Annotated in this window: 44 protein-coding genes and 1 pseudogene (1 of these 45 cut by a window edge); 24 read left to right on the forward strand and 21 right to left on the reverse strand. The window is 73.3% G+C overall.

The genetic code is table 11. The features are described 5' to 3' along the window. The 6 genes from ACIQ8B_RS01275 to ACIQ8B_RS01300 form a co-directional block, all read right to left on the reverse strand. Positions 1 to 1,345 carry the 5' portion of an FtsX-like permease family protein gene (locus ACIQ8B_RS01275; RefSeq protein ID WP_403544366.1) on the reverse strand. 1,208 nt of this gene lie to the left of the window's left edge, so the window shows 1,345 of its 2,553 coding nt (coding positions 1-1,345); the start codon lies at positions 1,343 to 1,345; its stop codon lies off the left edge, out of view. Then, on the reverse strand, positions 1,342 to 2,085 hold the full coding sequence (locus ACIQ8B_RS01280; RefSeq protein ID WP_290007347.1) for an ABC transporter ATP-binding protein: 744 nt from the start codon (positions 2,083 to 2,085) through the stop codon (positions 1,342 to 1,344). Before ACIQ8B_RS01280 ends, ACIQ8B_RS01275 begins: the two co-directional genes overlap by 4 nt. A 22-nt stretch (positions 2,086 to 2,107) precedes the next feature. Further along, positions 2,108 to 2,551 carry a hypothetical protein gene (locus ACIQ8B_RS01285; RefSeq protein ID WP_290007345.1) on the reverse strand — a complete coding sequence of 148 codons (444 nt, stop codon included), beginning with the start codon at positions 2,549 to 2,551 and terminating at the stop codon, positions 2,108 to 2,110. 185 nt (positions 2,552 to 2,736) lie between these two features. Beyond that, positions 2,737 to 3,411, reverse strand: coding sequence for a response regulator transcription factor (locus ACIQ8B_RS01290; protein ID WP_106414537.1), 675 nt, complete (start codon positions 3,409 to 3,411; stop codon positions 2,737 to 2,739). Next, positions 3,408 to 4,640, reverse strand: coding sequence for a sensor histidine kinase (locus ACIQ8B_RS01295; protein ID WP_403544369.1), 1,233 nt, complete (start codon positions 4,638 to 4,640; stop codon positions 3,408 to 3,410). Before ACIQ8B_RS01295 ends, ACIQ8B_RS01290 begins: the two co-directional genes overlap by 4 nt. Before the next feature lie 183 nt (positions 4,641 to 4,823). Then, positions 4,824 to 5,138 (reverse strand): hypothetical protein, encoded by a 315-nt coding sequence (locus ACIQ8B_RS01300; RefSeq protein ID WP_403544371.1) that lies wholly within the window; start codon positions 5,136 to 5,138, stop codon positions 4,824 to 4,826. A 233-nt stretch (positions 5,139 to 5,371) separates the two neighbouring features. Between ACIQ8B_RS01300 and ACIQ8B_RS01305 the strand changes: the two genes are divergently transcribed. The 6 genes and pseudogenes from ACIQ8B_RS01305 (at position 5,372) to ACIQ8B_RS01330 (ending at position 11,502) form a co-directional block, all read left to right on the forward strand. Then, entirely contained in the window at positions 5,372 to 5,758 is a 387-nt protein-coding gene (locus ACIQ8B_RS01305) for an ArsC/Spx/MgsR family protein (protein ID WP_403544373.1), read from the forward strand. Between the two features lie 96 nt (positions 5,759 to 5,854). Next, complete coding sequence (locus tag ACIQ8B_RS01310) at positions 5,855 to 6,541, forward strand: hypothetical protein (RefSeq protein WP_403544375.1); 687 nt, start codon at positions 5,855 to 5,857, stop codon at positions 6,539 to 6,541. A 282-nt stretch (positions 6,542 to 6,823) separates the two neighbouring features. Then, positions 6,824 to 7,852, forward strand: coding sequence for a glutamine synthetase (gene glnII / locus ACIQ8B_RS01315; RefSeq protein ID WP_106414533.1), 1,029 nt, complete (start codon positions 6,824 to 6,826; stop codon positions 7,850 to 7,852). Positions 7,853 to 8,013: 161 nt separating this feature from the next. Further along, complete coding sequence (locus tag ACIQ8B_RS01320; RefSeq protein WP_403544377.1) at positions 8,014 to 9,021, forward strand: SDR family oxidoreductase; 1,008 nt, start codon at positions 8,014 to 8,016, stop codon at positions 9,019 to 9,021. A gap of 68 nt (positions 9,022 to 9,089) precedes the next feature. After that, positions 9,090 to 9,785 (forward strand): annotated as a pseudogene (locus ACIQ8B_RS01325) (sensor domain-containing protein); the annotation flags it as partial. A 244-nt stretch (positions 9,786 to 10,029) separates the two neighbouring features. After that, positions 10,030 to 11,502, forward strand: a complete 1,473-nt coding sequence (locus ACIQ8B_RS01330; RefSeq protein WP_403544379.1) for a DUF1996 domain-containing protein — start codon at positions 10,030 to 10,032, stop codon at positions 11,500 to 11,502. Positions 11,503 to 11,603: 101 nt separating this feature from the next. Here the strand turns inward: ACIQ8B_RS01330 and ACIQ8B_RS01335 are convergent, their stop codons facing one another. Next, positions 11,604 to 12,035, reverse strand: a complete 432-nt coding sequence (locus tag ACIQ8B_RS01335) for a hypothetical protein (protein WP_106414530.1) — start codon at positions 12,033 to 12,035, stop codon at positions 11,604 to 11,606. Between the two features lie 187 nt (positions 12,036 to 12,222). On the opposite strand from ACIQ8B_RS01335, the gene ACIQ8B_RS01340 reads away from it, so the two are divergent. The 3 genes from ACIQ8B_RS01340 (at position 12,223) to ACIQ8B_RS01350 (ending at position 15,354) form a co-directional block, all read left to right on the forward strand. Next, the gene (locus tag ACIQ8B_RS01340; RefSeq protein ID WP_403544382.1) at positions 12,223 to 14,145 is read left to right on the forward strand and encodes a hypothetical protein; all 1,923 of its coding nucleotides are present in this window, start codon (positions 12,223 to 12,225) and stop codon (positions 14,143 to 14,145) included. 65 nt (positions 14,146 to 14,210) lie between these two features. After that, positions 14,211 to 14,906 carry a TetR/AcrR family transcriptional regulator gene (locus tag ACIQ8B_RS01345; RefSeq protein WP_290007328.1) on the forward strand — a complete coding sequence of 232 codons (696 nt, stop codon included), beginning with the start codon at positions 14,211 to 14,213 and terminating at the stop codon, positions 14,904 to 14,906. Positions 14,907 to 15,117: 211 nt separating this feature from the next. Next, complete coding sequence (locus ACIQ8B_RS01350; protein ID WP_403544384.1) at positions 15,118 to 15,354, forward strand: hypothetical protein; 237 nt, start codon at positions 15,118 to 15,120, stop codon at positions 15,352 to 15,354. Between the two features lie 7 nt (positions 15,355 to 15,361). Here the strand turns inward: ACIQ8B_RS01350 and ACIQ8B_RS01355 are convergent, their stop codons facing one another. The 7 genes from ACIQ8B_RS01355 to ACIQ8B_RS01385 form a co-directional block, all read right to left on the reverse strand. Further along, the gene (locus ACIQ8B_RS01355) at positions 15,362 to 15,721 is read right to left on the reverse strand and encodes a 5-carboxymethyl-2-hydroxymuconate Delta-isomerase (RefSeq protein ID WP_290007324.1); all 360 of its coding nucleotides are present in this window, start codon (positions 15,719 to 15,721) and stop codon (positions 15,362 to 15,364) included. 47 nt (positions 15,722 to 15,768) lie between these two features. Beyond that, positions 15,769 to 21,207: a pullulanase-type alpha-1,6-glucosidase gene (gene pulA / locus ACIQ8B_RS01360; protein WP_403544386.1), complete on the reverse strand. Its 5,439-nt coding sequence runs from the start codon at positions 21,205 to 21,207 to the stop codon at positions 15,769 to 15,771. A 202-nt stretch (positions 21,208 to 21,409) separates the two neighbouring features. Then, the gene (locus ACIQ8B_RS01365; protein ID WP_290007320.1) at positions 21,410 to 22,783 is read right to left on the reverse strand and encodes an alpha-amylase family protein; all 1,374 of its coding nucleotides are present in this window, start codon (positions 22,781 to 22,783) and stop codon (positions 21,410 to 21,412) included. 169 nt (positions 22,784 to 22,952) lie between these two features. Then, positions 22,953 to 24,644: a glycoside hydrolase family 13 protein gene (locus tag ACIQ8B_RS01370; protein ID WP_403544389.1), complete on the reverse strand. Its 1,692-nt coding sequence runs from the start codon at positions 24,642 to 24,644 to the stop codon at positions 22,953 to 22,955. 223 nt (positions 24,645 to 24,867) lie between these two features. Beyond that, positions 24,868 to 25,779, reverse strand: a complete 912-nt coding sequence (locus tag ACIQ8B_RS01375) for a sugar ABC transporter permease (protein ID WP_403544391.1) — start codon at positions 25,777 to 25,779, stop codon at positions 24,868 to 24,870. 13 nt (positions 25,780 to 25,792) lie between these two features. Further along, positions 25,793 to 26,797: a carbohydrate ABC transporter permease gene (locus ACIQ8B_RS01380; protein WP_403544393.1), complete on the reverse strand. Its 1,005-nt coding sequence runs from the start codon at positions 26,795 to 26,797 to the stop codon at positions 25,793 to 25,795. A 97-nt stretch (positions 26,798 to 26,894) separates the two neighbouring features. After that, positions 26,895 to 28,166 carry an extracellular solute-binding protein gene (locus tag ACIQ8B_RS01385; protein WP_403544395.1) on the reverse strand — a complete coding sequence of 424 codons (1,272 nt, stop codon included), beginning with the start codon at positions 28,164 to 28,166 and terminating at the stop codon, positions 26,895 to 26,897. 419 nt (positions 28,167 to 28,585) lie between these two features. Here ACIQ8B_RS01385 and ACIQ8B_RS01390 point away from each other — a divergent pair, with 419 nt between their 5' ends. Both ACIQ8B_RS01390 and ACIQ8B_RS01395 read left to right on the forward strand, forming a co-directional pair. Beyond that, entirely contained in the window at positions 28,586 to 29,620 is a 1,035-nt protein-coding gene (locus ACIQ8B_RS01390) for a LacI family DNA-binding transcriptional regulator (RefSeq protein ID WP_290007313.1), read from the forward strand. Between the two features lie 132 nt (positions 29,621 to 29,752). Continuing rightward, the gene (locus ACIQ8B_RS01395; RefSeq protein ID WP_403544398.1) at positions 29,753 to 30,637 is read left to right on the forward strand and encodes a phosphatase PAP2 family protein; all 885 of its coding nucleotides are present in this window, start codon (positions 29,753 to 29,755) and stop codon (positions 30,635 to 30,637) included. Between the two features lie 38 nt (positions 30,638 to 30,675). Here the strand turns inward: ACIQ8B_RS01395 and ACIQ8B_RS01400 are convergent, their stop codons facing one another. Beyond that, positions 30,676 to 33,678: a bifunctional [glutamine synthetase] adenylyltransferase/[glutamine synthetase]-adenylyl-L-tyrosine phosphorylase gene (locus ACIQ8B_RS01400; protein ID WP_290007309.1), complete on the reverse strand. Its 3,003-nt coding sequence runs from the start codon at positions 33,676 to 33,678 to the stop codon at positions 30,676 to 30,678. A gap of 326 nt (positions 33,679 to 34,004) precedes the next feature. On the opposite strand from ACIQ8B_RS01400, the gene ACIQ8B_RS01405 reads away from it, so the two are divergent. The 4 genes from ACIQ8B_RS01405 (at position 34,005) to ACIQ8B_RS01420 (ending at position 36,487) form a co-directional block, all read left to right on the forward strand. Continuing rightward, positions 34,005 to 34,457: a VOC family protein gene (locus ACIQ8B_RS01405; protein WP_290007307.1), complete on the forward strand. Its 453-nt coding sequence runs from the start codon at positions 34,005 to 34,007 to the stop codon at positions 34,455 to 34,457. Between the two features lie 236 nt (positions 34,458 to 34,693). Further along, positions 34,694 to 35,335 carry a hypothetical protein gene (locus ACIQ8B_RS01410; protein WP_290007306.1) on the forward strand — a complete coding sequence of 214 codons (642 nt, stop codon included), beginning with the start codon at positions 34,694 to 34,696 and terminating at the stop codon, positions 35,333 to 35,335. A gap of 1 nt (position 35,336) precedes the next feature. Next, positions 35,337 to 35,765 carry a phage holin family protein gene (locus ACIQ8B_RS01415; RefSeq protein WP_290007304.1) on the forward strand — a complete coding sequence of 143 codons (429 nt, stop codon included), beginning with the start codon at positions 35,337 to 35,339 and terminating at the stop codon, positions 35,763 to 35,765. Next, positions 35,741 to 36,487 carry a DUF3618 domain-containing protein gene (locus tag ACIQ8B_RS01420; RefSeq protein ID WP_403544401.1) on the forward strand — a complete coding sequence of 249 codons (747 nt, stop codon included), beginning with the start codon at positions 35,741 to 35,743 and terminating at the stop codon, positions 36,485 to 36,487. Before ACIQ8B_RS01415 ends, ACIQ8B_RS01420 begins: the two co-directional genes overlap by 25 nt. Positions 36,488 to 36,731: 244 nt before the next feature. Here ACIQ8B_RS01420 and ACIQ8B_RS01425 read toward each other — a convergent pair whose 3' ends face one another. Next, complete coding sequence (locus tag ACIQ8B_RS01425) at positions 36,732 to 38,282, reverse strand: polysaccharide lyase family 1 protein (RefSeq protein ID WP_403544403.1); 1,551 nt, start codon at positions 38,280 to 38,282, stop codon at positions 36,732 to 36,734. 302 nt (positions 38,283 to 38,584) lie between these two features. Here ACIQ8B_RS01425 and ACIQ8B_RS01430 point away from each other — a divergent pair, with 302 nt between their 5' ends. Beyond that, positions 38,585 to 39,142, forward strand: a complete 558-nt coding sequence (locus ACIQ8B_RS01430; RefSeq protein WP_403544405.1) for a DinB family protein — start codon at positions 38,585 to 38,587, stop codon at positions 39,140 to 39,142. A 140-nt stretch (positions 39,143 to 39,282) separates the two neighbouring features. Here the strand turns inward: ACIQ8B_RS01430 and glnA are convergent, their stop codons facing one another. Beyond that, positions 39,283 to 40,644, reverse strand: a complete 1,362-nt coding sequence (glnA, locus tag ACIQ8B_RS01435) for a type I glutamate--ammonia ligase (protein ID WP_106416452.1) — start codon at positions 40,642 to 40,644, stop codon at positions 39,283 to 39,285. 352 nt (positions 40,645 to 40,996) lie between these two features. On the opposite strand from glnA, the gene ACIQ8B_RS01440 reads away from it, so the two are divergent. Beyond that, the gene (locus ACIQ8B_RS01440) at positions 40,997 to 42,178 is read left to right on the forward strand and encodes a globin domain-containing protein (protein ID WP_403544408.1); all 1,182 of its coding nucleotides are present in this window, start codon (positions 40,997 to 40,999) and stop codon (positions 42,176 to 42,178) included. A gap of 15 nt (positions 42,179 to 42,193) precedes the next feature. On the opposite strand, the gene ACIQ8B_RS01445 is transcribed toward ACIQ8B_RS01440, so the two are convergent. Further along, entirely contained in the window at positions 42,194 to 42,640 is a 447-nt protein-coding gene (locus ACIQ8B_RS01445) for an Rrf2 family transcriptional regulator (protein ID WP_106414513.1), read from the reverse strand. A 213-nt stretch (positions 42,641 to 42,853) separates the two neighbouring features. Between ACIQ8B_RS01445 and ACIQ8B_RS01450 the strand changes: the two genes are divergently transcribed. The 3 genes from ACIQ8B_RS01450 to ACIQ8B_RS01460 all read left to right on the forward strand — a co-directional run bounded on the left by ACIQ8B_RS01450 (position 42,854) and on the right by ACIQ8B_RS01460 (position 45,993). Further along, positions 42,854 to 43,519 carry a DUF3105 domain-containing protein gene (locus ACIQ8B_RS01450; protein ID WP_403544410.1) on the forward strand — a complete coding sequence of 222 codons (666 nt, stop codon included), beginning with the start codon at positions 42,854 to 42,856 and terminating at the stop codon, positions 43,517 to 43,519. Continuing rightward, a complete protein-coding gene (locus ACIQ8B_RS01455) occupies positions 43,516 to 44,142 on the forward strand; it encodes a DUF305 domain-containing protein (RefSeq protein ID WP_403544412.1) in 627 nt (208 codons plus the stop codon). The genes ACIQ8B_RS01450 and ACIQ8B_RS01455 overlap by 4 nt, the downstream gene beginning before the upstream one ends. A gap of 84 nt (positions 44,143 to 44,226) precedes the next feature. Beyond that, the gene (locus tag ACIQ8B_RS01460) at positions 44,227 to 45,993 is read left to right on the forward strand and encodes an NAD+ synthase (RefSeq protein WP_403544414.1); all 1,767 of its coding nucleotides are present in this window, start codon (positions 44,227 to 44,229) and stop codon (positions 45,991 to 45,993) included. Positions 45,994 to 46,050: 57 nt separating this feature from the next. Here the strand turns inward: ACIQ8B_RS01460 and ACIQ8B_RS01465 are convergent, their stop codons facing one another. After that, positions 46,051 to 47,100 (reverse strand): endonuclease/exonuclease/phosphatase family protein, encoded by a 1,050-nt coding sequence (locus ACIQ8B_RS01465; RefSeq protein ID WP_403544416.1) that lies wholly within the window; start codon positions 47,098 to 47,100, stop codon positions 46,051 to 46,053. A gap of 192 nt (positions 47,101 to 47,292) precedes the next feature. Continuing rightward, the gene (locus ACIQ8B_RS01470) at positions 47,293 to 48,894 is read right to left on the reverse strand and encodes an MFS transporter (RefSeq protein WP_290009873.1); all 1,602 of its coding nucleotides are present in this window, start codon (positions 48,892 to 48,894) and stop codon (positions 47,293 to 47,295) included. Between the two features lie 223 nt (positions 48,895 to 49,117). On the opposite strand from ACIQ8B_RS01470, the gene panB reads away from it, so the two are divergent. The 3 genes from panB (at position 49,118) to ACIQ8B_RS01485 (ending at position 52,043) form a co-directional block, all read left to right on the forward strand. Next, complete coding sequence (gene panB / locus ACIQ8B_RS01475; RefSeq protein WP_290009871.1) at positions 49,118 to 49,993, forward strand: 3-methyl-2-oxobutanoate hydroxymethyltransferase; 876 nt, start codon at positions 49,118 to 49,120, stop codon at positions 49,991 to 49,993. 200 nt (positions 49,994 to 50,193) lie between these two features. Next, complete coding sequence (locus ACIQ8B_RS01480) at positions 50,194 to 51,222, forward strand: ATP-binding cassette domain-containing protein (protein ID WP_403544419.1); 1,029 nt, start codon at positions 50,194 to 50,196, stop codon at positions 51,220 to 51,222. Continuing rightward, on the forward strand, positions 51,219 to 52,043 hold the full coding sequence (locus ACIQ8B_RS01485) for an ABC transporter permease (protein WP_290009867.1): 825 nt from the start codon (positions 51,219 to 51,221) through the stop codon (positions 52,041 to 52,043). Before ACIQ8B_RS01480 ends, ACIQ8B_RS01485 begins: the two co-directional genes overlap by 4 nt. 25 nt (positions 52,044 to 52,068) lie before the next feature. Here the strand turns inward: ACIQ8B_RS01485 and ACIQ8B_RS01490 are convergent, their stop codons facing one another. Then, a complete protein-coding gene (locus ACIQ8B_RS01490; RefSeq protein ID WP_403544421.1) occupies positions 52,069 to 55,347 on the reverse strand; it encodes a BTAD domain-containing putative transcriptional regulator in 3,279 nt (1,092 codons plus the stop codon). 199 nt (positions 55,348 to 55,546) lie between these two features. Between ACIQ8B_RS01490 and ACIQ8B_RS01495 the strand changes: the two genes are divergently transcribed. Then, entirely contained in the window at positions 55,547 to 56,341 is a 795-nt protein-coding gene (locus tag ACIQ8B_RS01495) for a site-2 protease family protein (protein WP_403544423.1), read from the forward strand. The last annotated feature ends 578 nt before the right edge of the window (positions 56,342 to 56,919 follow it).

The following is a 56,919-nucleotide window of genomic DNA, read 5'->3' on the forward strand; positions in this document are numbered from 1 at the left end:
CGAGTGCGCCGGAGACCACCACGGCGGTCAGCGCCGCGAACCGGTCGTACGCCGTGTCGCCCGGCTCGGGCAGTGCGGTGTACTGCTGCCGGGCGAGGAGCACGGCGCCCGCCGCGCACAGCACGCCCGGCACGGTCCGTCCGGCGCCGCTCACCGTGCTCTCTCCCGACGTCGCGGTGCGCAGGGCCTGGAGCGGGGAGACGCGGGAGGCGGTGAGGGACGGGGCCAGCACCGCCAGGACCGCGAGGAGTCCGGTGCCGAGGACCGTGAGGGCGGCCTCGGGCAGCGGGAGCGAGGCGGGCACGGACAGGTCGTGCCCGAACCGGCCGGCGACCGGGGGGACGAGCCGGGCGCAGCCCCAGGCGGCGAGCACGCCGGCCGCGCCGGCCAGCAGGCCGGCCGCCGCCCCCTCGGTGACGAGGGCCGCGGCGAGCCGCCTCGACGTGGCGCCGATGGCGCGCAGCAGCGCCAACTGGCGTACGCGGCGGGCGAAGACGATGCGGAAGGTGGAGGCGGTGACGAGCACGGCCGCGCCGACGGCGACGGCGAGGAAGACGCCGGCCAGTTCCAGGGTGTCGCTCGCGTCGGCGACGGCCTCGCGGGCCTCCTGGTCGCGCACCTCGTCCCCGGACCGTACGACCGCCCCGGGCACCGTCTGCCGGATCCGCTCCGCCGTCTCCGCGGACGCGGTGGACGGGTCGGTGCGGAGGTCGACGCGGGTGTAGCCCGGCAGGCCGAGCAGCTTCACCAGGTCGGGGCCGGGCGCGTACCCGGTGGGCTCCGTGGTGCCGGTGGCGGTGGAGCGGACGACGCCGGTGACCTCGACCGGCACGCGCCGGGTGCTGTCGCCTTCGGGGCCGGGGAGCAGCAGGGTGAGCGACGATCCGGGGGCGAGGCCGTACGCCTCGGCGGCCCGGGTGTCGACGGCGAGCCGGCGCGGCCCGGCGGGGTAGGCGCCCTCGACCAGCCGCACCTGCGCGAGGGCGCCGGCGCCGGGGTCGGCGGAGAGGGCGAGGTAGCGTTCGGCGGCGCTGCCGCCGACCGGGGCGCCGCCGTCGACCCGGCCGGCCGCCTCGGTGACCCCGGGCGTCCCGCGGATCGCGTCCAGGCCGGCCTGGCGGATGTCCTGCGCGTCCTCCCGGGTGACGGTCAGCGACACCGCGTCGGGGGTGCCGCGGAACCGTTCGACGACGGTCGCGGTGACGATCTGCTGGGCCATGACGGCCCCGAAGACGACGAAGGCGGCGATCAGCAGCGACAGTCCGGTGGCCGCGAACCGGCCCGGTCTGCGCAGGAGTTCGGCCGCCTGGGAGCCCAGGACGGTCGCGCGCCACGGGGTGTTCACCGCCGCCTCCCGAGGGTGCCGTCGGGGGTGGTGTGCTCGTCCCGTACGACGCGTCCGTCGGCGAGGGTCAGCACCCGGTCCGCGTACCGGGTGGCGGCGGGGTCGTGGGTGACCATGACGACCGTCTGGCCGAGTTCGTCGACGGCCCGGCGCAGCATGGTGAGCACCTCGGCGCCGGCCCGGGAGTCGAGGTTGCCGGTGGGCTCGTCGGCGAAGACCACGGCGGGCCGGGCCACCAGCGCCCGGGCGACGGCGACCCGCTGCTGCTGGCCGCCGGACAGTTCGGCGGGGCGGTGCGACAGCCGGTGGGCGATGCCGAGGACCCCGCACAGGTGGTCCACCAGCTCGCGGTCCGGGCGCCGGCCGGACATGGTGACGGGCAGCACGATGTTCTCGTAGGCGGTGAGCTGCGGCAGCAGGTTGAACGACTGGAAGACGAACCCGATGCGCTTGCGGCGCACCCGGGTCAGCCGCCGGTCGGACAGTCCGGTGAGCTCCGTCCCGTCCAGGACGACGCTGCCGGAGGTGACGGTGTCGAGTCCGGCGACGCAGTGCATGAACGTCGACTTGCCGGACCCGGAGGGACCGACGACGGCGGTGAACCGGGCGCGGCGGACGGCGACGGACACCCCGTCGAGGGCCCGGATCTCGTCGGTGCCCTGGCGGTAGGTCTTGACCAGGGCGGTGGCGGTGACGACGTCGTCGGGTGCGTGGCCGCGCGCGGCGGCGTGGACGGTCATGGGGGCGGTCCCTCGGTCCGGTTCAGGAGCCGAGCGGCGGCAGGGTCAGGGTGACGCCGGAGTCCGCGCAGTGTCCCCGCGCCTCTTCCTGGAGGTCCTTCACGTCCTTCGCGGACGGCGTCTCGGCGGACTTCCTGGCGGTCTCCAGCGCCCAGCCCTCGTAGCGGGAGATCTTCGCCCCGAGGTAGCCGTCCTCCATCGTGGCGCGGCGCTCGTCGCCGGTCTCCTTCCACCACTTCTCGGCCTGCGGCGCCGGGCCGGTGGCGATCTCCGCGGCCTCGGTGACGATCCGCTGCGCCAGCCGGCAGTCCTCGGCGGACGCCTGGCTCAGCTCGTCGCGGTCCTGCCACCAGGACGCGGCCCCGGCGGCCAGGGCGGCGACGACCGCGGCAGCGGCGGCGCCCAGGATCAGGCGGTTGCGCGTGCGGTGGGGCCGGGGCGTGGGGGTGGTGGTCGTGGTGGCCATGGGGTCCTCCCGTGTCTTCTCGGCCGCGTCCTGCGGCACTGAGAAGTCTGGGATCCAGGGGCCTTCCGCGGATCGGCCACGGATCCGAGATCGAAGGCGGCCGGTCCGGTACGCCGGACGGGGCGCCTTCTGCGCCTGAGGGGGCGGAGGGCGGGTGCGCCTCTGCCCCCTGAGGGGGAGGCGGCTCACGCGGAGGGGCGCACCAGCCCGGACTCGTAGGCGAAGACGACGGCCTGGGCGCGGTCCCGCAGGTGCAGCTTGGCCATGAGGTTGCCCAGGTGCGTCTTCACCGTGGCCTCCGCGACGTACAGCTCTGCCGCGATCTCGGCGTTGGACAGGCCCCGGGCGACGAGGCCGAGCACGTCCCGTTCCCGGCCGGTGAGCTGCTCCAGCCGTTCGGCCTGTCCGTTCGCCGGGGCGAGCCGGTCCGAGACCCGGTCGAGGAGCAGCCGGGTGATGCGCGGGGCCACCACGGACTCGCCCGCGGCCAGGACGCGGATGGCGTGGACGACCTCGTCGGCGGGGGCGTTCTTCAGCAGGAAGCCGCCGGCTCCGGCGCGCAGGGCCGCGAAGGCGTCCTCGTCGTCGTCGAAGGTGGTGAGCACCAGCACGCCGGGCGCGTTCTCCCGGCGCGTCAGCCGTTCGGTGGCCTGGATGCCGTCCATGACCGGCATGCGGATGTCCATGATGACGACGTCCGCCGTCACCGTGTCGAGCAGGTCGAGGGCCTGCTGCCCGTTCTCCGCCTCGCCGACGACCTCGATGTCGTCCTGGCCGGCCAGCACCATGGAGAAGCCGGCCCGGATGAGCGGCTGGTCGTCCACCACGGCCACCCGGATCGGCCTGTCGGTCCCTGTCATCGCTTCGTCCTCACCGGTATCGAGGCACGCACGTGCCATCCGCTGCCGAGCCGGGGGCCCGCCTCGAAGGCGCCGCCGGTCAGTTCCACCCGTTCGCGCATCCCCACCAGTCCGTTCCCCCCGGACGTCCCGACGGAGGCCCGGCCCGCGAGGGCGCCGGCCCCGTCGTCGGTCACGTCGATCAGCAGGGCGCCGTCCTCCTCGCGGACGCGGATGTCGACCGCCGCCCCGGCCCCGGCGTGCCGGAGCACGTTGGTGAGGCACTCCTGGACGATGCGGAAGGCCGTCATCTCCTCCGCCGGCGACAGCCGTCCCCCGGCCACGTCGACCGAGAGGTCCACGGTCAGTCCGGCGGTCCGCGCCCGGTCCGCGACGACCTCGATCTCGTCGAGGGTGACCAGCCGCCGGTCCTCCCCCGCGCTGCCGGCCTCCGGCTGTCCCTCGCGCAGCACCCGCACGATGCGGTGCATGTCGTCGATGGCGTCCCGGCCCGTCGCGGCGATGGTCCTGAGCGCGGACTCCGCCATGTCGGGCGACTTCCGCAGCACGGCACCGGCGCCGTCGGCCTGGAGGATCATCACGGCCAGGCTGTGCGCCACCACGTCGTGCAGTTCCCGGGCGATCTCGGCCCGTTCGCGGGCCGCGGCCAGCCGGACGCGCTGCTCCTGCTCCCGCTCGGCGTGCCGGGCGCGGGCGGCCTGGCTCTCGGCGTAGAGGCGCCGCGTGAGGAGGGCGAAGGCGGTGAGCCAGACCGTCAGCGTCAGGCCCCAGCAGACGAGCAGCGTCCCGCCGTCGGTGAACGGCTCGATCCCCAGGAACGGCGCGCCGACCGTGGTCGCCGCCGTCGCCAGCAGCACCACGCCGCCCGCGGCGTACGGCGTCCAGGCGGTCCGGGAGTGGTGGACGACCGACATCATGGCGAACAGCACGGCCACGTCGTACGCGGCGGGCGCGGACGCCGGCGGGGTGCCGGCGTACGGCTCGTACAGGAGGAACTGCACGAGGGCCAGCGTCAGGACGACCGCCATCACGGTGACCGGACGCCTCCTGCGGGCCAGCAGGGCGAGCGCCATCAGGGCGCCCAGGAGCAGGTCGTAGTCACCGGTGTAGCGCTGTGCCGCCAGCAGGACCACCAGGGCGAGCGCGACGTCGATCGCGCGGCCCAGGGCGCGTGCGTACCGGCCGGACGGCGTGATCCACGGGGCCGGGACCGTGCTCTCCTCGGCCAACGGCCCTCCCTCTCTCCTCCGCCGGGCGCGGCCGGACAAGTGCCGCTCGGCCCGGGCGACTTCGGGGCGGGTGGCACCCCGCCGCCGCCCATACTGCCTCAGTCGCGGCGGGTCACGGCACGCCGGTGCCGGGCGCCCCGCGCGGGGGCGCCCGGCACCGGCCCTGTGCTCAGCGGCCGCAGCTCAGCGGTTGTAGCGCATGAACGCCCGGACCATGTGGCACGTGGTGTCCGACGGCGGGTGGACGCCGATAAGTTCGGCGGCGCCGCGGATCGTCTCGTCGCGCGCCTGGCCCGGCAGGTGGACGCCGGAGTCGAGCAGGGCGATGGCGAGGCGCATCGCCTTCAGCCGGCGGTTGTGGGCGATGTACCACGCGCGCGGACGGCCCGGCGGCAGCGGGCGCTTCTCCACCGGGGCGCAGGGCAGTTCGAGCGGCACGGGTCGCTTCGCGGTGGACTGGGTGGGCAGGGGCTTCGGCTTGAGTGCGGCAGCGGGCACGGGCATCCTCCTGTCGCGGTCGGGGCCGTCCTCCGGGGTCCACGGCGACCCCGGCAACTCCCTCGAACACTACCTCCATCCTACGGGCTGCCACCGACAATCGACAGGCTCGCTTCGGCCATCAAATGCCCAGGTGAGAATGGGTTTTGAGGGATCGGTACGGGTGGTGCGCGAGGGGCGCGCGGGCGGGTCGGAAATTCGAACAGACGGGGTCCGGGCGTACCGTGTCCGGCATGGAGATCTGGATCAACCCGGCCTGTTCCAAGTGCCGCAGCGCGATCAGCCTGCTCGACGCGGAGGGGGCGGAGTACACCGTCCGCCGTTACCTGGAGGACGTGCCGGACGAGGACGAGATCCGGGAGGTGCTGGAGCGGCTCGGACTGGAGCCGTGGGACATCACCCGGACACAGGAGGCGGCGGCCGGGGAGCTGGGGCTCGGGGAGTGGCCGCGGGACGCCGGCGCGCGGGACCGCTGGATCGCGGCGCTGGCCGCGCACCCGAAGCTGATCCAGCGTCCCGTCATCACCGCGGACGACGGGACGGCGGTGGTGGCCCGCACGGAGGACGCCGTGCGGGACGCCCTGTCCCGCCGAGGGCGCCCCAGCTCGACACCTCTGTGACGCAGGCCACTTCGGCGACTTGGGCCGGCCGCTGAGCACTTGCGTTCGGTATCTCGTACATAGCGGCGTACGCTCCCCGATCCATTGGAGGCGCGCATGTCGCGCAGGAGAAGTCCCGGCCCGAAGAAGAAGCTCGCGTTGCTGCTGAGCGCGGCCACGGTGGCGGGCGGCGGCGCCTTCGTCATGGCGGCCACGTCCAACGCCGCCCCGCCGTCGGCCACCACCAAGTCCGCGGCGGACTCGACGGTCTGCCAGGGGCTGGCCACCGCGCTCGGCAACAACGAGCGGTTCATCGCGGGCCAGCGGGCCGACCCCGACGCCCAGTCCGAGGCGCGGATCGCCAACCGCGAGGCGGTCATCGCGCAGATCAAGGTGCAGCAGGAGGCCTCCGGGTGCACGGTGGGGGAGTCGGCTCAGGGCTCCCGGCCGGCGCAGCCGGAGCGGCCCGCCCCGTCGCAGCCCGCCGCGGGCGGCCAGGACGGGCAGGCGGGCCAGGACGGGCAGGCGGGGCAGGGCGGCGGCGGGGCCGCCGCCGGTGAGCAGGTGTGCAACGGCTCGACCGTCACCCTGTCCGGCGAACCCGGCGCCCCGGCCGCGTCCAGCAACCAGTTCCCGGCCGGCACCAGGCTGCGGGTGACGAACCTGGACAACGGCAAGTCCACGACGGTGGAGGTCACCTCGGTGTCGGGCAGCTGCGTGCTGCTGAACGACGCGGCCTTCGAGCAGGTCCGCGAGCCGGGCAGGTTCCTGGTCCGCCGGGCCCTGGTCGAGAAGGTGGGGTGAGGTCCCACGCACGCGGGGTGAGGTCCGGCATGCCCGGGCGGGCCCGCCCGCGTGACGCACCAGGGGCTTTGTCACGTCCCCTCGCATACACCCGGCCCCCTCCCCGCCCCCTCACGGAGTGGGGCCGGGCGCCCGGACGTCCGGTAACACGGGGTTCACACAGGGGCAACGGACGGGAAATCGCCCGTTGACACGCTGCGGTGCATCGACGGCGGCGTCCCAGTGCCGCAGCGCCGCAGCATCCGCACCGAGCGCCCAGACCCACCCCGAAGGATGTGGACCGTGAGCTTCAAGGCCGAGTACATCTGGATCGACGGCACCGAACCGACCGCCAAGCTGCGGTCCAAGACGAAGATCCTGGGCGACGACGCGAAGGGCGCCGGCCTGCCGCTCTGGGGCTTCGACGGGTCCTCCACCAACCAGGCCAAGGGCCACGCCTCCGACCGCGTGCTCAAGCCGGTCTTCGTCTGCCCGGACCCGATCCGCGGCGGCGACGACGTCCTGGTGCTGTGCGAGGTGCTGAACACCGACATGACGCCGCACGAGTCGAACACCCGCGCGGCGCTGGCCGAGGTCGCCGAGAGGTTCGCGGCGCAGGAGCCGGTCTTCGGCATCGAGCAGGAGTACACCTTCTTCAAGGACGCCTACCCGCTGGGCTTCCCCAAGGGCGGCTTCCCCGCCCCGCAGGGCGGCTACTACTGCGGTGTCGGCTCCGACGAGATCTTCGGCCGTGACGTCGTCGAGGCGCACCTGGACAACTGCCTGCGGGCGGGTCTGGGCATCTCCGGCATCAACGCCGAGGTCATGCCCGGCCAGTGGGAGTTCCAGGTCGGCCCGCTGGCCCCGCTGGAGGTCGCCGACCAGCTGTGGGTGGCCCGCTGGCTGCTCTACCGCACCGCGGAGGACTTCGGCATCGCCGCCACCCTCGACCCCAAGCCGGTCAAGGGCGACTGGAACGGCGCGGGCGCGCACACCAACTTCTCCACCAAGGCGATGCGCGAGTCCTACGACGCGATCATCACCGCGTGCGAGTCGCTCGGGGAGGGCTCCAAGCCGCTGGACCACGTCAAGAACTACGGCGCAGGCATCGACGACCGCCTCACCGGCCTGCACGAGACCGCCCCGTGGAACGAGTACTCCTACGGCGTCTCGGACCGCGGCGCCTCGGTGCGCATCCCGTGGCAGGTCGAGAAGGACGGCAAGGGCTACATCGAGGACCGCCGCCCCAACGCCAACGTCGACCCGTACGTGGTGACCCGTCTGCTGGTCGACACCTGCTGCACCGCGCTGGAGAAGGCCGGCCAGGTCTGACCCGCGCCGCAAGCCCGGCCCGGAGTCCGGTGACGCCGTCCGCACCGTGCGCCGGGCCGGCCACGCGTACGTGCCGCCGGTACGGCGCTGAGCGCGCGGGCCTCTCTGCCGACGGCAGATTCCCGTTCCCCCGTGCCGCCCGGCGGGGCAGAGTCGCCGGTATGAGACTTCTGGTGCTGGGTGGTACGGAGTTCGCGGGCCGGGCCGTCGTCGAGGCGGCCCTCGGGCGGGGCTGGGAGGTGACCGTCTTCCACCGGGGACGGCACGCGGCGCCGCAGGGCGCCCGCGCGCTGCGGGGCGACCGGACCGCGGTGGACGGGCTGGCGGCGCTCGACGAGGACCCGGGCAGGTGGGACGTCGTCGTCGACACCTGGTCGTCCGCCCCGCGCGCGGTGCGGGACGCGGCGCGGCTGCTGCGGGACCGGGCCGGGCGGTACGTGTACGTGTCGAGCTGCTCGGTGTACACCTGGGCGCCGCCCGCCGGGTACGGGGAGGACGCGCCCGTGGTGGAGGGCGCCTCCCCGGACGCCGGCGTGACGGACTACGCGCGGGACAAGCGGGGCGGGGAGCTGGCCGCGGTGGACGCCTTCGGCGCGGACCGGTCGGTGCTGGTGCGGGCCGGGCTGCTGCTCGGGCCGTACGAGAACGTCGGGCGGCTGCCCTGGTGGCTGAACCGCGCGGCGCGCGGCGGCCCGGTGCTCGCCCCCGGCCCGCGGGACCTGCCGTTGCAGTACGTCGACGCCCGCGACCTCGCGGAGTGGATCCTCGGGGCGGCGGAACAGGAACTGAGCGGGCCGTACAACCTGATCTCGCCGCAGGGGCACACCACCATGGGCGAGTTGCTGGAGGCCTGTGCGCGGGTGACCGGGGGGTCGGCCGAGCTGCGGTGGACGGAGCCCGAGGTGATCCTCGACGCCGGGGTGGAGCCGTGGACCCAGCTCCCGGTGTGGGTGCCGCCGCACAGCGACCTGCACGACGCCCTGCACTCGGCGGACGTCTCCCGGGCGGTGGCGACCGGACTGCGCTGCCGCCCGGTCGGGGAGACCGTCGCGGACACCTGGGCCTGGCTGCGGGACATCGGCGGCACGGCGCCGCAGCGCCCGGACCGTACGGTCAAGGGGCTGGACCCGGAGGTCGAGGCGAAGGTGCTGGCGGCCCGGGGGGTGTAGGCAGCCCCACCCCCAGGGCGGGGGCCGGGCCCGGTGTGCCGCCGGCCGCGGACGGTGAGACTGGGCCCATGACGACGGGGACGAACGGACACGGCGGGGTGAGCGCGGCGCGGGGCGCCCCGCTCGCGGCGGTACGCGGGCTCGCGCTGGCGCTGGTGTCGCTGCCGGGGTCGGTGGTGTGTCTCGTGACGGCCGTGGTGTCGATCGCGCTGATCCCGGTCGGGGTCGGCATCGTCACCACGCCGTACGTGCTGCGGGGCGTGCGGGCGTTCGCGGACCGGCGGCGGGTGCTGGCGGCCGAGTGGGGCGGGGTGCGGATCCCGCGCGCGTACCGGCCGTTGCCGAGGGACGCGCATCCGTGGGGGCGGACGTGCGGCATGCTGGGCGACCCGGCGACCCGGCGGGACCTGCTGTGGCTGCCGGCCGACATGACGGCCGGCTTCGTCACCGCGCTGCTGCCGTTCGCCCTGCTCGCCTGCTCGCTGGAGGGGATCGCGCTGGCGGCGGGGCTGTGGCGGGTGCTGCCGGACCCGTACTGGTACGGCTTCGTGCCGGTGTCCGGGCAGGCGACCGCGCTGGCCGCCGGTGCGCTGGGACTGGCGCTGCTGCTGGTCGGGCACGTCACCGCCGTGCGCCTGCTGCGCGGGCACTTCCTGCTCACCCGGGCCGTGCTGGGGGGCGGCGCGGGTGAGCCGGCCGAGCGGACGCGGGTGCCGGCCGGGACCCGGCGGGACGCCGTGGGCGCCTCCGCCGCCCACCGCCGCGTGCCGGCGTCCTCCGGCCCCGGCCGGTGACACCGGCACACTCGGCTGCACCCCGGGTGGGCGACCGGCAACTCCCAGCTCCGTGAGAGCCGTTGGAACCAACGGAACCGCACCGGCTTCTCATCGATTCCCGTGCCGGGTGAACACCCGTGGGGCGGTCTGCGTACTCATGGGCGCCGCTTCCCCTCACGGGCGCCTCGATGCCCCGCACAGGGATGCCCCGCAAGGAAGTCAGAGGAGTTCCATGGGACGCAACACGAGAAAACGCCGTACACCGCTGGCCACCAAGGTGATAGCCGGGGCGGCGGCCCTGGCGGTCGGTGGGGGCGGCCTGGTCTGGGCCAACTTCCACGCCTCCGCGCACGAGGAGAACGGGGGGCGCCACAACGCGACGAAGTCGGGGCAGGCCCGGGTCGCCACGATCAACTGTCCGGACGTCGGGCAGAAGCTGACCAAGGTGCCCCGCAAGGCGCGCTGGGGCGTCGCACGGGAACTGGCGCGGCTCGACCGCCAGATCACCGACGCGTACACGCGCCTCGCCGAGACGCGACAGGCGCAGGCGGGTGACGCGAACTACGTCGAGAACGCCGTCCTCGGCCCGCTGAAGGCCAAGCGCGCGGCCACCCTGGACCGCATCGACCTCACCATCGAACGGGCCGGCGGCCAGAAGCGCGGCCTCGGCCGGTTCGCCCGCTGCCAGGGTGTGCCCGCGGAGCAGCCCGGCAACGGCGACGGCGGCCAGAACGGCGGGGGCCAGGACGGCGGCCAGGGCAACGGCGGGCAGGCCGGGAACGGCCCCGCGGCGGAGGACTTCATCCGCATCGAGGACGTCCAGCCGGGCTCCCGCAACCTGCCCAACGGCCTGCCCGCGAACGGCGACACCGGCTCCACCGGCAGCTTCACCACCGCGTGCGGCACCAACGAGAACGAGCTGCGCAACTCGGACAACGTGATCGTCGCCCCCGGCGTCAGCAACGGCGCCCAGCACCAGCACGACTACGTCGGCAACCAGGCCAACACGGCCTTCGCGAGCGACGAGGACCTGGCCAACGGCGAGACCACCTGCCAGAACCAGGGCGACCGGTCGTCGTACTTCTGGCCGGTGCTGCGGATCCAGGACGGCACGCAGGACATCGACCAGGACCAGCCGGGCGGCGGTCAGGACGGCAACGTCGGCAAGATCGTCGCGCCCACCGAGGTGAACCTGACGTTCGTCGGCAACCGCACCGGCGACGTCGTCGCCATGCCGCGGGCGCTGCGCATCATCACCGGTGACGCCAAGGCCTTCACCAACGGCCTGGGCAACGCCAACACCGCGTGGAGCTGCACCGGCTTCGAGGACCGTCAGGTGACGGACAAGTACCCGATCTGCCCCGAGGGCAGCGGCGTGGTCCGCACGTCCAGCTTCCAGAGCTGCTGGGACGGCCAGAACACCGACAGCGCCAACCACCGCACGCACGTCGCCTTCGTCGCGGCGGACGGCACCTGCCCGGACGGCTTCCAGGCCATCCCGCAGCTCCAGGTCCGCCTGGTGTACGACAACATCCCGGCCCCGCGGATCGACGACGGGCAGCTGGTGAACCCGTACGCGGTGGACACCTTCCCGGAGCAGCTGCACAAGCCGGTCACCGACCACAACGACTTCATCAACTTCTTCGACGAGGACCTGATGAACGAGATGGTCGAGTGCATCAACAGCGGCCGCGACTGCCAGTAGGCGGCAGGGCCCGCTGACAGGGGACCTGAGGGGAAGGGAGAAGGCCGGCGGCGGGAGTTCCCACCGCCGGCCCTCCGCTGTGCCGGGCTGCCGGAAGGCGCTCAGCCGTGGTGGCCGCCCTTGTTGTGGCTGCCGCCGGGGTTCATGTGCTCGGAGCCCTCCTCCAGGTCGCCGCCGAGGCTGGCCTGCAGCGCCTCGACCGTCCTCTCCTCGCCGACGGCGACCCACTTGCGGCCGACGAGGTAGTAACCGCCGTAGTCCTTGGCCGTGTCGAGCCACTCGCGCTGGCCGCGGTCGGTGGCGAACGTGGCGAGGACGTACTTCCCGTCGCCCTTCCCGCACAGCGCCTGCCGGATGGTGTCGGCGTCGGTCTGCATGTCGGGGTCGCACTTCACCTCGGCGGCCAGCTTCTCCAGGCTGCCGGTGACGGTGGGCGGCACCCGCTCCTCCCCGGCGCCGCCGGACCCGCAGCCCGCCAGCGCCAGGGCCGCAACCGCGCAGGTCAGCGCGAGCTTCGGTCGGGTCACCCTCATGTGTTCCTCCGGTCTTAACGGCGACATCGTGCGCGGCGGCACGCCGCACGGAGAGCCCCGGGCGGAGCCCTCGGCATTCGATACGGCTGCGGCGCGCCCGGCGCTCAATCGCCCCGCCGGCCGGTCCGGTGACCGGAAGGGCGCGGCGGTCAGGTGACCATCCACGGATGCGCTCGTTCTGCTGAACGTGCAGTCACAGGATGTCGCCGCCCAGTCCCCCGCGTCCTCCGCCACGGCCGGGCCGGCCGTGGACGTCGAACAGGCCGAGGCCGCGCTCGTCGAGCACTATCCACGGCTCGTCCGGCTGGCCTACCTGGTGCTGCCGTCCCGCATGGGCCGCACCCGGCGGGTGCTCACCGCGCACGCCCTGGTCCAGCGGGCGCTGCCCCGGGGCCGGGCCGACGCGCCGCTGATCCCCGTCCAGAGCTCCGGCCGGGACGGCGACCCCGGTTACGCGCTGGTCCGGCTCCAGGTGGTGCGCTCGGCGCTGGAGGCGGGCCTGCCGCTGCGCCGCCGGGGCCTGCCGAAGCGGGCCCAGCTGCCGCCGCTGCTGCCCCAGGTGTGGGGCCTGAAGGTGTTCCCGCGGCCGGGCGGCGCCGACGAACTCGCCCTGGACCAGCGGCTGTCGGCGCTGTCCGCCGCGGCCCGCGCCGCGCACACCCTGCGCGGGTGGGAGGGGCTGCCGGACTGTGGCGTGCGCCGGGTGCTGGCCGCCGCGGGCGTCGCGGACCCGGACGCCGCGCTGGCGGAAGCCGACGGCATCCCGGACCCGTACCGGCTGCTCGACTCCTCCGAGTTCGACCCCTGTTCGCTGCAGGCCCGGCCGACGGACCTGCTGCGCCGCCGCCGGCATCTGCAAGCCGCGCTGGTCGGGGCGGCGGCGCTGGCGGTGTGCGGGGCGCTGCTGTCGCTGCCCGGGGACGGCTGGGGCGCCGACGGCCCGGCCGCTCCCCCGTACGCGCGGAACCCGGCCGCGCAGGCCGCCCTCGACCCCACGCGGCTGACCCGGGTGCCCGCCACGGCGTGGAGGACGTCGGCGCGCACCGACTTCTCGGTGTGGCCGGCGCGCGGCGCCCTCGCCGGCGACCGCGCGCTGCTGCGCCGCGCACTCGCCGTCTGGGCCCGGCCGGGCGAGGGCGTCAAGGCGTCGGCGACCCCGGGCACCCCGTCCGGCGGGCCCGCCGGACCGCCCCAACTGCTGTACGCGGGCACGGTGGACGCCGCTCGCGTGGTGGTCCTCTACGACGGCTGGCGTCTCGCCCGGTACGCCGAGCCGGAGGAGGGGGAGCGGGGCGCGGCCCTGGACCTGGCGCGGGTCGACGGAGCCGGGCGGGCCGGGGCGAGCGCGGTGGTGCTGAGCCGCTCGGACGGCAACGTCCGCTTCCTGGTGGCCCCGTGGGTGCGCGAGGCGGGCGAACGGGATCTGCGCGCGCCGGGGTCGGACCCCAGGGACCTCGCCCTGGAGGACGGGGTGACCGGGCCGTTCGTCTCCGGCCAGGGTCGGGAGCCGTGCACGGCGTGGAACGCGCTGGAGCTGACCGACGGCACCGGCACCCGGCTGCTGACGGACCTGGGCGAGCTGGTCCCGGCGCGGCTGACCACCGGGCGTCCGGGTGAGGCGGAGGACGTGTCCGGGGCGAAGGGGCTCCGCACCTGGGCGCCGTACGCCTGCTCGCTGGCCGCGATGCGGTCGGCGGGCGTCCGCGGCGTCAACGCCTGGGCGTACGCGGAGCAGCCGCTGCCCGGCGGCGACGGCCGGGCGGAGTGGCTGTGCACCCGTGGGGAGACCTGGCGGGGCACCGGGGCGCGGGTGCTGGCGCAGTTCCACTCGCCGGGCGCGCGGTACGGGGCGGTGGCGGCGCGCGCCGAGGACGTGCCGGCGTGCGGGGAGCGGCGGCCGGACGTGCTCGCCGGGGTGCTGTGGAAGTCCGCCGGCGGCACCTGGTACCTGCTCGCGGCCGGCAGCGACGGGGTGACGTCCGTGGAGGCCACGGGCGGCATCGGGGGGAGGGCGCGGGACCGGATGCTGTCGGTGCGCGCGGCGAAGGGCGCGCGGGCCGACCTCAAGGGCGCACTGGAGGACGGGGGGTCGGTCGGCGGGTTGCGGTGAACCGGGGGAACACCGGTGCCCGCTCCGGCCCGTGGGAGGCCGGAACCGATCGGTAAGGTGTTCGCATGGGTACCGGGGTGCGTCGGAGGATGGGAGTCGAGGAGCGCCGGCAGCAGTTGATCGGCGTGGCTCTCGAACTGTTCAGCAAACGTTCCCCGGACCAGGTCTCGATCGACGAGATAGCGTCCCGGGCGGGCATCTCGCGCCCGCTCGTCTACCACTACTTCCCCGGCAAACTCAGCCTGTACGAAGCCGCGTTGAGGCGTGCCGCGGAGGACCTGTCGTCCCGGTTCGCCGAGCCGCACGAGGGTCCGCTGGGCTCGCGCCTGCGGCGGGTGATGGCGCGCTTCTTCGACTTCGTGGAGGAGCACGGCCCCGGCTTCTCCGCCCTGATGCGCGGCGGCCCCGCCGTGGGCTCCTCCACCACCAACGCGCTGGTCGACTCGGTGCGGCAGGCCGCGTACGAGCAGATGCTGGCGCACATGGGCGTGGTGGGTCCGGCGCCGGCGCGGCTGGAGCTGGTGGTGCGCTCCTGGATCTCGCTCGTGGAGTCGACGGCGCTGATCTGGCTGGACGGGCGGCGGGTACCGCGCGAGGAGCTGGAGACCAAGCTGGTGCAGGACTTCGCGGCGCTGGCCGCGGTCGCCGCCGCCCGGGACGAGGAACTCGCCACGCTGCTGCGGGGACTGGTCAAACAGGAGCCGGGCGAGGGCCCGTTCACGGACCTGGCCGCCCGGATGATCTCGCTGGCCGAGGAGTGAACCCGGACGCGCGTGGGGGCTGGTCGTCGAGACGGCCGTCGGCACGGGCCGGCGCGAGCACGTCGAGACGCACGTCGTCGCGCACGTCACCGGATCGCGGGAGGAGGCGCCGGCGGAGCCGGAACGGCGCGCCCGCGTCCGCTCCCCCACGCGCCCCCTGAGCCCGGAGCGCCGCCGTCTGCTGCGCACCGGCGACGGGTTCCCGCTGGAGGTGGACAGGGCGTGGCAGTCGTTCGCCGCCCGGTTCACGGCGGCGGAGCTGCCGGAGGACTCCGCCGCACCGCACGAGCCGGGGCCGGCGGCCGAGGAGGACCCCGCACCTCCCGGGCCGCCCGAGCCGGCGCGGGAGGAACCACCGCGGAAGCCTCCGCCGGCGCCGGGCACGGAGGTCGCCGAGGACGGCGTCCCGGTGCGGCCGGCGTGGCTGTACCGCGACGGCCTGTCGTGACCGCCCGCTACTCCCCCTCGTACTTCCGGTAGGACGGGTCGAGGTCGCGGACCTCGGCGGAGGCGTGCAGCGTCTGTCCCCCGGCCGGCCTGACGTACTGCCGCAGCAGCTCCAGGACCGTCTCGGTGAGCCGGGCCTTGGTCTCGTCGGTCCGGCCGGCCAGCAGGGCGATGTGGACGTGGACCAGCGCGTGCCCCTCGGCGTCGGGTCCGACCACCGGGTCCTCGGTGCGCCGGAACCGCGTCTTGCACGCGGGCGGTTTCGCCGCCGCGATCTCCACCACGGCGGAGTGCAGGTCCCGCGCGAAGGCGGGCCGGTCGAAACCGTCCGCCAGGTTGTCCGAGTAGTCGACGGTGATCTGCGGCATGGGCCCTCCTGGTGCAGGTCAGGAGGGCCCACCCTAGCCGCAGCCGGTCATCCGGCGGTGAACACCGCGACCGTGCGGGCCGGCACGGTGAACGTGCCGGTCGCCTCGGCGTACGACGAGGTCTTCACGACCGCGTCCCCGCCCTTGGCCTGCACCGGGTGCAGGCGGTGTCCGGTCCCGGCGAGCGCGGCGACGCGCTGCTGCTGCCACTCGGGCGTGGCGTTGAAGACCACGACCAGGTCGCCCAGCCTCATGGTGATCACGCCGGGCGTCTCGTCCTCGCCGGACAGCGGGAACGACAGCCGGGACTGCACCTGCTCCGCCGTGCCGAGGGAGAACGCCTTCTCCGTCGTACGGATCCGCAGCAGGTCCCGGTAGGCGGCCGAGGCGCCCTCGATCTGCGGGCAGCCCACCGTGACCGAGCCGAGCAGCGGCTCGGCGTACGGCCACTTGTCCTGGTTGTCGGCGGCCGGCGGCAGACCGCGGCCCATGCCGTTGCCGTCCGCGCAGTTCCAGTGGATGGCGTTGAACCAGTCGCCGCTGTCGTAGGAGTTGCGGTCCAGGGACTTGGAGCGCAGCAGGTCGGTGCCCGCCTGGGAGAGCGCCGGCCCCTGGGAGAGGGCGGCGGTGGCCATGGCGAGGACCTGCATGCGGGCCCGGTCCGCGGCCGGGGTGTCCTTCGGCAGCTTGAAGGCGAGCGCGTCGAACAGCGTCTCGTTGTCGTGCGCGTCCGCGTAGGCGAGGGCGTCGCCGGGGGCGGCCGCGTAGCCGGCGGGGGCGCCGTTGTAGTCGACCTGGGAGCCCTTGACCCGCTTGCCGCTGGTGTCGGTGAACGTGTAGTCGGCGAGGTTGCCGCTCAGACCCACCTTGATCAGGTCCTGGTAGTGCAGCAGCCGGGCCTTCTGCTCGGCCGGGGTGCCGTTGGCCGCCGAGGAGTTGGGGTCGGTGTAGAGACCGGAGGCGAAGCCCTGCACGCCGGGGTCCTCGTCGAAGGGGCCGCCGCCGCGCACGGCGTCGCGGGCCCGGTCGGAGAAGGTGGCGATGCCGGTGCCGGCCATGTTCTGCTGCGTGGCCTGCTCGAAGCGGGCGTCGTCGGCGATCTCGCCGAAGTTCCAGCCCTCGCCGTACAGGATGATCTTCTTGCCGTCGACGCCGTCCTTCGTCAGGGTGAGGGCGTCGAGGGCCTTGCGGACGGCGAGGATGTTGGCCTTCGGGTGGTGGCCCATGAGGTCGAAGCGGAAGCCGTCGACCTTGTACTCCTTGGCCCAGGTGACGACCGAGTCGACGACCAGCTTGCCCATCATGGCGTTCTCGGGCGCCGTGTTGGAGCAGCAGGTGCTGTCGGCGACGGAGCCGTCGGCGAGGAGTCGCTGGTAGTAGCCGGGGACGATCCGGTCGAGCACGGAGGTCTTCGCCTGACCGTGGGCGGCGGTGTGGTTGTAGACCACGTCCATCACCACGCGCAGGCCGTCCTCGTTGAGCGCCTTGACCATCTCGCGGAACTCGGCCGTGCGGGCGGTGCCGTCCGGGTCGGTGGCGTAGGAGCCCTCGGGGACCGTGTAGTGGTACGGGTCGTAGCCCCAGTTGTAGGCGTCCTTCGCGGCGGCCTTGGCGACGCACTCCTGCTGCTTCCCGGAGTCGGCCGGGTAGGAGGCGAGGTCGCAGTCGACGGTCGCCTGGTCCGACTTCCGCTCGGGGATGGTGGCGATGTCGAACGCGGGCAGCAGGTGCACGTACGAGGTGCCGGCCTGCGCCAGCTCGCGCAGGTGCCTGCTGCCGTCGCTGTCCTTGTCGGTGAAGGCCAGGTAGGTGCCCGGGTGCCGCGCCGTGCGGTCCTCGACGGAGAAGTCGCGGATGTGCAGCTCCTGGATCTGCGCGTCCTTCAGCGGCACGGCCTTCGGCTTGGTGTAGCTCTCCCAGCCGCGCGGCTTCAGGGACCGGTCGGCGAGGTCGACGACGAGGCTGCGCTCGGAGTCGGTGGTGAGGGCCGTCGCGTAGGGGTCGGTGACCTTGTTGGTGACGACCTCGCCCGCGGCGGGCGCCCACACGGTGACCGCGTACCGGTACGCCTTGCCCTTCCAGGAGGCGGGGCCGGTGACGGACCAGACGCCGGTGGCGTCGTCGCGGCGCATGGCGACCGTTCGGCCGCCGATCTCCAGGACGACCTTCCGCGCGGTCGGCGCCCACACGGACAGGGTGGGCCGGCCGTGGCGGAACACCGGGCCGAGCCGCGCCTTGGTGGCGCCGGCCGCGTACAGGTCGTCGAGGACGCCGGCGATCTGCACGCCGGTGGCGGCGAGGACCGCGCCTCCCCCAGTGCCGAAAGCCTGGGAGGTACCCCCAGCCGCCCGCTGGGTGGCGACGACCTGGCCGCGCAGGGCCTCGCGGACCCGGTCGCGGTCACGCGGGTCGACGGTCCAGGCGGTGCCGTCCTTCAGGTGGGGGAACTCCGCCTTCTGCGCGTCGGTGAGGGCCGACTTCGTCAGGCGGATCCAGCGGGCGTCGCCGGTGTCCAGCTTTCCGTCCCTGACCGCGACCGAGCCGGTGCGGGAGGCGAGGAGCTGGGTGGAGGCGGCCGCGGCGGAGCCGTCCCAGACGAGGGTGGAGCGGTCGATCCAGACCGCCTTGGAGGTGGTCAGGTCGAGGGCGGCTGCCGACCCGGCGGGCTGCGGCAGCAGGTACTTCTCCTGCCCGCTCACCAGCCACACCTCGTGGCCGTTCGCCTTGAGGTCGAGCGACTGGTCGGAGGGGAGGTCCTTCTCGTCGCCCTTGTGGAGGATGTAGCTGAGACTGGTGGCACCCTCGGCGAGCGGCACCTCGAAGACAGCGCCATAGGCATCAGTCTTCACCGGTTCCAGGGGCTTCGACCAGTCGGTGGGGTTCGCGGCGCCGGTCCAGGTGTGCAGCCCCCAGCCCTCGTAGTTCCCGTCGGCGCGGTGGTAGTGCAGGACGGCCTTGGTGGTGTCCTGCGCCGGGTACTCGGGCCGCTCGGTGGTGACGGTGTCGTCGCCCTGCTTGATCCAGACCTCGCCGGTGCGGGTCACGTCGATGGTGCGGTCGGTGGCGACGTCCTTGTCGCCGTCCTTGTCGACCACCAGGAAGCCGACGTCGGAGGCGCCCGGCTTCAGCTTGACCCAGGCGAAGGCGCCGTAGGCGTCGCGGCCGGTGAAGGCGTGCCCCGTGGGCCATTCGGTGGCCTCGCCGTCGGCGAGGTCGCCCCAGGCGTACAGGCTCCAGTCGTCGTAGTCGCCGTCGGGGCGCTGGTAGTGGACGATCGCGTAGTCACGGGAGGCGGCGGTGGGCTCCTCCTCGGCCGGCGGGGCGCCGGTGCTGGAGGCGGCCAGGGCGCTCGCGGTGCGGCCGGCCGAGTCGATCACGACGGCCTTGTAGCGCAGGGCGGTGCCGGCGGGCACGTCCGCGCCGATGGTGTGGGTGACCTTGTAGGGGGCGTGGTCGGCGGAGCCGAGCGTCTGCCACTCACCGTTGCCCGCCTGGGCGGCGAAGACGACCCGGTTGAGCTGACCCCCCTGGACGTCGGCGCTCAGCTCGACGGTGCCGGTGGCGCCCGCCTCGGGGGCCTTCAGGGTGAGTGCGGGCTCCGCCCCGGGCTTGCCGGGCGGGGCGGCGGCCTTGAGGACGATCGCCGAGCGGGCCGGGACGGAGACGGTGATCTTCCGGTCGGCGTCGCTGCGCACGGTCGCGTCGGTGCCGTGGATGCCCTTGAAGGTCATCCGGGCGGAGCCGGTCGCGAAGGTGGCCTGCTTGGACTCGTCGGCGTTGTTGAAGGCGACGACGTACTCGGTGGTGTCCTTGCCGGTGGCGGTGCGGGAGAAGGCGTAGACGCCGGGGCCGTCGTCGGCGTACCGCTCCTGCTGGATGCCGTCGGTCAGCGCGGGGTGGGCCCTGCGGAGCTCGGCGAGGGCGCTGATCCGCCGGTAGAGCGGGGAGCGGGTGTCGTAGGCGTCCTCGGCGTGGGTGCGGCCGGTGCCGATCAGGTCGTCGTCGAGGTAGTCGGCGGTGCGGGACGCGAAGAGGGTCTGGCGGGCGTCCTTGTCGCCGCCGGCGCCGGTGAAGCCCTGCTCGTCGCCGTAGTAGACGACCGGGTTGCCGCGGCTGAGGAACATCAGCTCGTTGGCGAGCATGTCCCGCTTCAGCAGTTCCGCGTCGGACGCGTCCGGGTTGTCCTGCTTCAGGAATGTGCCGATGCGGCCCATGTCGTGGTTGCCGAGGAAGGTGACCTGCTCGTAGGCGTTGGCCCTGCCGGTCGTGTACTTGTAGTCGTCACCGAAGACGGAGGCGAGCTTCTCGGCGCTGCCGCCCTGGGAGGCGTACGCGCGGGCCGCCTCCTGGAAGGGGAAGTCGAGGGTGGCGTCGAGCCGGCCCTGCGTGACGTAGGGGGCGGTGACGTCCGTGTCGGAGGAGTACACCTCGCCGAACATGAAGAAGTCGTCCCGGCCGCGCTTCGCCGCGTAGGCGTCGAGGGCGGTGGCCCACTGGGTCCAGAACTCCATGTTGACGTGCTTCACGGTGTCGATCCGGAAGCCGTCGATGTCGAAGTCCTTCACCCACCGCTGGTAGATCTTCTCCATGCCGTCGACGACCTCGGGACGCTCGGTCCACAGGTCGTCGAGCCCGGAGAAGTCGCCGTACTCGGAGGACTCGCCGGCGAAGGTGGAGTCGCCGCGGTTGTGGTACATCGCCGGGTCGTTGAGCCAGGACGGCACCTTGAGCCGCTTCTTCGCGGCGGGCACCACGGGGGTGCGCGGGAAGGTGCCGGCGTCCACGCGCGGGAACCTCTTCGCGCCGTCCGCGTAGTCGGCGTCGTCGAAGGGCACGCCGTCCTTCGTCAGGTACGGGAAGGCGCCCTTGGAGAGGTAGTCGTAGGACTTCTCCTCGTAGTCGATGACGTCGGCGGTGTGGTTGGTGATGACGTCGAAGAAGACCTTCATGCCCTTGGCGTGGGCCTTGTCGATGAGGGTCTCGAGGTCCTCGTTGGTCCCGAAGTGCGGGTCGACCTGGGTGAAGTCGGTGATCCAGTACCCGTGGTAGCCGGCGGAGGCGTCCTTGCCGGTCCCCTGCACGGGCTGGTTCTTGAAGATCGGCGCCATCCAGATGGCGGTGGTGCCGAGCCCTTTGATGTAGTCGAGCTTCTGGGTGAGGCCCTTGAGGTCACCGCCCTGGTAGAAGCCCTTGTCGGTGGGGTCGTACCCGTGGGTGAGGCGCGAACCGGTCAGTCCGCCGCGGTCGTTCCTGGTGTCCCCGTTGGCGAAACGGTCCGGCAGGACGAAGTAGAACTGTTCCCGCGTCAGGTCGTGCCGCGCCGGGGAGGCGGCGAGCTTCGCGTCCGACGGGGGCGCGGGCGGGGTGGCGGCTCGGGCGGCGACCGGCTGCACCAGCGCGGCGGCGAGCGCGGCCACCGTGACGGCGGCGACGCGGCGGCCTCTCGCGGTGCGGCGCCCCGGGGGCGCGGGCCATCTGGGTATCAAGGCGTGAACTCCTTGCGCTTACGGCTCATTGGGTCCGACCCCACGCCCCGGCGGGGTTGTTTCGGCCACATCACCGGAGCGTCGGCGTGACCGTACCGTCGTTGAAAGCCTTACAGCAAGGGCTGTGAAAGCACCGGAAAGGAATTGCACGGGAATGCCGGTCGCCCCACCGGCCGTGAACGGCGGCGCGACCGGCGGGGATTCAGCAGGACGACTTGCCCGCGTACACGGCGAGGGCCGTGCGGGCGCCCAGCGTCGCGGTGAGCTGTCCCGAACCGTTCACCGTCACCGGCTTGCCGCTCTGCACGTCGCAGTACGTGCCCGCCGGGAGGGAGGTCCGGTAGGTGCGGGTCAGGGAGCCGGACTCGTGGTTGATCGCCACGAAGCCCTTGCTGCCCCGGCCGAAGGCGATGGCGTCGTTGCCGTTGTCCCACCAGTCGGTGACGGCCTGACCGCGGGTGGCGTTGCGGAAGCCGACCATCGACTTGATCTCCGGCCAGTTGTGCTGGCACTTCCAGCCGCTCTGCCAGCAGGCGTCCACCCGGCCGCCGTTGGGCGGTCCGGCGTCGTGGTTCGTGAACTCGTAGCCGGAGTTGATGTCCGGGGCGCCGTAGGGCCAGGCCAGCATGAAGACGTTGGCCAGGGTGTAGGCGGCGTTGTCCTTGTAGCTGAGCGTGGAGCCGTTGCGCTCGGTGTCGTGGTTGTCGACGAAGACGCCGGCGGAGCCGCTCCTCAGGTAGCCCCAGCCCTCGCCGTAGTTCTTCAGGTAGGCGAGGTTCTCGTTGGTGAAGACCCGCTTGAGGTCGTAGGCGTAGCGGAACTCCTGGACGTCGCCGGTGCCGGTGTACTCGGTGGGCTGGACGGCCTCGCCGGCGCCGTGGATGACCTCCTGCTTCCAGTAGGCGGAGGGGTTGGTCAGGCGGGACTTGATGTTCGCCAGGTCGGCGGCCGGCATGTGCTTGGCCGCGTCGACGCGGAAGCCGTCCACGCCGAGGGAGAGCAGGTCGTTCATGTACCCGGCGATGGTCCTGCGGACGTACTCCTCGCCGGTGTCAAGGTCGGCGAGGCCGACCAGTTCGCAGTTCTGGACGTTCCAGCGGTCGCCGTAGTTGTTGATCTCCGAGGTGCAGTTGTCGAAGTCGTAGGAGGAGTACAGACCCGGATAGTCGTACTTCGTGTACGACGAGCCGCCGGTGCCCGTGCCGTTGCCGGCGGACATGTGGTTGATGACGGTGTCGACGACGACCTTCACGCCGGCCGCGTGACACGTGTCCACCATGTTCTTGAAGGCAGCGCGGTCACCGAGGCGTCCGGCGATCTTGTAGCTCACCGGCTGGTACGAGGTCCACCACTGGGAGCCCTGTATGTGCTCGGCGGGCGGGGAGACCTGCACGTAGCCGTAGCCGGCGGGGCCGAGGGTGGTGGTGCACTCACGGGCGACCGAGGCGAAGTTCCACTCGAAGAGGACGGCCGTGACGTCCTTGGAGCCGGGCGGGGAGGCCTCCGCCGCCGTCGGGGTCATGACAACCGAGGCGGCCGCGAGGGCGGCGATCCCGGCGAGGGTTCTGCGTGCCATGTGGGGATCCTTCTTCATCGAAGGGGGTGGGGACACCGGCAAGACCGGCTGAAGCTTCTTGCAGAAAGGTTCAGCAACCTTGCGGCAACGCAGATGTTAGAGGCCCGCCACCCGAAAGGGCAGCGGGCCGTACCAACTTGAAGGAAAAAAGTTGCGGGGCGTACGACCGTCAGGCCGTCGTCCACCACACGGTCGTGTCGGCCCCGACGACGGCCTCGCCGCCCTTCTCCTCCACCTCGCCGCTGGTGATCAGCACCCGCCCGTACGCGGGCACGGTCACCGGCTCACCCGTGGTGTTGGCGACGCACACGAAGTCCCCGCGCCGGAAGGCGAGCACGCCCTCGGGCGTGGCCAGCCACTCCACCGCGTCGCCCGCGCCCAGGTCCGCGTGCTCCCGGCGCACGGCCAGCGCCGAACGGTACATCTCCAGGGTGGAGCCGGGCACGCCGGTCTGCGCCTCGACGCTCAGCTCGCCCCAGCCCTCCGGCTGCGGCAGCCAGCTGCCGCCGTCGCCGAAGCCGTACGACGACCCCTCGCGGGTCCACGGGATCGGCACCCGGCAGCCGTCGCGGTAGCCGTCCTGACCCGCGCCCCGGAAGTACGCCGGGTCCTGGCGCACCTCGTCCGGCAGGTCCACCACGTCCGGCAGGCCCAGCTCCTCGCCCTGGTAGACGTAGGCCGAGCCGGGCAGCGCCAGCATCAGCAGCGTCGCCGCGCGGGCCCGGCGCAGGCCCAGCTCACGGTCGCCGGCCTCACGGATCTGGGTGCCGAGGCCGGGCGGGTTGGCGAAGCGGGTGGCGTGCCGGGTGACGTCGTGGTTGGAGAGCACCCAGGTGGCCGGGGCCCCGACCGGGCGCATCGAGTCCAGGGTGCGGTCGATGACCTCGCGCAGCTCCGCCGCGTCCCAGTGGCTCGCCAGGTACTGGAAGTTGAACGCCTGGTGCAGCTCGTCCGGGCGGACGTAGTTGGCGGTGCGCTCCACGGTCGGCGTCCACGCCTCGGCGACGAAGATCCTCTCACCGGAGTACTCGTCGAGGATCAGACGCCACTGCCGGTAGATGTCGTGCACGCCGTCCTGGTCGAAGAACGGGGTGACATCGTTGCCCAGCATCCGCAGCTCGTCGTGGGACCCCAGGTCGGGCAGTCCCTCGGCCTTCACCATGCCGTGGGCGACGTCGATGCGGAAGCCGTCCACGCCCATGTCCAGCCAGAAGCGCAGGATGGAGCGGAACTCGTCGCCGACCGCCGGGTGCTCCCAGTTGAAGTCGGGCTGCTCGGGCGCGAAGAGGTGCAGGTACCACTCGCCGGGCGTGCCGTCGGGCTCGGTGACCCGGGTCCAGGCGGGGCCGCCGAAGATGGACTCCCAGTCGTTGGGCGGGAGCTCGCCGTTCTCGCCCTTGCCGGGGCGGAAGTGGTAGCGCTCGCGCAGCGGCGAGCCGGGGCCCTCGGCGAGGGCGCGCTTGAACCACTCGTGCTGGTCGGAGGAGTGGTTGGGCACCAGGTCGACGATGATCCGCAGGCCCAGCGCGTGGGCGTCGCGGATCAGCGCGTCCGCGTCCAGCAAGGTGCCGAACATCGGGTCGACGGCGCGGTAGTCGGCGACGTCGTAACCGGCGTCGGCCTGCGGGGAGGCGTAGAAGGGGCTCAGCCACACGGCGTCCACACCAAGATCGCGCAGGTACGGCAGACGGGAGCGGATGCCTTCCAGGTCGCCCATGCCGTCGCCGTTGCTGTCGGTGAAGCTGCGCGGATACACCTGGTAGATCACCGCGTCCCGCCACCAGTCACGGCGCCGCGCGACGGTGGCGACGGCCGAGTCGGTCGTGGGGGTCGGGGCCGGGGCGGCGGAGTGCTGGCTCATGTCGTCCTTGATACGAGTTCGGGCAGGGAAGCGAGTGGGGGCGGGCGGCGAAACGAGGCGGCCGCGATGACAGCGGGGTCGGATGGCCACGCGGCCGCCTCGGACCCGGGGAGGGGCAGACGCCCCTCAGGGGCGCGGGACTCTGCCGATGTGCGGCTCCGCCGCATGGGCGCGACCAGCCACGACGAAGGCGAAGCCGGCCGACGGCAGAAGTCCCCCGGACTTACCCCTTGGTGCCACCGGCCGTAAGACCGGCGACGAGGTTCTTCTGCACGAGATAGAAGAACGCGGACACAGGTATCGCGATCAGCACAGCCGTCGCGGCCATCAGATTCCGCTGAGCGTCGTGCTCACTCACGAAACTCTGCAGACCCACCGCCAGCGTGTACTTCTTGTCGTCGAGCATGAACGTCGTGGCGAAGGCGACCTCGCCGAACGCGGTGATGAAGCTGTAGAACGCGGCGACCGCGAGCCCCGGCTTGGCGAGCGGCAGGATCAGCCGCGCGAACGTGCCGAACGGGGTCAGTCCGTCGACGCGTCCCGCCTCGTCGATCTCGAACGGGATGGTGTCGAAATAGCCCTTCATCAGCCAGGCGCAGTACGGCACCGCCGTGGAGCAGTACACGAGGATCAGGCCGAGGTAGCTGTCGATGAGCTGCAGGTCCGACAGGATCTGGTACATCGGCACCATCAGCACGGCCACCGGGAACATCTGGGTGACCAGCAGCACCCACATGAACTTCCTGTAGCCCGGGAAGCGCATGCGGGAGACCGCGTAACCGGTGGTGGCGGCGACCAGGACGCCGATGACCGTCGTGCCGAGCGACACGATCAGCGAGCTCTTCAGCCAGTCGAAGAAGTTCGTGTTCTGCAGCACGAACGAATAGTTGTCCAGTGTCATTTTGCCCCAGATCCCACCGGGACGCAGATAGTCGTCCTTGTCGGGGCCGAGGGACAGGAACACCAGCCAGGCGACCGGGAACAGCGCGATCAGGCTGGCCACGATCAGGATGCCGTGGGAGGTGAGACGGCCCAGGGGGCTGACCTCACCGCGCCGGCGGCCCTTGCGGGACGCGGCGGGCACCGCGCCGGCGGGCCGGTCGGCCTCGGCGGTGGGGAGGGTCGAGGTGCTCATGAAGACTCCCGCCTCAGATCGCGAGCTGCTGGTCGTTGCGGTTCAGCCAGCGGCGGTAGAAGGACGTGAAGACGATCAGGATGGCCAGCAGCAGCATGCCGTAGGCCGCGGACTCGGCGAACTCGCGCGGCTGCTGCCCGAAGCCGAGCTGGTAGGCCCAGGTCACGAGGATCTGCGCGTCCGGGGCGGTGTTGCCGAACAGCAGGAAGATGATCGCGAACTGGTTGAACGTCCAGATGACGCCGAGCAGCACCACGGTGGAGCTGACCGAGCGCAGGCCGGGCAGGGTGACGTGGCGGAACCGCTGCCAGGCGCTCGCGCCGTCCATCTCGGCGGCCTCGTAGAGAGTGCTGTCGATGGACTGCAGGCCGCCGAGCAGGGAGACCATCATGAACGGCACACCGCACCAGGTGTTGACCATGATGGCGGCGAACCGCTGCCAGAAGGAGTCCTCCAGCCAGGCCGGGGTGGGCAGGCCGAGGAAGTCGAGGCCGGAGTTGATGATGCCGGCGTCGGCGAGCATGAAGCGCCAGCCGAAGACGGTGACGAAGGTCGGCACGGCCCACGGCAGGATGAGGATCAGCCGGTAGAGGGTGCGGCCGCGCAGCTTCTGGTTGAGCAGCAGCGCGAGGCCCAGGCCGATGCCGTAGTGGAGGGCGACGCAGGCGGCCGTCCACACGATCGTCCAGATGAAGTGCGACCAGAAGCGGTCGTAGGCGGTCTCGCCCCACAGGATCTCGGCGTAGTTGTCGAGGCCGATGAACTGGTAGGTGGCCTCGATCTCGTTGACGCCGATGGTGCGCGCCGAGTTGAGGCTGTCCGCGTCGGTGAGCGTGAGGGAGAAGCCGTAACCCAGGGGGTACAGGACGATGACGCCGAGCACGACGGCCACCGGCGCGATCATGGCGTAGGCGTACCAGTGCTTCTGGTAGGACTGCTTCAGGCGCTGGCCCGGTCCGGGGCGGGGCGCGCGGTCACCGCGGCGCTTGCCGGTCGCGCGGTCGATGGCGACTGTCATGGTTCGGCACCTTCTGGATGATCAAGGAGTACGGCTCACAGGCCGGCGGCCGCCGGGCCCTCCCCTCCTGGAAGCGGGTCCGGCGGCCACGCGGGCATTACTTGCTGAAGTCCGGCACCAGCCTGGTGATGGCGGCCTCCGCGTCGCTCAGGCCCTTGTCCAGGGACTCCTTGCCGCTGGCGATCTGCGGCAGTTCGTCGTCCAGCGGGCCCCACAGGGAGCTGTACTCGGGCAGCGCCGGACGCGGCTGGGCGGCCGAGAGGACCGTCTGGTAGCCGGCGATGCCCGGGTCGGTCTTGACCTTGGCGGTGTAGGCGTCGTCGCGCGTCGGCAGCGTGGAGTTCTTCAGCGCGATGGTCTCCTGCGCCCCGGCCGAGGTCATGAACTTCACGAACTTCAGCGCGGCCTCCTGCTTCTCCTTGCTGGAGCCGGCGTAGACGGAGAGGTTGTGACCGCCGGTGGGGGCGCCCGCCTTGCCGGTGGAGCCGGCCGGGACGGTGGCGATGCCGAGGTTGTTCTTGTCCTGGAAGGCGGAGCCCTTGTAGAAGTTGGTGATCTCCCACGGGCCCTGGATGATCGAGGCGACCTTGCCGTTGACGAACGCGTCCTGGATGTGGGTGTAGGCGTCGGCGGTCACGTCGGCCTTGTGCAGGCCCTTGCCCTCGAAGAGGCTCAGCCAGGTGCCGTAGGCCTTCTCGGCCGCGGCGGACTTGACGGTGATCTTCCTGGCCTCGACGTCGACCGTGTCGGTGCCCTCGCCGTACAGGAACGGCTGGGCGTAGTAGCCGGCCGTGGAGCCCCAGTAGCCGTCGACGCCGGTCTTCGTCTTGATGGTGGCGGCGGCCTTCTTCAGGTCGTCCCAGGTCTTGGGGACCTCGACGCCGGCCTTGGCGAAGAGCTCCTTGTTGTAGACGAACGCGAGGGTGTCCGTGGTGAACGGGACGCCGTAGGTCTTGCCCTCGTACTTGGCCTGCTCGAGCAGGTTGGGCTTGAACTCGTCCTGCTCGGCGAGGGCCTCGGTGCCGTCCAGGGGCAGGAAGAAGCCCTTCTTGGCGAAGGCGGGGGTCCAGCCGACCTCGGAGCGCAGCACGTCGGGGGCGCCCTTGGAACCGGCGGCGGTGTCGAACTTGTTCTGCGCCTGGTCGAACGGGACGTTGACGAAGTTGACCTTGATGTCCTTGTTGGCGGCCTCGAACTCCTTGACCAGGGCCTGGTAGGTCGGCGCCTCGTTGGTCGCGTTGGAGGTGTCCCACCAGGTGATGGTGACCGGGCCGCCGGCCTTGTCACCGCTGTCGCTGTCGCCGCCGCAGGCCGTCGCCGCGAGGGCGAGGGACGCCACCAGCGCGGTGGCCGCTATGCCACGCCGCATGAGGTTCTCCTTGAGGGTTAAGCCCGTGAGGCGGGAACGGCCCCGTCTGCCGTCCCGCGAGGTGCCGACTGCGCCGTTGCGGCGGCCGGGCGACGTGAACGTAACAGCGCCGGAACATTTCCGAAAGACCTTGCAGAAAAGTTTTGCAAGAGCCCGCGACAGTTATGGTGCCGTGACCCGTTCTCGACCGTCGCGCAACCCTGCTTTCCGCCCGTACGCCGGGGGTTCGGGCAGTTGTGCAAGACTCTGCAAGCACTTGCCATCCGTTGCCGTCGGGGGAATCATCCGTTGCGGAGCGGACGCCGACCACGACTTGAGGGATCGCGATGAGCCAGCAGCCCACCACGGGCCGTCCCACGGCGCGCACCAGGCGTCCGATCGGTGCGCAGGGCGACAACCGGCAGATACAGTCCGGTCCTGTGACCACACGGCTTGCTGACATCGCTGCTCAGGCGGGGGTGAGCGAGGCGACCGTCAGCCGGGTCCTGAACGGGAAGCCGGGCGTCGCCGCCACCACCCGCCAGTCCGTGCTCGCCGCCCTGGACGTGCTGGGCTACGAGCGCCCGGTGCGGCTGCGGCAGCGCAGCGAGGGTCTCGTCGGGCTCATCACGCCCGAGCTGGAGAACCCGATCTTCCCGGCGCTGGCCCAGGTGATCGGGCAGGCGCTGACCCGGCAGGGCTACACCCCGGTGCTCGCCACCCAGACCCCCGGCGGGTCCACCGAGGACGAGCTGACCGAGATGCTCGTGGACCGCGGGGTCGCCGGCATCATCTACGTCTCCGGACTGCACGCCGACACCACCGCCGACATGCAGCGCTACGAGCGGCTGCGGGCGCAGGGCGTGCCGTTCGTGCTCGTGGACGGTTTCTCGCCGAAGGTGCAGGCGCCGTTCATCTCCCCCGACGACCGGGCCGCGATGGCGCTGGCCGTCACCCACCTCGCGTCCCTCGGCCACACCCGGATCGGGCTGGCGCTCGGGCCGAAGCGGTTCGTGCCGGTGCAGCGCAAGATTGAGGGTTTCGTCCGGGCCGTGCAGGAACAGTCGGGGCTGAGCGCGGAGACGGTCGAGACGGAGCTGATCCAGCACTCGCTGTACACGCTGGAGGGCGGACAGGCCGCGGCCAGCGCGCTGATGGACCGGGACTGCACGGCCGTGGTGTGCGCGAGCGACATGATGGCGCTGGGCGCGATCCGGGCGGCCCGGCAGCGCGGGCTCGAGGTGCCGAGCGACATCTCGGTGGTCGGCTTCGACGACTCGCCGCTGATCGCGTTCACCGACCCGCCGCTGACCACGGTCCGCAAGCCGGTCCCGGCGATGGGGCAGGCGGCGGTGCGCACCCTGCTGGAGGAGATCGGCGGAACGCCCGCGCCGCACAGCGAGTTCGTGTTCATGCCCGAGCTGGTGGTGCGCGGTTCGACGGCGTCGGCGCCCGGGGACCGCCATCGTCCCTAGGGCGGAGGGCGGGCGCCGGCGCGCCCTGCCCGGGGAGGAGACGGAAGGCCCCCTCCCGGGGCAGGACGTGCGGGCCGGACCCGACCGGGGGATGATCTGACGAAGAGGTCTTATCTGGCAGACTCTGTGCCCATGGGTGACTCGACCGTGACCACGCTGGAAGGCCGTCGGGCGGCCGCAGCGAGCCCCGTCGAGGAGACGGCGGGGGCGGGCCGTCTGCGCCGCCTCCGCGCTCCCCGCCGGCCCCGGTTGTGGTTCGAGATCCTGCTCATCGCGGTGAGTTACGCCACGTACTCGCTCGTGCGCAACGCGGTGCCGGAGCAGCGGGCCGAGGCGCTGCGCAACGCCGACCTGATCTGGCGGCTGGAGAGCCAGCTCGGAACGGCCTTCGAGCTGTCCGTCAACCACGCGGTGAACTCGGTGACGTGGCTCGTCGTCGGGATGAACTACTACTACGCCACCCTGCACTTCGCGGTGACGCTGGGTGTGCTGGTGTGGCTGTACCGCAGACATCCCGGCCGGTACGCGGCGACCCGGCTGGTCCTGTTCGTCACCACGGGCTTCGCCCTGGTCGGCTTCTACCTCTTCCCGCTCGCCCCGCCGCGGCTGATGAACGGCCCGGACTTCATCGACACGGTCCTGGTCCACCAGACCTGGGGCTCGATGGCCTCCGGCGACCTGAAGAACGTCTCCAACCAGTACGCGGCGATGCCGTCCATGCACATCGGCTGGTCGCTGTGGTGCGGCATCGCCCTCTTCGCGCTGGCCACCGTGCCGTGGGTGCGGGTGCTGGGGCTCCTCTACCCGGTGGCCACGCTGGTGGTCATCGTCGCCACCGCCAACCACTTCTGGCTGGACGCGGTCGGCGGCGTCCTGTGCCTCGCCGTCGGCTACGGCGTCACCCACGCCTGGTACGGCCGCCGCCCCTCCGCCCTCCCCCGGCTGCTGCCGGGCGACGGGACGGGACGGGAAACGCCGGCGGCCCCGGAGCACATGCCCCCGCGGAAACAGGGCTGACGCCCCGGAGCGCGCGGGGACCCACCCGGCGAGGGGGCTCACAGCCCCCCGTAGAACAGCTCCTCCATCACGCCCCGGGCGCGGCGGGCCGTGCGGCGGTAGGCGTCGAGCATGTCGCCGGCGTGGCCGGGGCCGTAGCCCAGGTAGCGGCCGACGGCGGCCAGTTCGCGCGGCACGGTGGGGAAGGTGTCCCCCGCCCGGCCCCGTACCAGCATCACCGCGTTGCGGACGCGGGTGGCCAGCACCCACGCCTCGTCGAGGACGCAGGCGTCCTCCTCGGAGACCAGCCCGGCCTCGCGCGCGGCGGCCAGCGCCTCCCGGGTGCGGGTCGTCCGCAGCCCCGGCACCTGAGCGGCGTGCCTCAACTGCAGCAGCTGCACGGTCCACTCCACGTCGGACAGCCCGCCCGGGCCCAGCTTGGCGTGCAGCTTGGGGTCGGCGCCGCGCGGCAGCCGCTCGGACTCCATACGGGCCTTCAGCCGCCGGATCTCCCGGACCGCGTCCTCGTCCAGCCCTCCGGCCGGGTACCGCAGCGGGTCGGCCAGCTCCACGAAGCGGCGGCCCAGGTCCTCGTCCCCGGCGACGGGCTCCGCCCGCAGCAGCGCGTGCCGCTCCCACACCAGCGCCCAGCGCCGGTAGTACGCCGCGTAGGAGGCGAGGGTGCGCACCATCGGGCCGGACCTGCCCTCCGGGCGCAGGTCGGCGTCGATCAGCAGCGGCGGGTCGGCGCTGGGCGCCTGGAGCAGCCTGCGCATCTCCGCGACCACCTTGTTCGCGGCCTCGGACGCCTCCCGCTCGTCCACGCCGTCGCGCGGTTCGTGCACGAAGAGGACGTCCGCGTCGGAGCCGTAGCCCAGCTCGTGCCCGCCGAAGCGGCCCATGCCGATGACCGCGAACCGGGTGGGGAGGGCGTCCCCCCAGCCCTCGCGGACCACCGCGCGGAGCGTGCCGGCGAGGGCGGCGGCGGTCAGGTCGGACACCGCGCCGCCCACCAGGTCCACCAGGGCGCCCTGGTCGGCCTCGGCGGGCTGGGACTCGGTGCCGTAGGAGCCGACGATGTCGGCGGCGGCCGTGCGGAACAGCTCGCGGCGGCGCACCCCGCGGGCGGCGGTGACGCCCTGGACGGCGTTGTCGGCGCGGCGCACCGCGGCGAGGATCTCCTGCTCCAGGGAGGCGCGGGAGCGGGGGGTGAGGCCGCTGCCGTCCCCGCCGCCGAGCAGCGCGACCGCTTCGGGGGCGCGCATCAGCAGGTCGGGGGCGAGCCGCCCGGCGGACAGCACCCGGGCGAGGTTCTCCGCGGCGGCGCCCTCGTCGCGCAGCAGCCGCAGGTACCAGGGGGTCTTGCCGAGGGCGTCGGAGACCTTGCGGAAGTTCAGCAGCCCGGCGTCGGGGTCGGCGGAGTCCGCGAACCAGCCGAGCAGCACCGGCAGCAGGGTGCGCTGGATGGCGGCCTTGCGGGTGACGCCGGAGGCGAGGGCCTCCAGGTGGCGCAGCGCGGCGGCGGGGTCGGCGTAGCCGAGGGCGACCATGCGGGCGCGGGCGGCCTCCGCGCTGAGCCGGGCCTCGCCGGGGGCGAGCGCGGCGACGGCGTCGAGCAGCGGCCGGTAGAACAGCTTCTCGTGCAGCCGCCGCACCACGGTGGTGTGCCGCCGCCACTCGCGGGTCAGGGAGGCCACCGGGTCGGTGCGCAGGCCCAGGGAGCGGCCGAGGCGCCGCAGGTCGGCCTCGTCCTCGGGGACGAGGTGGGTGCGGCGCAGCCGGTGGAGCTGGATGCGGTGCTCCAGGGAGCGCAGGAAGCGGTACGCCTCGTCGAGCTGGGCGGCGTCCGCGCGGCCGACGTAGCCGCCGGCGGCGAGGGCCTTGAGCGCGTCGAGGGTGGTGCCGCTGCGCAGGGAGGCGTCGGCGCGGCCGTGCACGAGCTGGAGGAGCTGCACGGCGAACTCGACGTCCCTCAGGCCGCCGGGGCCGAGCTTGAGCTGGCGGTCGACCTCGGCGACGGGGATGTTCGCCACGACCCGGCGGCGCATCTCCTGCACGTCGGCGACGAAGTTCTCCCGCTCGGCCGCCTGCCAGACCAGCGGCCGGAGCGCGGCCGTGTACTCCTCGCCGAGCGCGAGGTCGCCGGCGACGGGGCGGGCCTTGAGCAGCGCCTGGAACTCCCAGGTCTTGGCCCAGCGCTGGTAGTAGGCGAGGTGGGAGGCGAGGGTGCGCACCAGCGGTCCGTTGCGGCCCTCCGGCCGCAGGTTGGCGTCCACGGGCCAGATGGAGCCCTCGACGGTGGTCTCCGAGCAGATCCGCATCATGTGCGAGGCCAGCCGGGTCGCGGCGCGCAGCGCCTTGTCCTCGTCGGCGTCGCCGGCCGCCTCGGCGACGAAGATGACGTCGACGTCGGAGACGTAGTTCAGCTCGTGGCCGCCGCACTTGCCCATCGCGATCACCGCGAGCCGGCACAGCGCGTCGTCCTCGGGCGCGTCGGCCGCGGCGAGGGCGAGGGCCGCGCGCAGGGTGGCGGTGGCGAGGTCGGCGAGTTCGGCGGCGGCCTCGGAGACGTCGACGGTGCCGCAGACGTCGCGGGCGGCGATGGACAGCAGGCAGCGCCGGTAGGCGACGCGCAGGGCGACCGGGTCGGTGACGCCGGCGAGGCCGCGTTCGAACTCCTCCACGCCGGGGTGCAGGTCGCGCGGCTCGTAGGTGACGAGGGCCTGCCAGTCGCGGGGGTGCCGGGCGAGGTGCTCGGCGAGCGCCTCGGAGGCGCCGAGCACCCCGAGCAGCCGGTCGCGCAGCGGCTTGGCCGCTATCACGGTGTCCAGCAGCTCCCGGCGGGCGGTGGCCGTCTCCTGCGCCTCCAGCAGCCGCACCAGCCCGTGCAGCGCGAGGTCGGGGTCGGCGGTCCGCCCGAGGGCGTCGAGCAGCACGGGGTCGTCGCGTACGGCCGTCAGCCCGGGGCTGTCGAGGAGGCGTTCGGCGGCCGACGGATCGGTGAAGCCGTGCCGCAGCAGCCGCGTGAAGATACTGCTCCTGCGTCCCGGCGCCGACGTCATCCCCGGCCTCCCTCGTGCCTCGGTTCAGGGTCGTACGGCCCTGAGCCTAGCCGGAGGACGCGATCACGGCCCCGGGGCGGCCCGCGGCGGTCCGGGGCCGGGCGGGGTCCGACGGGAGGACCGCGGAACCGCGGTGCGCCCTGCCGGCCGCACGTCACCCCGCTCCCGGCCGTCCGGGGCGCCGCGCTTCCGCACCGGGCCGGGCCGCGCCGCGGTGTTCTCGGTGGCGCCGCACACCGTTTTCGGTTTCGGTGGGAAGAGCCGCTGCGCCGGACCCGGTGGCGGTTCGCCCGACGCGGTACCCGACGAAGGAGCCGGAGGCTCTCATGGACATGACCCTCGAAGTGATTCCGCTCCCGGTGAGCGACATCGACCGGGCCCGGGACTTCTACCGGGACAAGGTCGGCTTCCACGTGGACATCGACCAGGAGGTCATGCCGGGCATGCGCGTCGTCCAGCTGACCCCGCCCGGCTCCGGGTGCTCGATCGCCCTCGGCGACACCCTCTGGGAGACCTCCCCCGGCCCCACCCCGGCGCCCGGCGCCTACCAGGGCCTCCAGCTCTGCGTCGCCGACATCGAGAAGGCCCACGCCGAACTGACCGCCCGCGGCCTGGAGATCTCCGGACCGGTCCGCTACGCCGACTCCGACGGCGCCACCTTCATGCACTTCGAGGACCCCGACGGCAACGGCTGGGCGGTCCAGGAGTACCGCCGCCGCGCGACGGAGCCCCTGCACAAGCTGCTGTCGAAGCAGGCGGCGGGACAGGCGGCGGGGTAGGACCGCCGTCACCGGGTCCGCACGGCGCGGGCGTGCCTCCGTCCGCCGCCTCACGGCGCGCGGCGGCCGCGCGGACAGTGCGACATAAAGCCCCTCGATATGTGTCAAAACATCTTAAATGGCCACCCGGACCACGACGGACGGCCACGTGTGCGGCCCGGAGCACGGCCTCCGGCCCACACCGGGCCCACGGGGACACGGGCCGCACGCACACAGTCGATGAGGGGAACACGCCGATGAGTGAGTCCGTACGAACCGGGTCCGCCGGCACCGGGGAGAAGGTGAAGGCAGAGACCTCCGCGACGGCCGGACAGGCCAAGCAGGCCGCCGGGCAGGTCGCCGGGACCGCGGCGGAACAGGCCCGTACCGTCGTGGGAGAGGCACGGGAGCAGGCCGGCACGGTCGTCCAGGACCTGCGCACCCGCGCCGTCGAGGAGGCGGACGGGCAGACCAGGCGGGCCGCCGGCACGCTGCGGCAGTGGGCGACCGACCTCACCGAGCTGGCCGCGCACGCCGAGAGCGACTCCCCCGCCCGCAGCCTGGCGGTGAGGGCGGGGGACAAGGGCCAGCGGGCGGCCGACTACCTGGAGCGCCAGGGCGTCGAGGGCATCGTCGCCGACCTGCAGAGCTTCGCCCGGCGGCGGCCCGGCGCCTTCCTCGGGGGCGCGCTGCTGGCCGGACTGGCCGTGGGACGCCTGGCGAAGGTGACGCAGGCGGCGTCGCAGGCGAACGGCGACGGCCGGGCCGAGGTCGCCGCGGCGCCGGGCCAGGGCGAGCTGACGCCGCCGGCCGGGACGACGCCTCCCGCGCCGTCCGCCCCGCCGAGCCTGGGCACGCCGTCCGCCGGCGCCCCGGGCCGCACCTTCCCGGAGGCGTGAGATGGCCACGATGTCGCCCCTGTCCCGGGCCCGCGCCGCCGAACCGGAGGTCCAGGAGGAGTCCACGGGGCAGTTGCTGTCCGAGATCACCTCCGACCTGCAGCTCCTCTTCCGCCAGGAGGTGGAGCTGGCCAAGGCCGAGCTCAAGGAGGAGGGCGCCAAGGCCGGCAAGGCGGCCGGGATGCTCGGCGGCGCCGGTTTCGCCGGCTACATGGTCCTGCTGTTCGCGTCGCTGGCGGTCATGTTCGGACTGGCCGGCGTGATGGACGAGGGCTGGGCCGCGCTGATCGTCACCGCGCTGTGGGCCGTTGCCGCAGCCGTGCTGTACCAGAAGGGCCGCGCGAAGATGCGAACCGTCTCGCCGAAGCCCGAGCACACCGTCCAGACGCTGAAGGAGGACGCGGAATGGGCACGTCACCCGACCAAATGAGGGCCGAGATAGCGGCCACGCGGAACCAGCTGACCGCGGACGTGGACCGGCTCGCCGACCGGGCCAGCCCGCGCCGCATGGCCCAGCGCCGCAAGGCGAGGGTGCGCCGTACGGTGACGGGCATGCGGGACCGCGTCATGGGCACGGCCTCGAACGCGGCGTACGGCGCGGCCGGCACCGCCCGGTCGGCGGCCGGCTCGGTGCAGTCGGCGGCGGGCTCCGCGGCCGGCACCGTGCAGTCGGCCGCGGGAACGGCGGCCGGCGCCGTGCAGGAAGGGACCGAGCGCGCGGCCGGCACGGCGCGCGAGGTCGCCGAACAGGCCGGACAAGCCGTCCAGCAGACGCCCGAGATGGCCCGGCGCCAGACGCAGGGCAACCCGATGGCCGCCGGGCTGGTCGCCTTCGGTCTCGGCCTGCTGGCCGCCTCGTTGGTGCCCGCCTCCGAGAAGGAGCAGCAGAAGGCGTCCGAGCTGATGGAGCGCGGCGCCGAGGCGCTGGAACCGGTGAAGGAGGCGGCCGCGGAGTCGGCCCAGCACCTGAAGGAGGGTGCCGCGGAGGCCGCCCAGAGCGCCGCCGCGGAGGTCAGGGACACCGCCCAGCAGGCGGCCCGCACCACCCAGGACGAGGCGCGCGACCAGGCGGGCCAGGTCACCGAGCAGGCCCGCGACTCCGGCCGCTCCGTCAAGGACGAGGCCCGGAACCGCTCCGGCCCGCCCGGCTGAGACCGGCGCGGCGTGTCACGGGTGCGGGCGCTCGGGCCGGCACCCGACGATGCCGGGCGTGCGGACGGCGCGGGGCGGCCGGGGTCAGAGGGCGAAGACCAGGATCAGGACCAGGGTCGCCACGAGACTGATCGCCAACGAGCCGAGGCAGCCGACCCGGTTGCTGAAGAAGAAGAACATGCCTCCCGGGTACCCCGTCGCGCCGCTTCACGCAGCGCGACGGGGCGGGGCGTCCCGGGGCGGTTCAGCTCGCGTACGTCTCGAACTCCGCGATGCGCGGGGTGCCCGAGGCGCTGGTGATCTCGAGGGTGATCTTCCTCAGGGAGGCCGGGGAGAAGGCGACCGTCCCCGCTCCGCTGCCGGAGGCCAGGACCGCGCCCGTGTCGTGGTTGAGGAGGCGGTACGCGCCGATGGCGCCGGAGCCGGAGGCCAGGCGGATGTTCACCTTGGAGACCGTGGTGGCGGAGCCCCACTTCACCGAGACCGAGCCGGTCGCACCGGACGGCGACCAGTACGTGCTCGCGTTGCCGTCGACGACGTTGCCGTAGCTGGTCCCGGAGGCCTTGGAGGAACCGTCGGCGCCCGCTCCGAGGCTGAGGTTGGCGCCGGCGGGCGGGTCGGTCGGGCCGGGGTCGGTCGGGTCCGGGCCCGGGTCCGTCGGACCGGGGTCGGTCGGACCGGGGTTCTGCGGGGTGCAGCTGCCGTCCGAGACCTTCAGGCCCTTGTTGGCGCCCGCCGTCTGCGCCACCACGTTCGGCACGCAGTTCGCCCCGTCGAGCGTGTAGCCGTACGGGATGCTCACCGACGTGTTCGACGTGGGGTTCGGGCCGGCCGGGTTGTGGTCGCCGCTGCGCGAGGACCAGGTGACGTTGTCGAAGACGTTGCCGCTCACCTGCCAGGAGCCGGCCTGGTCGGTGTAGAAGGTGCCGAGGACGTCCTTGGAGTCCTCGAAGTAGTTGTTGTCCACCTTGGCGCGGGCGCCGGCCCGGGAGTTGATGCCGGAGTCGTTCAGCCGCTTGTAGTGGTTGTTGTACATGTGCGCGATGCCGCCGCGCAGCAGGGGCGCACGCGAGTCGATGTTCTCGTACAGGTTGTGGTGGAACGTCACGTACCCGTTGGAGCGGTCGCTCTCGCTGGAGCCGATGAGGCCGCCGCGCCCGGAGTTGCGCAGGATGCTGTACGACAGCGTCACGTACTGGGTGTTGTCCTTCATGTCGAAGAGACCGTCGTAGCCCTCGGACTCACCGCCGGACGCCTCCAGCGTGACGTGATCGACCCATACGTTCCTGACATCGCTTTCCATGCCGATGGCGTCGCCGCCGTTCGACGTGGGCGAGCCGGACTTCTTGACGTTCCGGACCGTCACGTTCTGGATGACGATGTTGCTGGCCTCGCGGATGTGGATGCCCAGCTGGTCGAAGACCGCGCCGTTGCCGACGCCCACGATGGTGACGTTGCTGATCTGCTTCAGCTCGATCCTGTCGGCGGCGGTGTTGCAGCTGGAGCCCGACACCTTGCTGGTGTTGCCGTGGTTGATGGTGCCCTCGACCTGGATGGTGATCGGGGTCGAGCTGCTGGCCCGGCCGCAGAGGGCCTGGTGGATCGCGGTGCCGGTGGTGGCGCGGACCGTCTGCCCGCCCGCCCCGCCGGTGGTCCCGCCGTTCTGGGTCGCGTAGCCGGTGACCCCTCCGGTGGCGGCGGATGCGGTGGACGTGGACAGTGCCACGCCGGTGGCGGCCGTCAGTGCCCCGGCGGCCAGCAACGCGGAGAGCCGCACGGCGACTGCTCGTCTCATGGTCGTCTCGCCTTTCGTCGTTCACTGTCATGGACATGTCAGTGCTACCGGTGAGGGAGGGCGGGGTGGGCCTGCCCCATCGGTCGAGAAAGCGCTTTCTGTCTGTGTGTCGCGACAGTAGAGGCACGCCTGCGGGCTGGCAAGGCTCCGCGCGCTAACGGAACGAGGACTTCCGGATCGCGGGGCGGAGGGTGCGGCCACTAGGACATGATCTGGCCTAGACGGCTCCTAGCGTGTTCCTCGTCGCGCCGGACGGCACGGCACGGACGACCACAGGACCGATGAAGGCGAAGGCGGAGACCATGACCGTGAATCAGCCGACCACCGACCAGCCCTCCGAGGCCTCCGCCGTCACGGACGAGCGCGCCGACCTGCTGGAGGCGCTCGCCGCGCACCGGGAGTTCCTGCGCGCCACCACCCGCGACCTGACCGACGAGCAGGCGGGCCTGCGGACGACGGTGAGCGAGCTGTGCCTGGGCGGCCTGATCAAGCACGTCGCCGCGGCCGAGCGAAACTGGGTGGACTTCATCCTGGAGGGCCCGTCGGCGATGGGCGACTTCACGGCGATGACCGAGGAGGACCTGGCGCGCCGGGCCGACGAGTTCCGGATGCTGCCCGGTGAGACGCTCGCCGGCGTCCTGGACGCGTACGCGGAGGTGGCCCGCCGCACCGAGGAGGTGGCCGCCGGCCTGCCCGACCTGAACGCCTCGTGGCCGCTGCCGAAGGCCCCGTGGTTCGAGGGCCGGCCCGGGTGGAGCGCGCGCCGGGTGCTGCTGCACATCATCGCCGAGACCGCCCAGCACGCGGGCCACGCGGACATCGTCCGGGAGGCGCTGGACGGGGCGAAGACGATGGGGTGACGGGCCGTCCGGCGCCCGGGTGTCCGGGATCCAGGGACCTGTCCACGGCGCACCGGCCGGCCCCGGCACGCCCGGCGACGCGCACGCGCCTGTGCTCCGGGGCCCCGGCGGGCGGCCCCGGAGAACAGGCGCGACCTGCCCTACAGCACCGGCAGCAGGTTCTTCAGCTCGAACGCGGTGACCTCCGAGCGGTACGCCTCCCACTCCTGCTTCTTGTTGCGCAGGAAGAAGTCGAAGACGTGCTCGCCGAGGGTCTCGGCGACCAGGTCGCTGCGCTCCATCAGGCTGAGCGCCTCACCCAGGTTCTGCGGCAGCGGCTCGATGCCCAGGGCGCGGCGCTCCGCGTCGGAGAGGGCCCAGACGTCGTCCTCGGCGCCCGGCGGGAGCGCGTAGCCCTCCTCGATGCCCTTGAGGCCGGCCGCGAGGAGCAGGGCGTAGGCCAGGTACGGGTTGGCGCCGGAGTCGAGGGAGCGGACCTCCACGCGCGCCGAGCCGGTCTTGCCGGGCTTGTACATGGGCACGCGGACCAGGGCCGAGCGGTTGTTGTGGCCCCAGCAGATGTACGAGGGGGCCTCGCCGCCCGCGCCGGCCGGGCGCTCGGTGCCGCCCCAGATGCGCTTGTAGGAGTTGACCCACTGGTTGGTGACCGCGGAGATCTCCGCCGAGTGCCGCAGCAGGCCCGCGATGAAGGAGCGGCCCACCTTGGAGAGCTGGTACTCGGCGCCGGACTCGTAGAAGGCGTTGCGGTCGCCCTCGAAGAGGGAGAGGTGGGTGTGCATGCCGGAGCCGGGGTGCTCGGAGAACGGCTTCGGCATGAACGTCGCCTGTACGCCCTGCTCCAGCGCCACCTGCTTCATGACCAGGCGGAACGTCATGATGTTGTCCGCCGTGGACAGCGCGTCCGCGTAGCGCAGGTCGATCTCCTGCTGGCCGGGGGCGCCCTCGTGGTGGGAGAACTCCACCGAGATGCCCATCGACTCCAGCATGGTGATCGCCTGGCGGCGGAAGTCCATGCCGACGTTCTGCGGGGTGTGGTCGAAGTAGCCGGAGTTGTCCGCCGGGGTGGGGCGGCTGCCGTCCACCGGCTTGTCCTTCAGCAGGAAGAACTCGATCTCCGGGTGGGTGTAGAAGGTGAAGCCCAGGTCGGAGGTGCGGGCGAGGGCGCGCTTGAGGACGTAGCGCGGGTCCGCGAAGGACGGGGAGCCGTCCGGCATGAGGATGTCGCAGAACATGCGGGCCGTGCCGGGCGCCTCGGCGCGCCAGGGCAGGATCTGGAACGTCGACGGGTCCGGCTTGGCGATCATGTCGGACTCGTGCACCCGGGCGAAGCCCTCGATGGCGGAGCCGTCGAATCCGATGCCCTCGTCGAAGGCCTGCTCGAGCTCGGCCGGGGCGACGGCCACGGACTTGAGGAAGCCCAGGACGTCGGTGAACCACAGGCGTACGAACCGGATGTCGCGCTCCTCCAACGTCCGGAGCACGAACTCCTGCTGCTTGTCCATCTTCCGCTTCCCCATTCCTGCCGGTCAGGCCGCCCGCTCCTCCCGGCCCCCGGGAGACGGTCCGGCACTCGTGCATCCCACCACACCAGCGTTTCATACGCGTTGCCGGACCCGGTCCGCCGACCGGCCGCGGCCTGAACCGCCGGCGCCCCGGAACACACCGCTCGTCCGCTCATCCTGCCCGGCCGGACCGGCCGCCACGACAGCGGGCGGGACGGCTCCCGCCCCTCGATCCGCCCGGCTCCCCGCTCCCCCGCTCCCCCGCGCTCCGTGAAACCACCCCCCACCAAAATTGGAGTTTTAGATGCAAGTTTTAATGAGGGCGCAGGCATCCGACCGACGAGGAGACCCGATGCTGTCCGAGCAGTCCGCCGCCACCGTCCGCGCCACCCTTCCCGCCGTGGGCGCGTCCCTCGGCGAGATCACCGAGCGTTTCTACGCCGGGATGTTCGCCGCCCGTCCCGAGCTGCTGCGCGACCTGTTCAACCGCGGCAACCAGGCCGCCGGCACCCAGCGCCAGGCCCTCGCGGGCTCCGTCGCGGCCTTCGCCACGCACCTGCTGGACCACCCCGGCCGGCGGCCCGACGCGATGCTCTCGCGCATCGCCCACAAGCACGCCTCCCTCGGCGTCAGCCCGGACCAGTACGCGATCGTCCACGAGCACCTGTTCGCCGCCCTCGCGGACGTGCTGGGCGACGCGGTCACCCCGGAGGTCGCCGCCGCCTGGGACGAGGTCTACTGGCTGATGGCGAACGCCCTGATCGCCGTCGAGAAGCGGCTGTACGAGGAGCGGGGCGGCGCCGTGTGGCGGCCCTGGGAGGTCGTCGAGCGGGTCGTGGAGACCGCCGACGTGGTGACCTTCCGGCTGCGCCCCGCCGACGGCGGCCCGGCGCGCGGCTTCCGCCCGGGCCAGTACGTCTCCGTGCGGGTCCCGCTCGCGGACGGCGCCCGCCAGATACGGCAGTACAGCCTCTCCGGCGCGCCCGGCCCGGACCTGCGGCAGTTCAGCGTCAAGCGGGTGCACGAGGGCCCGGCGCCCGACGGCGAGGTGTCCACCCACCTCCACGCGCGCGTCCGCGTCGGCGACGTCCTGGAACTGTCCGAGGCCTACGGCGACCTGGTGCTGGACGCCGGTGACGACACCCCGCTGCTGCTGGCCTCCGCCGGGATCGGCGTGACCCCGGTCGTCGCGATGCTCGGGCACCTCGCCGCCTCCCCGCACCGCGCCCCGGTCACCGTCGTGCACGGCGACCGCTCCCCCGCCCACCACGCCCTGCGCGCGGACCACGAGGCCTGCGCGGCGAAGCTGCCGGACGCGACCGTGCGGTTCTGGTACGAGCGGGACGCCCCCGAGGGCGCCGGCGCCGGCTACGTGGACCTCGCGGACGTGCCGGTCGCGCCCGGTACGCGCGCGTACCTGTGCGGCCCGCTGCCGTTCATGCGGAGGGTGCGCGAGCAGCTGATCGCCAAGGGCGTGGCTCCGGCCGACGTCCACTACGAGGTGTTCGGCCCGGACCTGTGGCTCGCCGGCTGACGGCGCGGGCGGGCGTCAGCGGACGCGGGGCACGCCGAGCAGGAGGGGGCCCGTCGGGGCCGCGGTGAGGTCCGCGACCGTCAGCGGGTCCAGCGAGGCGTAGAACGCCTCCTGGGCCCGCCGCAGCGCGCCGCGCAGCCGGCAGCCGGAGCGCAGGGGGCAGGGGGCGGCGGAGCCGGCGCCGTCGCAGTCGACCACGTCGCCGTCGCCCTCGAAGGCGCGGACCAGGCCGCCCACGGAGGCCCCGCGGCCCTTCTCGGTGAGGGACAGACCGCCGCCCCGGCCCCGCCGGGCGGTGAGCAGCCCCATGTGCTGGAGCTCGGCGACGACCTTCGCGGCATGGGTGTACGGCACGTCCAGGGCCGCCGCTACGTCCCGCGTGGTCGGGACGGTGCCGTCGCCGGCCACGGCGAGGCGCATGAGGACCCGCAGGGCGAGGTCGGTGGAGCGCAGCAGCCGCATACCGGGCAGCGTAGATAATCGGAATCCCTGGCTCAAAATTCACGGCCGGACCTTCACCGAGTCCGCCCGGTCCGTGTCCCGGATCCCCGGTGTGCGGTTCGCCCGTGTCCGGTCGTCGCCGTCGCCCTCTACGACTCGCCCGTCTTCCCCTTTACGATCGGCGGACCCGTTCACCCCTCCGGCCCCACCTCCTCCGACCCGAAGGACACGCCCATGGGCTCCGCCAAGAAGAGCAGCGCGGCACGCACGGCACGCATAGAGGGGATGCGGCGCGCCGAGCAGGCCCGCGAGCGCCGCAACCGGATCCTCACGGTCGCCGTCTCGGTGGTGGTCGTCGCGGGACTGGCCGTCGGCGGGGTGGTGCTGATCCAGGCGCAGTCGGACGACGACGGCGGCGGCGCGGCGGACGACGCGAAGACCGCGGGCAGGTTCGTCACCGGCGCGGACGGCGTGCGGGCCTGGAAGGGCGCGCTGGGCCGCGACCACGTGACGACGTCCGTGGACTACCCGGTCACGCCTCCGGTGGGCGGTGACCACGACCCCGTGTGGATGAACTGCGACGGGGACGTCTACGACGACGAGATCGACCCCGCCAACGCCGTCCACTCGCTGGAGCACGGCGCGGTGTGGGTGACGTACAACGGTGACGCGCCGGAGGCCGACGTGGAGGCGCTGGCGGCGAAGGTGGAGAAGACGCCGTACACGCTGATGAGCCCGGTCGGCGGGCAGAAGGACCCGCTCGTGCTGACCGCGTGGGGGCACCAGCGCACGGTGACCGGCGCGGACGACCCGGCCGTGGACGCGTTCCTGGAGAAGTTCGTGCAGGGACAGCAGACGCCCGAGCCGGGTGCGGCCTGCACCAACGGGCTGTCGAAGTGAGGCGGTCCGCCCTGGCCGCCGGGGCGGTGGCGGCGGTGCTCGGCGTCGGCGCGGCGGCCGGGTGGGCGGTGGCCACGGCGGCCGGCGACGGGGGCCGGGCGACTCCGGCGGCGGACTCCGCGGACGCCGGGTTCGCCCGGGACATGGCGGTGCACCACCAGCAGGCCGTGGAGATGTCGTACGTCGTGCGCGACCGCACCGACGACGAGGAGGTGCGGCGGCTCGCCTACGACATCGCCCAGACCCAGGCCAACCAGCGGGGGATGCTGCTGGGCTGGCTCGACCTGTGGGAGCTGCCCAAGGTGTCCGCCGATCCGCCCATGACCTGGATGGGGATGGGCGACGCGGCGGCCGGCGGGGACGGCGCGCTGATGCCGGGCATGGCGACGGACGCGGAGATGGCGCGGCTCGGCCGGTTGGACGGCCGCCGGGCCGAGGTGTTCTACCTCCGGCTGATGACGGCCCATCACCGGGGCGGTGTGCACATGGCCGAGGGCTGTGTGCGCGCCTGCGAGGTGGCGGCCGGGAAGCGGCTGGCGCGCGGGATGGTCGAGGGGCAGGAGTCGGAGATCCGGCTGATGGCGGGGATGCTGGAGGCGCGGGGAGCGGCCGCGCGGCCGTGACGGCCGAGGGCGGGCGCCGGGTCGCCGCGGATCCGCGGTCCGGGCGCCCCACATCGCGTCGCTCTGACGATTACACTGTCCGGCGTGCCTCAACTACGACTCGCCCTGAATCAGATCGACTCGAGCGTCGGCGATCTCGCCGGCAACGCGGAAACGATTGTCCGCCGGACCCGGCAGTCCGCCGAGCGGGGGGCGCACCTCGTGGCGTTCCCGGAGATGGCGCTGACCGGCTATCCCGTCGAGGACCTCGCCCTTCGGTCGTCCTTCGTGGAGGCCTCCCGGGCGTCCCTGCGCGCCCTCGCCGCGCGCCTCGCCGACGAGGGCCTCGGCGACCTGCCGGTGGTCGTCGGCTACCTGGACCGCAGCGCCACCGCCCAGCCGAAGTACGGGCAGCCCGCGGGCGCCCCGCGCAACGCGGCGGCCGTGCTGCACCGGGGCGAGGTGGCGCTGAGCTTCGCCAAGCACCACCTGCCGAACTACGGCGTCTTCGACGAGTTCCGGTACTTCGTGCCCGGCGACACCCTGCCGGTGGTGCGGGTGCACGGGGTGGACGTCGCCCTGGCCATCTGCGAGGACCTGTGGCAGGACGGCGGCCGGGTGCCGGCGGCGCGCTCGGCGCGGGCCGGGCTGCTGCTGTCGGTCAACGCCTCGCCGTACGAGCGGGACAAGGACGACACACGGCTGGAGCTGGTGCGCAAGCGGGCGCGGGAGGCCGGCTGCACCACCGCCTACCTGGCGATGACGGGCGGTCAGGACGACCTGGTCTTCGACGGGGACTCGATCGTCGTCGGCGCGGACGGCGAGGTCGTGGCGCGCGCGCCGCAGTTCTCCGAGACCTGCCTGGTGGTCGACCTGGACCTGCCGGCCGCGGCGGCCGACGCGCCGGAGGGCGTGGTGGACGACGGGCTGCGCATCGAGCGGGTCGTGCTGTCCGAGGACCCGGTCCCGGCGTACGAGCCCGAGCACACCGGCGGCTGCGCGGAGCGGCTCGACGACGACGCGGAGGTGTACGCCGCGCTGGTCGTGGGCCTGCGGGCGTACGTACGGAAGAACGGCTTCCGGTCGGTGCTGATCGGGCTGTCCGGCGGCATCGACTCGGCGCTGGTCGCCGCGATCGCCTGCGACGCGGTGGGCCCGGAGAACGTGTACGGCGTCTCCATGCCGTCGAAGTACTCCTCCGACCACTCGAGGAGCGACGCGGCGGAGCTGGCGCGGCGCACCGGGCTGAACTACCGCACGGTCGCGATCGAGCCGATGTTCGACGCGTACATGGGGTCGCTGGAGCTGACCGGCCTGGCGGAGGAGAACCTCCAGTCGCGGCTGCGCGGCACGATGCTGATGGCCCTCTCCAACCAGGAGGGCCACATCGTCCTGGCCCCGGGCAACAAGTCCGAGCTGGCGGTGGGCTACTCGACGCTGTACGGCGACTCGGTCGGCGCGTACGGGCCGATCAAGGACGTCTACAAGACCCTGGTGTTCCGGCTGGCGCGGTGGCGCAACCGCGCGGCCGAGGAGCGGGGCGAGACGCCGCCGATCCCGGAGAACTCGATCTCCAAGCCGCCGAGCGCCGAGCTGCGGCCGGGCCAGGTGGACACCGACTCGCTGCCGGACTACCCGGTGCTGGACGGGATCCTGGCGCTGTACGTGGACCAGGACAAGGGCGCGGACGAGATCGTCGAGGCCGGCTACGACCGCGAGTTGGTCGAGAGGACGCTGCGGATGGTGGACCGGGCGGAGTACAAGCGGCGCCAGTACCCGCCGGGCACCAAGATCTCCCCGAAGGGCTTCGGCAAGGACCGCCGCCTGCCCCTCACCAACGGCTGGCGCGAGGGGCTGCCGCCGAAGGTGTGAGGTCCGGTGCGGCGACGGCGGGCGGGGCCGGTCCGGCTCCGGACCAGGACCCGCGGGTCAGTCCGACGAGCCGGTGACCCGCACCCGTGCCGCTATCGGCAGGTGGTCGCTCGCCGTCGGCGGCAGCGTCCAGGAGCTCTCCGGCTCGGCGCCCCGGACCAGGATCTGGTCGATCCGCGCCATCGGGAACGACGCCGGCCAGCTGAACCCGAAGCCGCTGCCCGCCGCGCCCTGCGTGGAGCGCATCTGCGAGGTGACCGCCTTCAGGGAGCGGTCGTTCATCGTGCCGTTCAGGTCACCGAGCAGGACCACGTTCTCCAGCGGCTCGTTCGCGATGGCCTCCCCCAGCGCGTCGGCGCTCTTGTCGCGCTGCCGGGCCGTGAAACCGGCCTCCAGCTTCACCCGCACCGACGGCAGATGGGCGACGTACACCGCGACCCGGCCGGCCGGCGCGTCCACCGTGGCGCGCATCGCCCGCTTCCAGCCCAGCCGGATGTCCACCGGCCTCACGTCGCTGAGCGGGTACTTGCTCCACAGGCCGACGGTGCCGACCACCGCGTGGTACTCGTACGTCTCCGAGAGGGCCGCCCGGTAGGCGGGCACCTCGGAGGCCTTCAGCTCTTCCAGCGCCAGCACGTCCGCGCCCGCGGCGGCCACGTCACGGGCGGTGCCGGACGGGTCCGGGTTCTCGGCGTTGACGTTGTGCGTGGCCACCGTCAGGTCGCCGCCGGGGGCGTTCTTGTCGGTGAGCAGGCCGCCGAAGAGGTTCAGCCACACGGCCACAAGCAGCACCGTGGCGATCAGCGCCGTCGCCGAGCGGCGGACGAGGGCCAGGAGGAGCAGCACCGGCACGAACAGGCCCAGCCAGGGCAGGAACGTCTCGACGAGGCTGCCCAGGTTGCCGATGGCGTTCGGGATGTGCGCGTGGGCCAGCATGACCAGCGCCAGCAGGAGCGCGCAGACGGCCACCGCCCAGCCCCGGCGCCAGATGCCGCGGTCGCTCCGCAGGGCGCCCAGACGATCCGTCAGGCGCCGCAGCCGGGAAGCCGGGATCCGGGGGCCCTCGCGCCCGTCGTCCGTCTCCGTCATGTACGCCTGCTGCGCCATACCGCCGCCTCACAACCTGCCGTGCACACCGTCGCCCCCCGTGTGCGTAAGACACTAGGGGATGATCGGTTCCTTTCTCGCCGCCGCCCGGGCGGCCGTACGGGAGCGAGGACGTGCGGGGCCGCGCGGGCAGTTCCGGAACCGGGTGACCGGGGCGGCGTCTGTGACGAAACGCGCACGGAACGACCGGGGTCAGCCGCCGGCGGACTCCGCCGCGGGCACCGGCCGCTCCTCCCGTTCCGCACCGCCGGGCGCGGCCCCGCGCCCCGGCAGGAACACGGCGACGACGACCGCGCCCAGCACCGCGATCCCGGCGCTCCACAGCGCGGTGACGTGCATGGCGTGCAGGAAGGCGGCGTGGGCCGCGGCGGCCAGGGCGTCGGCGCGCGGGCCCAGCCGCTCGGCGACGGCCAGGGTGGCCTCGACGGACTCGCCGGCCGCGTGCCGTGCGGCGGGCGGCAGCACGCCCAGGTCGTCGCGGACGGCACCGCGGTAGGCGGTGGACAGCACCGAGCCGAGGACGGCGATGCCGAAGGCGCCGCCGACCTGCCGGAAGGTGTTGCTGAGCGCGGAGGCGGAGCCGGCCTTCTCACGGGGCAGCGCCTGCATGACGACCACGCTGACCGGCGTCATCACGTGCGCCATGCCCGCGCCCATCAGGAAGAAGACCACCTCGAGGAGCCAGATCGGGGTGTGCGCGTCCAGCGCGGCGAACGCGGCCAGCGTCGCCGCGAGGACCACGAGTCCCGCGGTGGTGGTGGCCTTGTTGCCGAAGCGGTCCACCAGCAGCCGGGCGCGCGGGGCGAGCACCGTCTGCGCGACGGCCAGCGGCAGCAGCAGCAGACCGGTCTCCAGCGGTGAGTGGCCGCGCACGCTCTGGAGGTAGAAGACCGCGAAGAAGGTCACGCCCATCAGCGCGAAGAAGACCAGCGCGATGGCGGCGACCGCCGCGGAGAACGCCTTGTCGCGGAAGCAGTCCATGTCGACGGACGGGTGGTCGCTGCGCTTCTCGGCCACCACGAACGCGGTGAGGACGGCGAGTCCGCCGCCGATGGCGCCCAGCACCACGGGGTCGCCGAAGTCGGCGAGCCGGCCGCCCTCGATGATGCCGTAGACCAGCAGGACCAGGCCCGTCACCGACAGCAGCACGCCCAGCGGGTCGATCCGGCCGGGGTCCGGGTCGCGGGAGTCCGGCACCAGCCACAGCATCAGGCCGATGCCGAGGGCCACGATCGGGACGTTGACCAGGAAGACCGAGCCCCACCAGAAGTGCTCCAGCAGCAGCCCGCCGGTGATCGGGCCGACGGCGATGGCCAGGCCCACGCCGCCCGCCCAGATGCCGATGGCCTTGGGCTGCTCGTCCCGCTCGAAGACGTTCATCAGCACCGCCAGGGTGGCCGGCATGACGAACGCGCCGCCCAGCCCCATCACCGCGCGGAAGCCGATCAGCTCGGCCGGAGTGCCGGAGAACGCGGCGAGCGCCGAGCCCGCGCCGAACACCGCCAGGCCACCGACCAGCACCTTCTTGCGGCCCAGCCGGTCGCCGAGGAGCCCCGCGGTGAACAGCAGGCCGGCGAAGACCAGGGTGTAGGAGTTGATCGCCCACTCCAGCTCGCTCTGCGTGGCGCCGAGACCGGTGGGGGCGGGCGTCGAGATCGTCTTGAGGGCGACGTTCAGGATCGAGTTGTCCAGGACGACGATCAGCACGCTCATCATCAGCACGCCGAGGACGGCCCAGCGACGGCGGTGGACGGCCTCCGGGACCCGGCGGGCGGGGGCGGCGGGAGAGATCATGCGGTCACCCTAGGGACATCCGATACGGAACCGTCTCGTATCGGACGGTTCCCCCGATACATGCCCCGACATTGCACCGCGTTGGGCCGTCCGGCGCAGTACGGCACGGCGGGACGCGGTTCACGCAGGAGCCTCTGGCCCTCGTCCGGCGGAGGTGCCACCATGGACGTGGTCCGGGGACGCCGTCAGGGCGCCTCGAGATGACGTGTTGGGAGACGGATCCATGACGCAGCTTTCGGCTGCCCAGACCGGGACGCCCGGTCCCTCCTCCGGCGGCAAGACGCTGTACGGGGGCAAGGGCACGCGCCGCATCACTGTCCGGGACATCGCCCTCGCCAAGGAGCGGGGCGAGAAGTGGCCCATGCTCACCGCGTACGACGCGATGACCGCGTCCGTGTTCGACGAGGCCGGCATCCCGGTGATGCTGGTCGGCGACTCCGCGGGCAACTGCCACCTCGGGTACGACACCACCGTGCCCGTCACCCTCGACGAGATGACCGTGCTGGCCTCCGCCGTCGTCCGGGGCACCTCGCGCGCCCTGATCGTCGGCGACCTGCCCTTCGGCTCCTACCAGGAGGGTCCGGTGCAGGCGCTGCGCTCGGCGACCCGCCTGGTGAAGGAGGCCGGCGTCGGCGCCGTGAAGCTGGAGGGCGGCGAACGCTCGCACCGGCAGATCGAGCTGCTGGTGGAGTCCGGCATCCCCGTGATGGCCCACATCGGGCTGACCCCGCAGTCGGTGAACGCCATGGGCTACCGGGTGCAGGGCCGCGGCGAGGAGGCCGCCCAGCAGCTGCTGCGGGACGCCAAGGCCGTGCAGGACGCGGGCGCCTTCGCGGTGGTCCTGGAGCTGGTGCCGGCCGAGCTGGCCGCCGAGGTGACCCGGACGCTGCACATCCCGACGGTCGGGATCGGCGCCGGGCCGCAGACGGACGCCCAGGTGCTGGTGTGGACCGACATGCTCGGGCTGACCGGCGGCCGGGTGCCGAAGTTCGTCAAGCAGTACGCGAACCTGCGGGACGTGATGACCGGGGCGGCGAAGGCGTTCGCCGAGGACGTGGTCGCCGGGTCCTTCCCGCAGGAGGAGCACTCCGTGCACTGACCCGCGCCCGGGTGCCGTGAGCCACTGCCGCACGCCCTGTGAGCCACTGCCGCACCACCGCGACGGCCCGCCGATCCTCCCCCGTCGGCGGGCCGTCGCCTTGTCCGCGGCACCCCGCCGGCACGGTGCGCGCAGGCATGTCGGCGGGGTGTCGGCGGTCTGTCGGGGCTCTGTCGGCGGCTCCTGGGATCGTCGCTGACATGACGCGATACGACAAACGAACGGGGGGCGCGGGGAGCGCCGTGACCGTGCGGGGGCTGGTCAAGCACTACGGGGAGACCAAGGCCCTCGACGGGGTCGACCTGGACGTGGCCGAGGGGACCGTGAGGGGGGTGCTCGGGCCGAACGGGGCCGGCAAGACCACGCTGGTGCGCATCCTGTCCACGCTGCTCGCCCCCACCGCCGGGCACGCCGCCGTCGCCGGGTACGACGTGGTCCGCCAGCCCCGGCAGCTGCGCCGGGTGATCGGGCTGACCGGGCAGTACGCCTCCGTGGACGAGAAGCTGTCCGGCTGGGAGAACCTCTATCTGATCGGGCGGCTGCTGGACCTGCCGCGCAAGGAGGCGCGGCGCCGCGCCGACGGGCTGCTGGAGCGGTTCTCGCTCACCGAGGCGGCCCGGCGCCCGGCGGGCGCCTACTCCGGCGGCATGCGCCGGCGGCTCGACCTGGCCGCGTCGATGATCGGCCGTCCGGCCGTGCTGTTCCTGGACGAGCCGACCACCGGCCTGGACCCGCGCACCCGCAACGAGGTGTGGGCCGAGGTCGAGCGGCTGGCCGGCGACGGGGTGACGGTGCTGCTGACCACCCAGTACATGGAGGAGGCCGAGCGGCTCGCCTCCGAGCTGACCGTGGTGGACCGCGGCAAGGTCGTCGCGAGCGGCGGCATCGAGGAGCTGAAGGCGCGGGTCGGCGGCCGCACGCTGCGGATCCGCCCGGCCGACCCGCTGGAGCTGCGCCCGCTCGCGGCCGCCCTCGACGAGCTGGGGATCACCGGGCTCGCCGGCACCACCGTGGACGCCGAGCGGGGCGCGGTGCTGGTCCCCGTGCTCAGCGACGAGCAGCTGACCGCCGTGGTCGGCGCGGTCACCGCGCGCGGCATCACGCTGCACTCCGTCACCACCGAACTGCCCAGCCTGGACGAGGTGTTCCTGTCGCTCACCGGCCACCGCGCCGGCGCCCCGCAGGAGGCCCTGTCCGCCGACACGTCCGAGGAGGTCGTCGCCGTATGAGCGCCGCCACCGCCGCTCCCGCCGCCGGCGTCCGCTCGGACGCGCGGATCTCGCCGCGGGCCCATCTGCGTCACACCGGGGCGCTGGTGCGCCGCAACCTGCTGTGGATCCGGCAGGACCCGGAGTCGATGTTCGACGCCGTGCTCTTCCCGGTCGTCTTCACCCTGCTGTTCGTGTACGTCTTCGGCGGCTCGATCGGACAGGCCCTGGGCGGCGGGCAGGAGGCGTACGTGCAGTACATCGTGCCCGGCCTGATGGCCATGATGGGCATGAACATGGCCCAGGGGGTGGGCACCGGGTTCAACCAGGACTTCCACACCGGGGTGATGGACCGCTTCCGGTCGCTGCCCATCGGGCGCGGCTCGGTGCTGTTCGCGAAGATCTCCGTCGAGCTGGTGCGGATGCTGATCGCCACGGCGATCCTGCTGGTCGTCGGTGTGCTGGTCGGGTTCGACATCACCAACTGGCCGGGGCTGTTCGCCGCCGTGGGGCTGTCCACGGTGTTCGGCTCCGCGCTGATGTGGATCTTCCTCACGCTGGGCGTGGTGATGAGGAACGCCCAGTCGGTGCAGGCGATGGGTTTCCTGGTGCTGATGCCGCTGCAGTTCGGCTCGTCCATCTTCGCGCCGACGCAGTCGATGCCGGGCTGGCTGCAGAGCTTCACCGAGTACAACCCGCTGTCCGCGCTGGCCGACGCCGCCCGCGGACTGATGGTGGGCGGACCGGTCGCCCACGACCTGTGGATGACGCTGGCCTGGTCCGTGGGGATCACGGCGGTGATGGCGCCGGTCGCCATCCACAAGTTCCGTACGAAGACCTGATCACGCGCCCCGTGCGGGGTCCCGGTCACGCCGGTTCGAGCAGGGCGACGGCCTCCTCCGGGGAGAGGCCGCCGCCCTCGGCGTACGCGGCCTCGAACGCGGCCTCGTCGAGCACCTTCCGGATACGGGCCTCGGCGCGGGCGCGCGCGGTGCGCTCCGCGAGGTTCGCGCGGTGTCCCCCGGGGAGCCAGGCGTCGGCGGCGCCCAGGCAGCGGGCCGCGTCCCGGGCGTGCCGGCCGCCGTCGAGTCCGGCGAGGGCGACGGCGGCCAGGGTGACGTAGGCGGAGCGCATGTGCGGGACCATGGCGGCGGACAGCGGGTCGCTCGCCTGCTCGATCGCCCGCCGGATGACGACGAGCCCTCGCTCGTCGTGGCCGTCGGCCACCTCGAGGAAACCCTCGGCGCCGAGGATGAACGCGTCGAAGACGACGTAGTGCGCGATGCGGAACTCCTCGCGCAGCGCCCGCAGATGCTCGCGGGCCTCCGCGGTGCGGCCGGTCACGGAGAGCCAGCCGACGAGGAACAGCCGGGCGGCGGGCAGGGCCTCGACGTGCCGGCCGCGGGTGCTGTCGATGACCTCGCGCAGCAGCCGCTCGCCGCGCTCGGTGTCCCCCGCCTCGATCAGCGCGTCGCCGAGCTTGGCGGTGAGCACGGCGCTGTGGGAGCGGGCGCCGAGGCGTTCGGCGTGTTCGATGGCCGCCTCGTAGTCGGCGGCGGCCTCCCGGTGGGCGCCCGCGCGTTCCCGGGCCTCGCCGCGCGCGGAGAGCGCCTCGGCGATGCCCCAGGTGTCACCGAGCCGCCGGTGGATCTCCAGGGCCTCGTCGGCGTCGCGGCGGGCGTCGCCGGCCCAGTCGCTGCGGTTGGCGAGGAAGTTGGCGCGCATCTGGAGGTTGCAGGCCAGCTCCCACTCGAAGCCGGGCGTCTCGCGGCAGGTCCGGATCGCCGCGTCGACCACCTCGCGCAGCCGGTCCATGTCGCCGGTGAGCAGCACGGCGAACGTCCAGAGCAGGCCCGGCGGGCGGCAGACCTGCGGCAGGCCCGGCTCGTAGGTCGCGGAGACCAGGCGCAGCTTGTGCTGGGCCTGCGGGGTCTGCCAGTCGTCCAGTTCGGTGTCCATCTGGGCGAGATGGGCCAGGTGCACCCCGCGGCGGGCCTCGGCGAGGACCTCGTCGGTCATCGGGGGCGGCCGGTCGGTGCAGCGCTGCCACAGCGGGGCCGCCGGCCGCACCGGTTCGGTGAACGGGTCGGGGGCGAGCGCCATGACCTCGCCGCACCAGGTGCGGGCCTCGATGCGCAGGTCGCGCATCTGCCAGTACCAGACCAGGGACAGGGTGATGCAGAGTGCCTCCTGCTCGTCGCGCAGGGCGACGGCGTGCCGCAGGGCGGTGCGCACGTTCTCGTACTCCCGCTCGAGGCGGGTGATGGCCTCCACCTGCCGCGGACCGCGCAGCAACGGCTCGGTGGTGCGGACGAGTTCGCGGTAGTACGTCAGGTGGGCGCGCTCGGCGGCGGCGCGGCCGCCGGTCTCGTCGAGGCGTTCGCCGGCGTACTCGGCGACGGTCTCCAGCAGCCGGTAGCGCATGCCGCCGTCGCCCGAGGGAGCGGCCACCACCAGCGACTTGTCGACGAGGGAGCCGAGCACGTCCAGGGCGGCCGGTCCGCACACGGCCTCGGCGGCGGTGAGGTCGCAGCCGCCCGCGCACACCGACAGGCGGCACAGCACGTCGCGTTCGTCCGCGTCGAGCAGCTCCCAGGACCAGTCGACGACGGCCCGCAGGGTCTGCTGGCGGGGCAGGGCGGTGCGGCTGCCGGAGGTGAGGAGGCGGAAGCGGTCGTCGAGCCGGTCGGCGATCTGGCGCGGGGTGAGCATCCGCAGCCGGGCGGCGGCGAGTTCGATGGCGAGCGGCAGGCCGTCGAGGCGGCGGCAGATCTCGGCGCACGCCTCGGGGTCGTCGTCGGTGCGGAAGCCGGGGCGGGCGGCGGCCCCGCGCTCGGCGAGCAGGCGCAGCGCGACCGGTTCGGGCAGCGGCTCCACGGGGCGGACCGACTCGCCGCGCACGTTGAGGGGTTCGCGGCTGGTGGCGAGGACGGTGAGGCCGGGGCAGCGTTCGAGGAGGGTCTCCACCAGGCGGGCGGCGGCCTCGACGACGTGCTCGCAGTTGTCGAGGACCAGCAGCATGCGGCGCCGCCCGCAGTGTTCGGCGAGCCGGTCCACGGGGGCGCTGTGCCGGTCGGTGACGGCCCGCATCCCCTCGGCGCCGGCGCCGTACAGCACGGTCTGGCGGGCGCCGACGGCGGTGAGGACCGCCTCGGGCACCGCGTCGGGGTCGTCGACGGGGGCGAGTTCGGCGAGCCAGACGCCGTCGGGGTGGGCGGCCCGTACGGCCTCGGCGGCCTCCTGCGACAGCCGGGTCTTGCCCGCCCCGCCCGGCCCGAGCAGGGTCACCAGGCGGGCGGCGGACAGGTCGGCGCGGATCGCCTCGATGTCCGCCTCGCGGCCGACGAAGGAGGTCAGCCGGGCGCGCAGGTTGCCGGGCGTCCCGCCGCCCGGCCGCCCGGGCGGCGGAGCTGTCTGCGGCCTGAGCAACTCGGCGTGCAGGGCGCGCAGTTCCGCACCCGGGTCGGAGCCGAGGCGGTCGGCGAGCAGCCGGCGCACCTCGTCGTAGGCGGCGAGTGCCTCGGCGGTGCGGCCGGTGTCGCGCAGGGCGCGCAGGCGCAGCGCCTGGAGGGGTTCGTCCAAGGGGTGGCTGTCGCAGAGGGCGGTCAGTTCGGGCAGGGACTGCTCGGCCTCGCCGAGGGCCAGGGCGGCGGTGTGGCGGGCGCGCAGCACGTCCAGGCGCCGGGCCGCCAGGCGGGCCGCCTCGGCGGTGCGGTCGGGCAGCCCGGCCGGCGCGGGGCCGCCGCGCCACAGGGCGAGGGCGTCGTCGAGCACGGCGGCCGCCTTGGCGGGGTCGCCGTCGTTCAGGGCGCGCAGGCCCTCGCCGGCCAGCCGCTCGAAGCGGTGCAGGTCGACGTCGTCGGGCGCGGCGGTGAGCCGGTAGCCGCCGTCGGCGGAGGCGACCGCGTCCGCGCCCAGCACCCGGCGCAGCCGTCCCACCAGGGCCTGCACCGCGCCGGGGGCGTCGGCGGGCGGGTCGCCGTCCCACACCTCCTCGACCAGCAGGCCGACCGGCACGGTGCGGCCGGCCCGCAGGGCGAGCACGGTCAGCAGGGCACGCAGCCGTGCTCCGCCCACGGGAACGACGGTGCCGTCGGGGCGGACGGCCTGGGTGGTGCCGAGGATGCGGTAGCGCACGGGGCCCATTCTCTCCGGTGCCGGCCGCGGGGGACGCACGGGCCGGGGGCGGGGGCGCCCTCGCCCCGCACGGAACCGGCCGCCCGCACGGAACCGGCCGCCCGCGCGAAGCGTTCTCCCGGCGTGCCCGGTACGGTCGGGCAGGCCCGCGCGTTCCCCCGTTCGCGCTCCTCGGCACCTCTCAGCACCTCTCAGCACCGGGAGTCCCATGACCACCGCCGCCGCCCGTCCCAGCGACCGGAGGGTCAGCCCCGTCTTCCTGGGCATCCTGGCCGTCTCGGCGGTCACCGGCTGGGCCACCTGGACCGGGTTCGCGGCCGAGCCGGGGCTCGCGGTGTTCCTGTTCGTGACGTCCGCGTGGATCGTCTCCCTGTGCCTGCACGAGTACGCGCACGCGCGCACCGCCCTGCACGGCGGGGACGTCTCGGTCGGCGCAAAGGGCTATCTCACGCTGAACCCGATGAAGTACACGCACGCCCTGCTGAGCATCGTGCTGCCCGTGCTCTTCGTGATCATGGGCGGCATCGGTCTGCCGGGCGGGGCGGTGTTCATCGAGCGCCACCGGATCCGGGGCCGCCTGCGGCACAGCCTGATCTCGGCGGCGGGCCCGCTGACCAACGTGCTGTTCGCGGTGGTGTGCACGGCGCCGTTCTGGCTGGGAGCCCTGGACGGCGTGCCGTCCGCCTTCCGGTTCGCGCTCGCCTTCCTGGCGCTGCTCCAGGTCACGGCCGCGGTCCTCAACTTCCTGCCGGTGCCGGGGCTGGACGGCTACGGCGTGGTCGAACCGTGGCTCTCCCCGGGCGTCCGCCGCCAGGTGGAGCCCTTCGCCCCCTTCGGCCTCCTCTTCGTCTTCGCCCTGCTGTGGGTGCCGACGGTGAACGGCGCCTTCTTCGACATGATCGACGCGGTGCTGGGCTTCCTGTGCATCGAGGAGATCGACACCTACTGCGGCTTCGGCCTGTTCCGCTTCTGGCAGGGCACGGACGGGTTCTGTCAGGTGTGAGGGGCGGGCCGCCCTTCCCCTGCCGGGGCGCACGGCGCGGGCCCGGACCGGCGCGGCGCCCCGGGCGAGCCCGGACCGGACGGCACGCGCCGCGCCACTCCGGTCGGCCCCGCCGGGTGCGGCCGGGCCGCAGGCGGTGGCGCGAGCCAGGTCCGACGGCGCGGCGCCCCGGGCGAGCCCGGACCGGACGGCACGCGCCGCGCCGCTCCGGTCGGCCCCGCCGGGTGCGGCCGGGCCGCAGGCGGTGGCGCGAGCCAGGTCCGACGGCGGGGCGCCGCGGGCGAGCGCGGGCCTGACGTCGGGCGGGCGCCCGAGCCGGGCAACGGGGGGTGCGGGTCGCCGCCGGCCCGGCGGCACGAGGTCGTGAGCCGCGCCGGGCGGTGCGGCTCCGCGGGCCGGCTGCGGGTCCGGCAGGCGCGCAGGCGCCCGAGCCGGGCAGCCGGGGGCGAGCCCGGACCGTCGGCGGCCGGCGCCGCTGCGCCCACCCGTGCCGCCCCGGAGTCCCTCCAGGCTCTCAAGGCGCTGGGGAGGCACGACTGCCCGCAGCGGATGGTGCGGGTCGCGGTCCGGTGGCGCTC

The sequence above is a fragment of the Streptomyces sp. NPDC096105 genome, assembly GCF_044763335.1.
Lineage (GTDB): Bacteria > Actinomycetota > Actinomycetes > Streptomycetales > Streptomycetaceae > Streptomyces.

Bases quoted from the DNA above. Each gene is read 5' to 3' on its own strand.
- ACIQ8B_RS01280 (WP_290007347.1), bottom strand. From the start codon at position 2,085: ATGACCGTCCACGCCGCCGCGCGCGGCCACGCACCCGACGACGTCGTC.
- ACIQ8B_RS01285 (WP_290007345.1), bottom strand. From the start codon at position 2,551: ATGGCCACCACGACCACCACCCCCACGCCCCGGCCCCACCGCACGCGC.
- ACIQ8B_RS01290 (WP_106414537.1), bottom strand. From the start codon at position 3,411: ATGACAGGGACCGACAGGCCGATCCGGGTGGCCGTGGTGGACGACCAG.
- ACIQ8B_RS01305 (WP_403544373.1), top strand. From the start codon at position 5,372: ATGGAGATCTGGATCAACCCGGCCTGTTCCAAGTGCCGCAGCGCGATC.
- ACIQ8B_RS01310 (WP_403544375.1), top strand. From the start codon at position 5,855: ATGTCGCGCAGGAGAAGTCCCGGCCCGAAGAAGAAGCTCGCGTTGCTG.
- ACIQ8B_RS01320 (WP_403544377.1), top strand. From the start codon at position 8,014: ATGAGACTTCTGGTGCTGGGTGGTACGGAGTTCGCGGGCCGGGCCGTC.
- ACIQ8B_RS01330 (WP_403544379.1), top strand. From the start codon at position 10,030: ATGGGACGCAACACGAGAAAACGCCGTACACCGCTGGCCACCAAGGTG.
- ACIQ8B_RS01335 (WP_106414530.1), bottom strand. From the start codon at position 12,035: ATGAGGGTGACCCGACCGAAGCTCGCGCTGACCTGCGCGGTTGCGGCC.
- ACIQ8B_RS01345 (WP_290007328.1), top strand. From the start codon at position 14,211: ATGGGTACCGGGGTGCGTCGGAGGATGGGAGTCGAGGAGCGCCGGCAG.
- ACIQ8B_RS01355 (WP_290007324.1), bottom strand. From the start codon at position 15,721: ATGCCGCAGATCACCGTCGACTACTCGGACAACCTGGCGGACGGTTTC.
- ACIQ8B_RS01365 (WP_290007320.1), bottom strand. From the start codon at position 22,783: ATGGCACGCAGAACCCTCGCCGGGATCGCCGCCCTCGCGGCCGCCTCG.
- ACIQ8B_RS01370 (WP_403544389.1), bottom strand. From the start codon at position 24,644: ATGAGCCAGCACTCCGCCGCCCCGGCCCCGACCCCCACGACCGACTCG.
- ACIQ8B_RS01375 (WP_403544391.1), bottom strand. From the start codon at position 25,779: ATGAGCACCTCGACCCTCCCCACCGCCGAGGCCGACCGGCCCGCCGGC.
- ACIQ8B_RS01380 (WP_403544393.1), bottom strand. From the start codon at position 26,797: ATGACAGTCGCCATCGACCGCGCGACCGGCAAGCGCCGCGGTGACCGC.
- ACIQ8B_RS01385 (WP_403544395.1), bottom strand. From the start codon at position 28,166: ATGCGGCGTGGCATAGCGGCCACCGCGCTGGTGGCGTCCCTCGCCCTC.
- ACIQ8B_RS01395 (WP_403544398.1), top strand. From the start codon at position 29,753: ATGGGTGACTCGACCGTGACCACGCTGGAAGGCCGTCGGGCGGCCGCA.
- ACIQ8B_RS01400 (WP_290007309.1), bottom strand. From the start codon at position 33,678: ATGACGTCGGCGCCGGGACGCAGGAGCAGTATCTTCACGCGGCTGCTG.
- ACIQ8B_RS01405 (WP_290007307.1), top strand. From the start codon at position 34,005: ATGGACATGACCCTCGAAGTGATTCCGCTCCCGGTGAGCGACATCGAC.
- ACIQ8B_RS01410 (WP_290007306.1), top strand. From the start codon at position 34,694: ATGAGTGAGTCCGTACGAACCGGGTCCGCCGGCACCGGGGAGAAGGTG.
- ACIQ8B_RS01415 (WP_290007304.1), top strand. From the start codon at position 35,337: ATGGCCACGATGTCGCCCCTGTCCCGGGCCCGCGCCGCCGAACCGGAG.
- ACIQ8B_RS01420 (WP_403544401.1), top strand. From the start codon at position 35,741: ATGGGCACGTCACCCGACCAAATGAGGGCCGAGATAGCGGCCACGCGG.
- ACIQ8B_RS01425 (WP_403544403.1), bottom strand. From the start codon at position 38,282: ATGAGACGAGCAGTCGCCGTGCGGCTCTCCGCGTTGCTGGCCGCCGGG.
- ACIQ8B_RS01430 (WP_403544405.1), top strand. From the start codon at position 38,585: ATGACCGTGAATCAGCCGACCACCGACCAGCCCTCCGAGGCCTCCGCC.
- glnA (WP_106416452.1), bottom strand. From the start codon at position 40,644: ATGGACAAGCAGCAGGAGTTCGTGCTCCGGACGTTGGAGGAGCGCGAC.
- ACIQ8B_RS01440 (WP_403544408.1), top strand. From the start codon at position 40,997: ATGCTGTCCGAGCAGTCCGCCGCCACCGTCCGCGCCACCCTTCCCGCC.
- ACIQ8B_RS01445 (WP_106414513.1), bottom strand. From the start codon at position 42,640: ATGCGGCTGCTGCGCTCCACCGACCTCGCCCTGCGGGTCCTCATGCGC.
- ACIQ8B_RS01450 (WP_403544410.1), top strand. From the start codon at position 42,854: ATGGGCTCCGCCAAGAAGAGCAGCGCGGCACGCACGGCACGCATAGAG.
- ACIQ8B_RS01465 (WP_403544416.1), bottom strand. From the start codon at position 47,100: ATGGCGCAGCAGGCGTACATGACGGAGACGGACGACGGGCGCGAGGGC.
- ACIQ8B_RS01470 (WP_290009873.1), bottom strand. From the start codon at position 48,894: ATGATCTCTCCCGCCGCCCCCGCCCGCCGGGTCCCGGAGGCCGTCCAC.
- panB (WP_290009871.1), top strand. From the start codon at position 49,118: ATGACGCAGCTTTCGGCTGCCCAGACCGGGACGCCCGGTCCCTCCTCC.
- ACIQ8B_RS01480 (WP_403544419.1), top strand. From the start codon at position 50,194: ATGACGCGATACGACAAACGAACGGGGGGCGCGGGGAGCGCCGTGACC.
- ACIQ8B_RS01485 (WP_290009867.1), top strand. From the start codon at position 51,219: ATGAGCGCCGCCACCGCCGCTCCCGCCGCCGGCGTCCGCTCGGACGCG.
- ACIQ8B_RS01490 (WP_403544421.1), bottom strand. From the start codon at position 55,347: ATGGGCCCCGTGCGCTACCGCATCCTCGGCACCACCCAGGCCGTCCGC.
- ACIQ8B_RS01495 (WP_403544423.1), top strand. From the start codon at position 55,547: ATGACCACCGCCGCCGCCCGTCCCAGCGACCGGAGGGTCAGCCCCGTC.